This window comes from Plantactinospora sp. BC1, assembly GCF_003030345.1.
Taxonomy (GTDB): domain Bacteria; phylum Actinomycetota; class Actinomycetes; order Mycobacteriales; family Micromonosporaceae; genus Plantactinospora.
Genome location: NZ_CP028158.1, coordinates 2695013 through 2750639 on the forward strand (window position 1 = coordinate 2695013; position 55627 = coordinate 2750639).

Below are 55627 nucleotides of genomic sequence, written 5' to 3' on the forward strand. Positions count from 1 at the left end.
CGGCTCCAACACCTCGACCTCCGGGCCGAGGCTGAGCAGTTGGCCGTACGCGACGTCGGGGGACTCGACGGGCAGCCGGGTGACCACCCAGCCCTGCTCGTCGGGCTCCCCGGCGTTCGCCTCGGCCTCCCGTACGGCCGGCGCCTCGGTGACGTACCGCAGGGCGTACCGGCCGGCGGGGCTGAGCCGGATCGTGATCTCGTCGCGCAGCATCTGCCGGACGAACCGTTCCGCCTGGCCGGCCCAGTAGGCGGCCAGCTCGAACGAGTCGTCCCGGCTGAACGTCTCCGTGCCGACGGTCACCTCGGTCATCCGGTCCATCCGGTAGGTACGGTGCCCCGTGCCGACCCGGGCCACCAGATACCACGCTCCGCCCTTGCACACCAGCCCGTACGGCTCGACGCTGCGGGTCACCTCCCGGTCGCCACGGCGGTAGCGGAACTCGACCGTCCGGTCCTGCCACACCGCCTCGGCCAGCTCGCTGAGCCAGGCCGGCGGTTCCGCCTTCCGGAACCAGCCCGGCACGTCGAGATGAAACCGCCGCTGGACCCGGGTCGACGCGTCCCGCAGCCCGCTCGGCAGCGCGGCGAGCACCTTCAACTGGGCGGTGGCCACCACGTCGGCGAGCCCCATCTCGCCGACCGGGCCGGGCAGCCCGGAGAGGAAGAGCGCGTCGGCCTCGGTCCGGCTCAGCCCGGTCAGCCGGGTCCGGTAGCCGCCGAGCAGCCGGTAGCCGCCGGCCCGACCCCGGTCGGCGTAGATCGGGATGCCGGCGGCGCCGAGGGCCAGTACGTCCCGGTAGATCGTCCGTTCCGAGACCTCCAGCTCCCGGGCGAGTTCGGCGCCGGTCATCGACTCGCGGTTCTGCAGGAGCAGGAGCAGGGAGATCAGCCGGGCGGCGCGCATGCGTCCCATCCTGCCCGGCCGCGCCGACGCCGTTCCGCCCGGCGGCGCCGTCGTCTCCGCGTGGGCGGCACCGCGCCGCCGTGCCGGCGTGCCGAACGGCCGATAGGCTCTCGGGTCGTGCAGACCCCCACCCCCACCGAGCCGCGCCCGCGCCGGCTCGGCTCGTTCCTCTCCGCGTTCGGTGCCGGCGTCGGGCTGCTGTTCCGGGGGCTCGCGGTCTACGGTCGCAGCCCGGGGCTGGTGCTGCTCGGCATCGTGCCCGCGGTCATCTCCGGGGCGCTCTACCTGGCCGGCCTCGGCACGCTGATCTACTTCTCCGACGAGCTCGCCGCGCTGATCACCCCGTTCGCCGACGACTGGTCGGACGGGCCGCGCCAGATCCTCCGGGTCGTCGCCGGGCTCGCCCTGCTCGGCCTGGGCGGCCTGCTCGGGGTGCTCACCTTCACCGCGATCACGCTGGTGATCGGCGACCCGTTCTACGAGAAGATCTCCGAACGGGTGGAGGAGCGCTACGGCGGGGTGCCGGGCGAGGTCGAGCTGCCGTTCTGGCGCTCGCTGCGGCGCAGCATCGCCGACGCGGCACGGCTGCTCGGCCGGTCGGTGCTCTTCGGCGTACCGCTCTTCGTCGCCGGGTTCGTGCCGATCGTCGGGCAGTTCGTCGTACCGGTGGTCGCCGCGATGGTCGGCGGCTGGTTCCTGGCGATGGGCATGGTCGGGGTGCCGTTCCAGCGGCGCGGTCTCCGGCTGCCGGACCGGCAGCGGGCGCTGCGGGCGAACCGCCCGCTGACCCTGGGCTTCGGGGTGGCGGTCTTCCTCTGCTTCCTGATCCCGCTCGGCGCGGTGCTGCTCACCCCGGCCGCCGTCGCCGGAGCCACCCTGCTGGCCCGCCGATCGCTCGGCGAGTCGATCGACCACCGCGACCGCGACCGGGCCGCCGTGACCGCCCCCGCAGCGGGCTGACCCGAGCTATCGGACCGGTCAGGCGGAGGCGCGCAGCACGAGTTCGGTGGGGAGCAGGACGGTCGGCTCGATCCGCTCACCGGCGGCGAGCCGGAGCAGTTGCCGGGTCATCGTCCGGCCGAGATCCTGGATCGGCTGCCGTACGGTGCTCAGCGGCGGGTCGGTGTAGCCGGCCAGTTCGATGTCGTCGAACCCGATCACCGCCACGTCCTCCGGCACCCGGCGCCCCGCCTCGCGCAGCGTACGGAGTGCGCCGTGCGCCATCAGGTCGGAGGCGACGAAGATCGCGTCGAGGTCGGGGTCCCGGGCCAGGAGCTGCCGCATCGCGACCGCCCCGGACTCCCGGGTGAAGTCGCCGAACGCCTCGACCGGCCGGCGTCCGGCGTCCCGGAGTTCGGCGCGGTAGCCGGCGAGCCGGTCGATCCCGGCCACCATGTCCTGCGGGCCGGCGATGGTGGCGATCCGTCGCCGGCCGGAGTCGAGCAGGTGCCGGACCGCGCCGCGTACCCCGGCGACGTGGTCGACGTCGACGTACGGCACCGGGACGGGGGCCTGGCCGAGCGGGCGGCCACTGCACACCACCGGCAGTCCCGCCTGGGCGAGCGCCCCGGGCAGCGGGTCGGCGCCGTGCAGGGAGGCGAAGAGTACGCCGTCCACGTGCCCGCCCATCGCGTAGCGCTCGACCCGCTCGTGGCTGGCCGCCGACTCGGCCAGGGTCAGCACGAGCTGCTTGCCGGCGGCCTCCAGTTCCCGGCTGACCCCGAGGATGATCCCGGGGAAGACCTGGTCGTCGGAGAAGACCCGGGTGGACGCCTCCGGCAGGATCAGCGCCACCGAGTCGGTCTGCTGGGTCACCAGGCTGCGCGCGGCGAGGTTGGGGACGTAGCCCAGCTCCCGCACCGCCCGCCGGACCGCCTGTTGGATCGGCTCGGCGACCGTGGTCGAGCCGTTCACCACCCGGGACACGGTGGCCCGGGACACTCCGGCCCGTTGAGCCACCGCCTCCAGCGTGGGCCGCGCGCGGGTCACCGCCATCTCCGCTCCTCAGCTCAGCCGCCGGGGAAATGGTTCCACGCGCGCCTGAAGGTCAACAACCCCGTCGGCGGGGTGCCGGGCCGGTGCCGGTCAGCCGACGCGCAGCCCCTGGAGCAGTCCCGCGTCGCCGGCCACGTCGAGGGTGTCGAAGCCGAGCCGTCCCCAGAGGGCGAGCAGCAGGTCACTGGCGGTACCCGAGATCTGCGCCCGGGCGTGGTGGTCGTCGCTGTCCAGGATCGTGTCGGTGTCCAGCAGGGCGACGCCGGCACCGCGCAGCCGCAGGTACCACTCCTGCCCGGCATCGGTCGCGATCAGGTGGACCACCCCGTGGAAGGGTTGCTCGGTCGCCCGCCTGGCGGCCGGCAGGTGGGTGTCGAGCACCTCGCCGACCCCGTCCGCCGCGAGCTTGGCCTCGATCGGCTCCCCGGCGGCGACCGCCATCTGCGCGTCCCAGCGGTGCACCGCGGTCTCCAGCGCCATCCGCCGGTGCCAGAACCCGGCCCTCTTCGGCTGCGGCGCGTAGTTCCAGGCCGGCGCCTCCGGGTCGACCCGGTCCAGCACAGCCATGAGCTGGTCGAACTCCTGCCGCCACCACTCCACCGCCGCCGCTCCGGTCGGCAGGCCGTCCGGGACGGTGAGCGGGTCGGCCCGCTCGGTGCTGCCCCGGTTGAGGATACCCCGGGCCCGGGCGTAGACCGACCCGAGATGGTGCACCAGGTCGGTCATGGTCCACTCGGGACAGGACGGCACCCGGATGTCGAGCGGCGCCTCGGCGACCGTGGCGCCGAAGGTCGGCCCCTCGGCGCGGAGCGCACCGATCCAGAAGTCCTTGGTGCCGTGCAGTCTGGTCATGACGATCCTCCCGTGCCACCGGGCCGCCACCGGCCGGGCTCTCTCTCAGCCTAGGGTGAATGCTGTGCCAGACGTTAACGCCCGCCCGATAACCGCCGCCGACGCCGCCGATCCCGCACGATTGGCCGGTTATACGACCCTGCGGCTCGGCGGTGCGCCCCGGCGACTGGTCACCGCGACCCGAACGGATGAAATCCCGGCGAAACTGCGCGAGGCCGAGCTGCGGGACGAGCCGGTCCTGGTGCTGGCGGGCGGCAGCAACGTGGTGGTCGCGGACGAGGGCTTCCCCGGCACGGTGCTGCTGGTCCGGTCGCGGGGCTTCGAGGTGGTCGCCGAGGACGAGGCGGCGGTGACCATCCGGGTGGCGGCCGGCGAGCCGTGGGACGACCTGGTGGCGGCGACCGTCGAGGCCGGCTGGTCGGGGGTGGAGTGCCTCTCCGGCATCCCCGGGTCGGCCGGCGCCACCCCGATACAGAACGTCGGGGCGTACGGGCAGGAGGTGGCGGAGACGGTCACCGGGGTCGAGGCGTACGACCGGTTGACCGGCGAGGTGACCCGGATGAGCGCGGCCGAGTGTGCCTTCGGCTACCGGTCCAGCGTCTTCAAGTACAACGACCGGTGGACGGTGCTCACCGTCGACTTCCGGCTGCTCCGCTCGACGCTCTCCGCCCCGGTGCGCTATGCCGAGCTGGCCCGGGCGCTCGGGGTGCAGGTCGGTGACCGGGTGCCGCTGGCCGACGCCCGGGCGGCCGTACGCGCGCTGCGCGCCGGCAAGGGCATGGTGCTGGACCCGACCGACCCGGACACCCGCTCGGTCGGGTCGTTCTTCACCAACCCGGTGCTGGACGCCGAGGCGTACCAGGCGCTGCGGGAGCGGGCCGCCGGGCTCGGCGAGCCACCCTCCTGGCCCGGTGCGGGCGGCACGGTGAAGGTCAGCGCCGCCTGGTTGATCGACAAGTCCGGTTATCCGAAGGGTTACCAGGGGCCGGGCGGGGTGGCCATCTCCTCGAAGCACACCCTGGCGCTGACCAACCGGGACGGCGGCTCGACCGACGCCCTGCTGGCGCTGGCCCGGGAGATCCGCGACGGGGTGCACGACCGGTTCGGTGCCACCCTGCACCCGGAGCCGGTACTGGTGAACTGCGCCCTCTGAGACCCGAGCCGGCCCCGTCGTCCCAGGCGCCGGAGACCGGCGCGCCCCGGTCCCTTGCGGCGCAAGGTACCATGCCCCGCATGGTTACCGTCCACGCCGGTCGTCGCTAGATGGCGGCGGCCAGACCCGAGGCGCTGCCCGGCCAACTCCGCCGCGGCACGTTGGAATACTGCGTGCTCGCGCTGCTCCGCCCCGGCGAGCGCTACGCCCTCGACCTCGTCCGCGAACTGGGCGCGGTCGACGGCATGGTGACCAGCGAGGGCACCATCTATCCGCTGCTGTCGCGGCTGCGCCGGGACGGTCTGGTGGAGACCGCCTGGCAGGAGTCGCCCAGCGGGCCGCCCCGCCGCTACTACCGGCTCACCGCCACCGGGCGGGACCGGCTCGACCAGTTCGTCGGTGAGTGGATCCGGTTCCGCGACGCGGTGGATTCCCTCGTCGTCCCGAAGGAGACCGCATGAGCCCGAGCACCCCCGACGCGCTCGTCCGAGGCTATCTGCGCCGGTTGCGCGCCGAGTTGGCACCGCTGCCCGCCGACCGCCGGCAGGAGGTGCTCGACCAGATCGCCGAGCACATCGCCGTACGCCGGGCGGAGCCGGACGGGCAGAGCCTGGCCGAGGTGCGCGCGATGCTCGACCGGCTCGGCGATCCGGCGACCCTCGGCGCCGACGCCCGGGAGCGGTTCGGCGTGCCGCCCCGCCGCCGTGGCCCGCTGGAGACGCTGGTGCTGCTCTGCTGCGGGCTCGGCCCGTTCCTGGTGCTGGTCCCCGCCGTCGCCCTGCCGTTCGGGCCGGTCCGGCCGTGGCACGTCGTCCCGGTCGCGGTCGCGGCGCTGCTCTGGCTCTCCCGGTTCTGGCCGGTCCGGGACAAGCTCGCCGCCACCGCGATGCTGCTCGGCTGCGCGGCCGTCTTCGTCCTGCTCGACCTGGTCGGCTTCCGGGACACCGGCCTCGGCTCGCTGGCCCTGCTGCTGGTGGCGCTCTTCGTGCCCTTCGGCGCCGCCACCTGCTATCTGGCGATCCGGACGTCCCGACTCGGCGGGGCCGCCGCGCCGGCCGGACTCGGCACCCGCTAGCCGGGCGGGCACCCGGTGCGGGGCTACCGCGCCGGCTCCGGCCCCCCGAGGTCGCCGGGGGGTGCCACCGCCGACCAGGCCACGGTCACCTCGCCGAGCCGCCACCGCGCCGGCCGGTCGAGTACGGGCCAGCCGGCCACGCGGACCGCCTCGACCGTACGCCGCCAGCGCTGCCGGGGCCCGAAGGTGGCGTACGGGGCGGCGTCCCGCCAACCCTCCTCCAGCGCCCGGATCAGCCCGTGTACGCCGGTACCCGGCACGTTGTGGTGGATCAGCGCCTTGGGCAGCCGCTCGGCCAGCGAGGCCGGACTGTCCAGTGTGGAGAGCCGGGCGGCCAGGGTCAGCGTACGGGGGCCGGTGGCGTCGACGAGCAGCCAGCCGGCCAGCCGGCCCAGCTCGTCACAGGTCCCCTCGACCAGCACACCGCCCGGTTGCAGCGCCCCGGTCATCCTCCGCCAGGCCGGTACGACCTCCGGCTCGGCGTACTGCCGCAGCACGTTGAAGGCCCGGACCAGCACCGGGCGGAGCCCGGCCAGCTCGAACCCGCCCCGGTCGAAGGCGAGTCCCGGCGGGTCGGCGGCGGGCTCGGCGGCGGCGACGCGTACCGGATCGATCTCCAGCCCGACCACCCGGACGTCCGGCCGGACGGCGGCGGCCAACCGGGCCCGCAGCTCGACCACGGTGACCGGGCTGGCACCGTAGCCGAGGTCCACCACCAGCGGGTCGGCGGCGTCCCGGAGCAGGTCGGCGCAGGTCGCCGCGATCCAGTTGTCCACCCGGCGCAGCCGGTTGGGGTTGGTGGTCCCCCGGGTCACCGCACCGACCGGGCGGGCCGGCGGCGCCGCGCCGCGCCGACCGGCCGGTCCCGGCCCGGCGGGTCGACCGGCACCGCCCGGGTCACCGTCGGCGGCGTCCGACCGGCGCGGCGGCATCGCTCACCCCCCGCTGGCGGTACCGACCCGGTGCACCTTGTGCTGGGCCGCCTGGGCCAGCGGCCGGACCACCAGCCGGTCCACGTTGACGTGCTGCGGCCGGGTGGCGCACCAGGCGACGCAGTCGGCCACGTCGTCGGCGACCAGCGGCTCGGCGACCCCGGCGTAGACCGCCGCCGCCCGCTCGGCGTCGCCGTCGAACCGGACCAGCCCGAACTCCTCGGTCCGGACCATGCCCGGGTCGATCTCGACGACCCGGATCGGCCGTCCACAGAGTTCCAGCCGCAGCGTCTCGGCCAGCGCCGTCTGGGCGTGCTTCGCCGCCGTGTAACCGCCGCCGCCCTCGTAGACGATCAGGCCGGCGGTGGAGCCGAGCACCACCACGGTCCCGGCGCCCGAGGACTCCAGGGCGGGCAGCAGCGCCTGGGTGACCCGGAGCGTGCCGAGCACGTTGACGTCGTACATCCACTGCCAGTCGGCGACCGAACCCGACTCGACCGGGTCGAGTCCGCGCGCCCCACCGGCGTTGTTCACCAGCAGGGTGACCGGCCCGCCCAGCCCCGCGGCGGCGGCGGCCAGCTCCGCGACCGACTCGTCGGAGGTGACGTCGCAGGGTTGTGCGGTCGCCGTACCGCCGGCCCGGCGGATCTCGTCGACCAGGGTCTCCAGCCGGTCGGCCCGGCGGGCGGCGGCGAGTACGGAGAAACCCTCGGCGGCCAGCCGGCGGGCCGTGGCGGCGCCGATCCCGCTGGACGCTCCGGTGACGATCGCGACAGGGGTCATCGGGACATTCTGGCCCAAGCCGTCCCGATGCCGTGACCTGGGCCCGAATGAGGTCGGTCACCTCCTCGGGCACCCGGACGATTGGCGGTGGCCCGATCGGGAAGATGACACCCATCACGGTGGTTGCTCTGTGAGGTGACCCGGTCGTGCGGGACGGCGCAACACGTTGACAGAAGGAGCGGACGTGGCGGAACTGCACACCGGCGTAGCCCGGCAACGAGGCATCCAGCCGTGGCCGACGCCACGACGCATCGCGACCCTCTCCGTGCACACCTCACCGCTGCACCAACCCGGCACCGGCGACGCCGGCGGGATGAACGTCTACATCGTCGAGGTCTCCCGGCGGCTGGCCGAGGCCGGCGTCGAGGTCGAGATCTTCACCCGGGCCACCTCCAGCGACCTGCCGCCGGTGGTCGAGATGGCCCCGGGCGTGACCGTCCGGCACGTCACCTCCGGGCCGTTCGAGGGGCTGGCCAAGGAGGAACTGCCCGGCCAGCTCTGCGCCTTCACCGCCGGGGTGCTGCGGGCCGAGGCGGCCCGGCCGCCCGGCTACTACGACCTGATCCACTCGCACTACTGGCTCTCCGGCCAGGTGGGCTGGCTGGCCAAGGAGCGCTGGGGGGTACCGCTGGTGCACACCGCGCACACCCTGGCCAAGGTGAAGAACGCCCGGCTTGCCGAGGGGGACCGGCCCGAGCCGAAGGCGCGGGTGATCGGCGAGGAGCAGGTGGTGGCCGAGGCCGACCGGCTGGTCGCGAACACCACGGTCGAGGCCCGGGACCTGATCTCCCGGTACGACGCCGACCCGGACCGGGTCGAGGTGGTCCGCCCCGGCGTCGACCTGGACCGGTTCACCCCGTCCCCGGCCGGCCGGGAGGAGGCGGCCCGGCTCGCCGCGCGGCGCCGGCTGGGGCTGCCCGAGCGGGGCACCATCGTCGCCTTCGTCGGCCGGATCCAACCGCTGAAGGCGCCGGACGTGCTGCTGCACGCCCTCGCCGAGCTGCGCGGCTCGCAACCCGGGACCGCCGGGACGGTCACCGTGGTGATCGCGGGCGGACCGAGCGGCAGCGGCCTGGACCAGCCGACCTCGCTGATCGAACTCGCCGCCGGGCTCGGCGTCGGCGACGCGGTGCGGTTCCTGCCGCCGCAGACCGGCGACGACCTGCCGGCGCTCTACCGGGCCGCCGACCTGGTGGCGGTGCCGTCGCACAACGAGTCGTTCGGCCTGGTCGCCCTGGAGGCACAGGCCTGCGGTACCCCGGTGGTCGCCGCCGCGGTGGGTGGCCTGGTCACCGCCGTCCGGGACGGCAGCAGCGGGGTACTCGTCGACGGGCACGACCCGCGCGACTGGGCACGGGTGCTCGGCGGGCTGCTGGCCGCGCCACGGCGTCGGGCCGAGCTGTCCCGGGGCGCGGTCGAGCACGCCCGCGCCTTCTCCTGGGCTCGTACCGCCGGGGGGCTGCTCGGGGTCTACCGTGAGGCGGTGGCGGAGTACCGTGACCGGCTCGCCTCGGAGCTGGCGGACGGTACCGCGGCGCTCCCGCTGGCGACCTGCTGAACGCGCGTGCCGCGAGCCGGACGGGAAGGGGCGGAGATGCAGTCTCGGGCGGAGATCGGTCGGCTGATCGAGGCGGTCTGTGCCGACCGGGAGCTGACCTGCGAGTCGACCGGGGAATACTCCTACGCGGTCACCCTGCCGGGCACGCACAAGCTCAAGACGGTCTGCAACCTGATCGTCGGGGAGCACTCGCTGCGGATCGAGGCGTTCGTGATGCGCCAGCCGGACGAGCGGCGCGAGGAACTCTTCACCTGGCTGTTGCAGCGCAACGCCCGGATGTACGGGGTGGCGTTCTCCGTCGACGCGGTCGGTGACGTCTACCTGACCGGCCGGGTCGGCCTGGCCGGGGTGACCGAGGAGGAGTTGGACCGGCTCTTCGGCTCCGTGCTGACGTACGCGGACGAGTCGTTCGACACGATGCTGGAGATCGGCTTCGGTTCGGCGATCCGCCGGGAGTGGGAGTGGCGGGTCAGCCGGGGTGAGTCGTTGGCGAACCTGCGAGCGTTCGCGCACCTCTTCGAGCGTTCGGCGACGGAAAACTCGGGTTTGGACCGCCCCTGACGGGTATGCCCCGGCGGCGGCACCAGGATGTGGCGATGGCCGCGCCGCCTGCCGAGACAGACTGTCAGAGGGAGCGTGAGGATCTCATGGCTCAGCGGAACAGTTCCGGTCGCGGCGCAACCGCGACCGCGACCAAGCGCCGATCCAGCAGCAGCAGCCGATCCAGCAGTACGGGCGACATCAACGAGCAGAAGATCAGCTCGATGAAGGCCGACGACATCCGGGGACAGCTCAAAAAACGCGGCATTTCAGGCATATCCGCGCTACGCAAGATGGACCTGGTGAAGAGCCTGGTCCGGACGCTGAAAGCCGAGAGCCGGGGCGGGACGACCGGCCGGAAGGCCACGGCGGCGCCGGCCAAGCGGGCGACCGCGAAGAAGGCGCCGGCCAAGCGGACCGCCGCGAAGAAGGCGCCGTCCCGCACGGTCGCGGCGAAGAAGGCCCCGGCCCGGAAGACCACCACCGCCCGGGCGACCGCCAAGAAGGCGCCGGCCCGGAAGACCACGGCGAAGAGGGCGCCGGCCAAGCGGGCGGCCGCGAAGAAGGCGCCGGCCAAGCGGGCCACCGCGAAGAAGGCACCGGCGAAGCGGGCCACCGCGAAGAAGGCACCGGCCCGCAAGACGGTGGCCGCCGCCCAGAAGGCCCCGGCCCGCAAGGCCGTGACCTCCGCCCGGACGACGAGCGGCGCCAAGCGGACCGCGGCCGCGCCGGCCGGCAAGGCGACCGGCGCCCGCGCCACCGGCCCGGGCAAGGCGACCGGCCCGGGCAAGGCGACGGGTCCGGGCAAGGCGACCGGCGCCCGGAAGGGTACGACCGCCGGGAAGAGCACCACGGCCGCGCGCAAGACGACCGGAGCCCGGAAGTCGACCGCCGCGCCGGCCAGCAAGGCGGGCGGGGCCCGGAAGGCCAGCTCCAACGGCGGTGGGCAGTCGAAGTCGCTGAAGTACGCCCAGCCGATCTCCTCCCCGCAGGACACGCCCGAGCGTCCGGGGCGGAGCCTGGTGACCCGGGACCACGACGTGATCCGGCGCTGGGCGGAGGGCCGAAACGCCCAACCGGCCACGATCGAGGGCACCGAACGCGAGGGCCGGCTCGGCGTACTGACGTTTGACTTCCCCGGTTGGCGGGAAGGCGGACGACTGAAGCCGGTTAGTTGGGACGACTGGTTCCACACGTTCGACCTACGCCAACTGAATTTCATTTACCAGGAGCAGCTCTCCGACGGGCGGCAGAGCAACTTCTTCCGTACCGAATCGCCGATGCGCGAGGACGGCTGACATTCCCGGCAGGTGGCCGGGAATGTCTCGGACCGCCTGGAGTGTTGCACCACAAGGCGCCGGAATATCGATCGTCCTTGGATGTGATGGGCGAGACAGAGGCACCGGCTTGTGCCGGTCATCCGGCGACAACTAACGTTATTGCACGCGCCACGCTCGGAAGCGTTCGGGGGAACGACAGATCGCGCAGATCTGTGCACCGGGCACTGGCGCTGGGGGACGGGTGGTAGGTGAAGCCGTTGGGGGACGGCGCACGCCACCTGTAACCGGCGGTGCGTGCGGGCGACGTTTACGGGGGTGAACGTCGCCCGCCGCCGCCGGTCCATCCCGCCCGGCGCAGGTGGTGGTCGCGGTCGTCAGGTAGTCGCGGCGGTGCCGACCGAGAAGACCTCTCCGTTGGCCGGAACGCCGATTTCCCGCCACGTGAATGGAATTCCCCGGGCGACGTCCAGATCCGGATTGTCCATCAACTGGAAGTGGACATGCGGTTCGGTCGAGTTGCCGGAATTCCCGCACTCCGCCACCGGCTGGCCGGTTCGTACCCGGTCGCCCGGGCGGACGAGCAGCGAACCCCGCCGCAGGTGCGCGTACGCGGCGTACCGGCCGTTGCCGAGGTCCAGGATCAGGTGGTTGCCGAGAATCTGGCCGGGGCCGGCGATCTCCCGGAACAGTCCCTCGAAGACGAGGTAGAGCAGGGCCGGGTACGAGTTGCGGCTGAGATGGTCCCGGTTGCGGTCGACGGCACGCAGCACGGTGCCGTCGGCGACCGCCAGCAGCGGTGCGCCGAAACCGGGGAAGTCCCGGTTGCGCCGGACCGGCGGCCACCAGCCGAAGCGCGGACGTGGCCGGTCCGCCGGCTCCGCGACCAGGTCGATCGCGTACGCCTGCCCGTAGGCGCGCACCCCGTGGCTCGGTACCTTGCTGGCCGGGCTGTTCAGCGCCGTCCAGCGCCCCACCACCGGTGGGTCGACCTCGACCGGCGAGTCGGAGACCCGCGCCTGCGCCCTGGCGAGCATCCGCCCCATCACCACCCGCAGCGCGATGGCGAGCGCGATCGCCAGCCAGCCCCACAGTGAGGTGAAGTCGAGGAAGAAGCCGGCGACCAGGATCACCAGGAACGCCAGCCAGCAGCAGCGGTGCAGGATCATCAGTGCCTTGAACATGCGGGTCTCCTCTCAAGCGTCGACGGGTCGCGCCGGGATGTCAGGTGCGGGCGATCGCGATCGCCACGAGCAGCGGCACGACGCGTCCGGGTGGCACCTCGTAACGCCCCCGACCCGGGCTCTGCAACCAACCCGCCGCGGCCAGTTGCCGCAGGTGGTGGTAGGCCTGTCCGGTGGTGCCGAGGCCGTCGAGCGCGGTGAGTTCGGCGACCGTACGCCGGCCGCCCAGGATCTCGCGGAGCAGGCGCAGCCGGACCGGGTGGCCGAGCGCGGCGAAGGACTCCGCCAGGTCGGTCCAGTCGCCCGCCTCGCCGTCGAGCAGTGCCTCGGTCGGCAGGCCGTACTGCCAGTCGTAGCGCTCGTGGCTGGGTAGTCGGACCGAGCCGGTGTAGAGCACCCCGCCCTGCTCGGCGCCGAGCGCGGAGAGTCGCGTCTTCAGCCCGTCCAGGGCCCAGAAGTCGCCCTCGCCCGAGGGCGGTGGCTCCGGCCGGGGCGCCGGGGCGTCCGGCCGGTCCTCCAGGGCGGCCAGCCGTCGTTCCAGTTCGGCGACCCGTTCCTCCAGCGTCATGACTTCGAGTTTACGTAATTACGTAACTCTGCGCCAGTCGTCTCCGCCGCTGGGTGTCGTCGAATTCCGACTCAGGCCCGGGCGGTGGCCGAGCGCCGGCCCGAGCCCGGCTCGTCGGCCGCCGCGCCGCCCGCCGCCGCGCCGCCCGCCGCCTCCGGGCTCGCCGCCTCCGGCTGCGGGCCGGTCGCGCCCGCAGCCGGTCCCGTCGTGCCGACCTCGGCCGTACGCAGTGCCGTGACCCGCCGTTCCCGGGCCGGCCCGGAGAGCAGGTGGGCGACCGCCACCACCCCGCCGAGCACCGCGCAGCCCAGCCAGAGCGCCGAGTTGCCGAACTGCTCCCGTACGAAGCCACCGGCGACCGGGGCGGCGAACGTCGCCACCGACCAGGAGAGCGAGAAGAGTCCCTGGTAACGACCGCGCAGCGCCGCCGGGGACAACTCGGCGATCAGGGTGGAGTTGGAGGGAGAGTTGAGCATCTCGCCGAGGGTCCAGATCAGCACGGTCAGCACGTAGAACCAGGCCGCGTCCGCGAACGCGGTCAGTCCGAAGCCGAGCCCGGTGATCAGGGCGGCCAGGGCGAGTACCCGGGACCGCCCCCGTCCCCGGATCAGTCGCGGTACGAAGAGCTGCCCGGCCACGATCAGCACCCCGTTGACCGCGATCACCGACCCGTACGTCGACGGCGACAGCCCGTCCTGGCCCATCGCGATCGGCAGCATCGAGATGTGCTGCATGAAGACCAGTGCCAGCAGGATGTTCAGCCCCACGAAACCGACGAAGACGCGGTCGCGCAGCGCACTGCCCAGCCCGCCCCGGTGCGGTGCGACCAGCCCGGCCGCGTCGAGGCGGACCCGTCGGGTCTCGCGTACCCGCAGGAAGATGATCAGTGCGGTGGTGACCGTGGTGACCGCGTCGACCACGAAGAGCAGCAGGTAGCTCGCCTCGGCGGCCAGCCCGGCCAGGATCGCGGCGGAGGCGAAGCCGAGGTTGATCGCCCAGTAGTTCAGGGTGAAGGCGCGCAGCCGGTCCCGTTCCGGTACGACGTCGACCATCATCGCGCCGAAGGCCGGCCGGGCCGCCTCGGCGAACATCCCGAGCAGCAGCGCGCCGAGCGCGACCAGCCACAGGTCCCGGGCGAAGCCGAGCGCCAGCATCATCGCCGCCGCGCCCAGGTGCGCGGTGAGCAGCGTCGGCCGCCGGCCCCACCGGTCGGCGAGGATCCCGCCGGTGAGGGTGCCGACCGCGCCGCCGGCACCCCAGAGCCCGAGCACGATCCCGGCCTGGAACTCGGAGAAGCCCCGCTCGGTGGTGAGGTAGATGGCGAGGAAGACGAGGACGAAGGAGCCGAGCCGGTTGATCAGCGTGCCGGCCCAGAGGTACCAGAAGGTTCGGGGTAGCCCCCCGGTGGTGTCCTGGAACCACTTCCCGACCGTCCGCATCCGCCGCCCCCGTGTTTGTAATGACCGCTCATTGTCAAACGCCTTACGAAGCTAGTGCGGCGGGTCCGACCTGGTCATCCCGTTTTCCACGTGTCGGTCGTCACCCCGGGTCGCCGCATGCCTGCCCGACGGGTCCGGCAGGATGAGTTTCATGACTGCGAGCACGAGTGATCGGCCGGAGGGAGCCGCGGTGGCGGGCGAGGGCGCCGCGGTGGGCACGTTGGTGCTGCTCCGGCACGGCGAAAGCGACTGGAACGCCAAGAACCTCTTCACCGGCTGGGTCGACGTGGACCTCACGGCCAAGGGTGAGAGCGAGGCCCGGCGCGGCGGCGAGCTGCTGCGCCAGCACAACCTGCTGCCCGACGTACTGCACACCAGCGTGCTCCGGCGGGCGATCCGCACCGCCGAGCTGGCGCTGAACGCCGCCGACCGGCACTGGATCGCGGTACGCCGCTCGTGGCGGCTCAACGAGCGGCACTACGGCGCCCTCCAGGGCAAGGACAAGAAGCAGACCCTGGCCGAGTACGGCGAGGAGCAGTTCATGCTCTGGCGCCGGTCGTACGACACCCCGCCGCCGCCGATCGCCGACGGCGACGAGTGGTCCCAGGTCGGCGACCCGCGCTACGCCCTGCTGCCGCCGGAGCTGATGCCGAAGACGGAGTGCCTGAAGGACGTCGTCGACCGGATGCTGCCGTACTGGTTCGACTCGATCGTGCCGGACATCCTGGCCGGCCGTACGGTGCTGGTCGCCGCGCACGGCAACTCGCTGCGGGCGCTGGTCAAGCACCTGGACGGCGTCTCCGACGAGGCGATCGCCAAGCTCAACATCCCGACCGGGATCCCGCTGCGCTACGACCTCGACCGGTCGATGCGCCCGCTGGTGACCGGCGGGGCGTACCTCGACCCCGAGGCCGCCAGGGAGGCCGCCGCGGCGGTCGCCAACCAGGGTCGCTGAGGTGTCGGGAGGGGCCCCTTCTCATCCAAGAAACGATGAGAAGGGGCCCCTTCCTCACACCTGGGTTTCGCCGGTGACCAGGTAGACGACCCGGCGGCCGGCGTTCACCGCGTGGTCGGCGTACCGCTCGTAGAAGCGGCCGAGCAGGGTGGCGTCGATCGCGGTCTCCACCCCGTACGGCCAGTCGTCGGCGAGCAGCACCGCGAAGAGTTGCCGGTGCAGCTCGTCCATGGCGTCGTCGTCGGAGTCCAGTTCGGCGGCGAGGGTGGCGTCGGGCTTGGAGAGTACGTTTGCGATCTTGTCGGCGATCCGGTCCGCCACCCCGGCCATCTCGGTGAAGACCGGCCGCAGCTCGGCGGGTACGGCGGGGGACGGGTGCCGGCGTACGGCCGTCTTGGCCACGTGGTCGGCGAGGTCGCCCATCCGCTCCAGGTCGGCGGCGACGTGCAGGGCGGTGACCAGGGCCCGCAGGTCGGAGGCGACCGGCGCCTGCCGGGCCAGCAGGTCGCAGACCCGCTCCTCGACCTGCCGGTAGAGGGCGTCGATCTCCGCGTCCCGCTCGATCACGCCCTCGGCGGCCGTCCGGTCGGCGGTGAGCAGTGCCCGGGTGGCCTGCCGCATGGCGACCCGGATCGCCTCGGCCATGTCCACCAGCAACTGGCTCACGATGTTCAGGTCGATCCGGAATTCGTCGCGCATGATCACGTCCTGCTGGGAGGTGGCGGTTTCGCCGGCCGTGGCGGGTTCGCGCCCGGACGGTGGGGTGTCGGTCCGGACAACGGTAGGGGGATCCGGCGGCGCCGGGGTGAACAACGGTGAACGGCACCGGACCGGCGGGTGAACATTCTCGGATGCCCGCGTGATTCGCCCGATTTTGCCTGGTCGACAGGTTAACGATGACCCTACGATCGCCGCGTGGAATGGGGGGTGGTCGCGGGCGTGCTCGTCGGGCTCGGTCTCGGCCTGTCCCTCGGTCCGCTCCGCCACCGGGTCGCCAGATGGCTCCCGGCCGGGCGCATCGTGACCGGGCGAGCCGGGACACGCAGCAACAGGAGGCCGGCGATAGGCACTGACGAGCAGGCCGGCGGGCTGTCGGGACTCGGCCGTAAGAGCCTGGACTCGCTCCGGGTCGGGGTGGTCGTCCTCGACGCACACGACGTACCGGTCCTGGTGAACCCGGCCGCCCGGGCGATGGGACTGCTCCGGGTCGGCAGTACCCCGGGCACCGTCGCCGCGCACCCGATCATCCGTACCCTGGCCGGCCAGGTGCGGCGCACCGGAGTGCGCCGCGAGGTCGAGCTCGACCTGCCCCGGGGCCGCGAGGGCGGCATGTCCGACCCGCTCGGCGTGCACCTGCGGGCGATGGGGCTCGGCTCCGGTTACATCGCGGTCGAGGCGGCCGACGTGACCGAGGCGCACCGGGTCGCCCGGGTCCGCCGGGACTTCGTGGCCAACGTCAGCCACGAGCTGAAGACCCCGATCGGCGCGTTGCAGCTGCTCGCCGAGGCGCTGCTGGACGCCACCGACCAGAGCACCGGAAACGGGACGCTGGACCCGGGCGAGGACATGGCGGCGGCCCGCCGGTTCGCCGAGCGGATCCAGCACGAGTCCACCCGGCTCGGCAAGCTCGTCAACGAACTGCTCGAACTCACCCGGTTGCAGGGCGCGGAGCCGCTGCCCGCGCCGGAACCGGTCGCGCTGGACTGGGTCACCGCCGAGGTGGTCGACCGGACCCGGACCGCCGCCACCGCCCGGCAGATCACCGTCGTGGTCGAGGGCGAACGGGACCTCACCGTCTACGGCAGCGACAGCCAGATCGCCACCGCGGTCAGCAACCTGGTGGAGAACGCGATCGCGTACTCGGCGGAGCGGACCGAGGTGACGGTGGCGCTGCGGAGTACCGGTGAACACATCGAGATCGCCGTCACCGACCAGGGCATCGGGATCGCCCCGGACGACGTGGGACGGATCTTCGAGCGGTTCTACCGGGCGGACCAGGCCCGGTCCCGGCAGACCGGCGGCACCGGCCTCGGCCTCGCGATCGTCAAGCACATCGCCACCAACCATGGCGGCCGGGTCGAGGTGTCCAGCACTCTTGGGGGTGGCTCGACGTTCACCCTCCGGCTTCCCGCGCGTCCGCCGGACGCCTTCCTGCCGCCAGCCCCGTCAGTTGAGATCGAGACCGGTTCGTTCGGATAGTTCCGAGCCGGACCGACACCAGAGAGGAAAGTCCGTGGCCCGCGTACTCGTGGTCGAGGATGAGGAGTCGTTTTCCGACGCCCTCTCCTACCTGCTGCGCAAGGAAGGATTCGAGGTCTCGGCCGCGGCGACCGGCACGGCGGCGCTGACCGAGTTCGACCGTACCGGCGCGGACATCGTGCTGCTCGACCTGATGCTGCCCGAGATGTCCGGTACCGAGGTGTGTCGGCAGCTCCGCCAGCGCTCCCAGGTGCCGATCATCATGGTCACCGCCCGGGACAGCGAGATCGACAAGGTCGTCGGGCTGGAGATCGGCGCCGACGACTACGTGACGAAGCCGTACTCGCCGCGCGAACTGGTCGCCCGGGTCCGGGCCGTACTGCGGCGACGCGGCAACGAAACCGTCGAACCGGGCACCCCGACGCTGGCCGCCGGCCCGGTCCGGATGGACATCGAGCGGCACGTGGTCACCGTCGACGGTTCCACGGTGCAGCTCCCGCTCAAGGAGTTCGAGCTGCTGGAGCTGCTGCTCCGCAACGCCGGGCGGGTGCTCACCCGGGGGCAGTTGATCGACCGGGTCTGGGGCGCGGACTACGTCGGCGACACCAAGACGCTCGACGTACACGTGAAGCGGCTGCGTTCCAAGGTCGAGCCGGAGCCCTCCGCGCCGCGCTTCATCGTCACCGTGCGGGGCCTCGGCTACAAGTTCGAGCCGTAGGCCGGACCCCTTCACCCCGTCAGCGGGAGGTGCCGCGCGGCCGGCGCTGCGCCGCCGGACGCCGTCCGGCGGCGGCGGCCTTCGGGCTGGCCGGCTCCCGGCCGGGCTCCTCGGCACGGTCGAGCACCGGGTCGGCCCCGGCGGTCGCCGGATGCGTCGCCACCAGCCCGCGCCGCTCGCGCTCGGCGCAGAGTTCGGCCAGCTTCGCGTACGCCGGCTTGCCGATCAGCGCGGTCAGCTCCGGGGAGTACGACAGATACATCGCCTCGGTGCCGACGTGCGCCTCCGGCGACGAGGTGCACCACCAGTCGAGGTCGTGCCCGCCCGCACCCCAGCCCCGCCGGTCGAACTCGCCCAGCGTGCTGACCAGCACCTTCGTCCCGTCCGGGCGCTTGACCCAGTCCTGGTCCCGGCGTACCGGCAGTTGCCAGCAGACGTCCGGCTTGTATTCCAGCGGGTGTACGCCGTCGCGCAGCGCCTGGGCGTGCAGCGCGCAGCCGCCCCCGCCGGGAAAGTCGGCGTCGTTGAGGAAGACGCACGGCGCCTCCTCGCCGCGGGTCGCCGTACGCCGGGCCGGGGTCTCGCCGTCCACCGAGTCCATCTCGGTGTAGTTCTTGAAGCCGCGCCGGTAGTGCTGCCAGGTCTGCGGGGTGAGCCGCTTGACCGCCGACCGGACCCGCTTCTCGTCGTCGGCGTCGGTGAAGAACGCGCCGTGCGAGCAGCAGCCGTCGGCGGCCCGGCCGGCGATGATGCCGTGGCAGGTCTGGCCGAAGACGCAGGTCCAGCGGGAGAGCAGCCAGGTCAGGTCGGCCCGGATCAGGTGCTCGGGGTCGGCCGGGTCGGTGAATTCGAGCCACTCCCGGGGAAAGTCGAGCGGGACCTCCCGGGCGCGCGGGTCGGCGGGGTCGTCCACCAGGATCCGGAGCTGGTCGCGTGCTGCTGCCACCCGGTCAGCCTACGCCCGCTCTCCGCCCGCGACCTGCGTCTAGTGTCTTTGCCATGCGACTCGGCGTGCTTGATGTCGGTTCCAACACCGTGCACCTTCTGGTCGTGGACGCGCACCACGGGGCCCATCCCTGGCCGGCGCACTCCGAGAAGGCGGTGATCCGGCTCGCCGAGCAGATCGGCCGGGACGGTGCGTTGCCGGTGGCCGGCGCCGACGCCCTGGTCGCGGCGGTGAACGAGGCGAAGATGGCGGCGGCCCGGCTGACCGCCGACGACCTGCTGGCCTTCGCGACCTCCGCGGTCCGGGACGCCACCAACGCGCCGGAGGTGCTGGCCCGGGTCCGGACCGAGACCGGGGTACTCCTCCAGGTGCTATCCGGTGCCGACGAGGCCCGGATGACCTTCCTCGCCGTACGCCGCTGGTTCGGCTGGTCCGCCGGTCGGCTGCTGGTGCTGGACATCGGCGGCGGTTCGCTGGAGGTGGCGGCCGGGATCGACGAGGAGCCCGAGTTCGCCCAGTCGCTGCCGCTCGGCGCCGGCCGGCTCACCCGGGAGTGGCTGGAGGTGGGGCCGGAGAGCAACCACACCCCGTCGTCGGCGGCGGTGGCCAAGCTGGAGGCGTACGTCGAGGAGATGCTCGACGCCGTGGTCGACGACACCGTCGAGGTCGGCTGGGACCGGGTCGCCGCCACCAGCAAGACCTTCCGGACCCTGGCCCGGCTGGCCGGGGCGGCACCGTCGTCGGACGGGCTCTGGGCGCCGCGCAGCCTCTCCCAGACCGGGCTGCGGCAGGTGATCGGCTTCATCCGGCACATCCCGCCGGGCAAGCTCGCCGAACTCGAAGGGGTCAGCGCCCGCCGGGCGCACCAGTTGCTGGCCGGGGCGATCGTGGCCGAGGCGGCGATGCGCCGGCTCGGGGTGGAGAAGCTGGACATCTGCCCGTGGGCGCTCCGGGAGGGTGTGATCCTGCGCCGACTCGATCTGCTGGAGCCGGCGCAGGGGCCACGAGAGCTGGTCTGACCTGGGCTTTCGTCCGCTACTGAGGCTTTGCGCCCGATCCGCGACCGGGTGGGATGTGCCGGATCGGGCTACCCTGAGACCGTGACCACCCGCGTACTGCTGTCCAGTTCCTCGGTCTTCCCGGAGCCGACCGCGGCCGCCTTCGAGATGGCGGCGGCGCTCGGCTACGACGGGGTCGAGGTGATGGTCTGGACCGACGCGGTGAGCCAGGACGCCGGGGCGCTACAGGGCCTGGCCCGGCACTACGGCGTACCGGTGCTCTCGGTGCACTCGCCCTGCCTGCTGGTCACCCAACGGGTCTGGAGTTCCGACCCGTGGGAGCGGCTGCGCCGCTCGGCGGTGCTGGCCGAGACCCTGGAGGCGCCGACGGTGGTGGTGCACCCGCCGTTCACCTGGCAGCGGGAGTACGCCCGCTCGTTCGTCGACGGCCTCGGCAAGCTCGGCGCCGAGCACCCGGGGATCCGGTTCGCCGTGGAGAACATGTACCCGGTCCGGATGGCCGGCCGGGAGTTCGTGCCGTACATGCCGGGGTGGAACCCGACCGACATCGGCTACCCCGCCTACACCCTGGACCTGTCGCACTGTGCCGCCTCGCACAGCGACGCGCTGGAGATGGCCGACACGATGGGGGCCGGGCTGGCGCACGTACACCTCGGGGACGGCACCGGCGAGGGCCGGGACGAGCACCTGGTGCCCGGCCGGGGCACCCAGCCCTGCGCGGAACTGCTGACCTCGCTCGCCGGGCGCGGCTTCACCGGCTCGGTCGCGGTGGAGGTCTCCACCCGGCGGGCCCGCAGCCGCGCCGACCGGGAGAGCGACCTGCGGGCGGCGCTGGAGTTCGCCCGCCAGCACCTGGCCGCGCAGACCCCGGTCGACGCCCGCTGAGCGGTTCCGCGAGCGGCCCGGCCCGAACCCGGACCGCGCCGGCCGTCGGCTGCTAGTCCCGGCAGTTCCAGTGGACGGGGCGAGCGCCGCCGCTGCCGGCGATCCGGTCACCGCTGTCGTCCAGCGCACTGGCTCCGTAGCGCCAGCCCTCCTCGCCCGGCAGTTTCCGCTGGGTACCGTCCGGATCGCGGAGCAGGACGATGCCGTCCCGGTGCAGCAGCAGTTGTCCCCGGGCGTTGCCCGCACCCGGGATGACCATGCCGCCGTCCACGATGGTGGCGGTGCCCTTCTCCAGGTCCCACAACACCGGCATCGGTGGCCCGGTGCCGAGGGCGGGTACGCCGTTGCTCTTGGCCGCCGTACCGTGCGCCCAGTTGCCCCGGATGCCGCGCACCGAGCCGCGGTCCACGCCCGCCGGCAACGGCAGCGCGGCGCCCTGGCCGTCGGCGTCCCACCGGTAGGGCGTGGCGGAACCGGACCGGCCGGCATCGAACAGGCCGCCGATCACCACCCCGGAGTCGGAGATGCCGATGGCGTAGGCGCCGGCCTCCGGCGCCGACAGCAGGTCGGCCCGCGGCGAGGTGCTGGTGTCGCGCCAGACGACGGCCCGATCCGGCTCGCCGCCCAGCGAGCCGACGACGTCGCCCCGGGCGTTGATCCCGTGCGCCGTGCCGCTGGTGAAGCCGGGCGGGATCGGTAGCCAGACCAGCTTGCCGTCCACGTACGCCCACGGGGCGCTCTTCCCGTCCGGGCCGGGACCGTCGCCCACCACCGTGCCGCTGTCGTTGACGTCCCTGGCCATCGCGTCGGCCTCGACCGGAATCTGCCGGAGGCGCCCGTCCACCCACCAGGCGGGAAGGTTGGCGATCCCGGGTCGCTGGAAGCTGCCGACCAGGTGCCGCCCGTTCGGGGAACCGGCCAGCACCGCTCCCGAGGTGGCGCCGGACGGCAGCGGCAGCCGTTCGAGGGTGCAGGCGGCGGTCGCCGGGGAGACGCTGGGCGTGGGGGTCCCGGCCGGACCCGGGAGCGGGGCGGTGTCGTCGTCCCAGGGGAGGAACCCGCCCGCCACCAGCACGAGCGCGGCGGCCGGCAGCAGCGCCCCGAGGGCGGTCGCCGTGGTACGCCGTCGTCGGCCGGCCCGGCGCCCGGCGGCCAGCAGCCCGTCCGCGCTGAGCCGCCCCGCCGGAGGGGTGACGGTGGCCAGCCGGGCCCGCAGGTAGCGGGCGTCTTCGTCGTCGAGCTCTGTCACTGGTTACCCGCTTCCTGTAACTGACCCGGGATGCTTGTCGGCCACTGGTCGCGCAGCAGGTCCCGCATCGCGGTGAGGCCCCGGGAGGTCTGGCTCTTGACGGTGCCGGCGGAGCAGTTCAGTACGGCCGCCGTCTCGGCCACCGACATGTCGCAGAAGAACCGCAGCACCAGTACGCTGCGCTGGCTGCGGCTCAGCGTGCCGAGCGCGGCCCGTACGGCGTCGGCGTCCTCGCTGCTGCCGGCGGGTTCCGCCGCCAGCTCCGGTACCCGCCAGGCGAGCAGCACCCGGGCCCAGGATCGGCGACTCTCGTCGACGTAGCGGCGTACCAGGATGCGGTGCACGTAGCCGTCGAGGTTGTCGACGGTGCGGATTCTCGACCAACGTAGATAGACGGAGACCAGCGTCGACTGGACGATGTCGTCGGCCCGGTTGGCGTCCCCGCAGAGCAGGTACGCGGTCCGTCGTAATCGGTCGAGTGACGCCGAGACGTACTCGACGTAGTCCTGGTCCTCTTCCGCCGTCACCCGGGCTCCTCTCCACTGCGTCTACTCGTTATCGGAGTGACACGGCGGATCGGTTGCCGGTCGGCGGAAGAATCTTCGCCGGGCCGAGCCGAGCCGGGCCGGGCCGGGCCGGGCCGGGCACGCGGCGTCGGTTGTCGGTACCCCTCGTTACGCTCGGCCGGTGGTGACCGTAGCCGACGTACGGGCCCTGGCCCGGACGCTGCCGCGCAGCAGCGAGCACCTGGTCCGCGACCGGGTGAAGTTCCGGGTCGGCGCGATCGTCTACGTCGCCTTCTCCCGGGACGAGACGACGATGGGTTTCGGCTTCCCGAAGGAGGAGCGCGCCGCCCTGGTCGCCGGCGACCCCGAGCTGTTCTTCCTGCCCGGCGAGTCGGATCTGCGCTTCAACTGGGTGTGCTGCCACCTCGCCCGGCTGGACCACGAGCAGATGACGGAGCTGGTCACCGAGGCGTGGCGGATGGTGGTGCCCAAGTTCCTGGCCCGGCAGCGGCTGGGCGGATGACCGGGTGCCGCCGGCCGGCAGGAGCTTGTCAGCCGTCCCGCTTCGGCGGCAGCACCACCCGGGCGACGCCGGGCAGCCGGCAGAGTTCGGTGTCCAGTTCGGAGGCGGCGGCCCGGTTGGCGGCGGCCTGGTCGGCCAGCTCGACCTGGTACAGATCGTTGCCCCGAGGTGGCAGCGTCGGGGTGGCCGCCTCGGCGCGCTCCGGAGCGGCCGTAGCCGTACCGTCGGTGTCGTCCCGGGGCTTCAACCGCACCGCGACCACGTCGGGGAGGGCGCGCAGCTTGGCCTCGACCGCCTGCCGCTCGGACTCCGAGATCGTCCTCGACAGGTAGACCCAGATCTCGCGCCAGTCGCCCTGCTTCGGCGCGGGCGACAGGCTTCCCCAGGCGCAGTTGGCCACGGCCGGGGCCGACGGCGGCGGCGTGAGCGCTGACTCGCCCTTGAAATAGACCACGTCGTCGACGCCGGGCAGCGCACGCAGTTCGGCGACGAGCGGACCGGCGACGGCGCGGTCGAAGGCGTCCCGGTCGCGCAGGGTCAGCTTGAAGGACTCGGGGAGCTTGTCGGCGCGTACCGCGTCGAGCAGTTCCGGGTCCTCCGCCAACCGCTCCTTGATGTCCGCGTACGCCTGCTCCCGGCTCTGGAAGGTGACCTCGGCCGCGTCCGGTACGTCGCGCAGTCTCTCCTGCACCGCCTGCTTCTGCTCCGGGGTCACGTCGGCGGTGAGGAACACCGTGATCGGCGGATTGATCCGTTCGACGGGGTCCGGCCGACAGCCGACCAGGCCACTGGTCAGCAGGATCGTCAGCACCAAGGTCGTCACCGCTCTGCGCACGGCCCCGGAGCCTAGCGGAGCGCGGCGACCCGACGCGGCCGGTTTCCGGCGGCGGTCCAACCAGGACCGTCGGGGCCGGCGCTGGTCGGAGACGTCCGGTAGGGTGCCCCGGGTGCGACGGATGGCGGCGTTGGTGCTGATCGGGATTGTCACGGTGGTGGGCGGCTGCGGGCCGGGTGAGGTGCCCGAGCCGCAGGTGGAACCCGCACACAAGGTGTCGTACTCGATCAGTGCCTCCGGCACGGCCAACGAGAACCTGAAGATCAGCTACGCCGGTCCGGACGGCGCTGGCGTCGAGGCCACCTCGCCGGGGACGGTGCCCTTCTGGAGTACCGAGGTCACCACCAAGCCCGGCGTCGCGCTCCTCTTCGTGCAGGGCAACGCGAACAGCTCCGACCTGTCGTACCAGCTGACCTGCACGATCAAGGTCGACGGCGTCGAGGTGGTCAACGGCAGCGGCCCGTACTCGTGCGCGACCCAGTTCGAGCTGTCGAGGCTGCCGTCGATGCTGGCGGAGAAGTCACCGTCGGCCGGGTCCGGCCCCACCACCCCGGCGGCGGCCCGGCCGTCGGCTCCGGCCACCCCGTCCGGCCCGCCCCAGGTGGCGGGGTGCGGATTCGTCGAGGGTGCGGAGGTGAGCCGGATCGTCAGCGAGCTGGCCGGCGTCTCCAAGCCGGTGCAGAAGGTGAGCGGGAACCGGAACCGCTGCACCTACGTCCTCGACTACGACCTCACCCAGGTGACCATGACCTGGCGGCCCGGCGACAAGGCGGAGCAGGTCTACGGCGCACCGAAGGTCTCCGGCCTCGGCGTCACCGCGTACTGGGCTGACCTGGGCAGCTTCGGAATTCTCGAGGCACAACTGCCGAAGGGCGCGTTCAACGTGCAGGTCGACGTCACGGGGCTCAACATCGACCTGCGGAAGTTCGCCATCGGCGTGTTCAAGGCCGCCAAGCCGCGACTGCCCAAGTGACGCCCGCGCCGGCCAGCCCGGCGGTCCAGCGGCCGTGAGCTGTCGGACGGCGCACGTCACCACCCGCTGACCCGAGCGTGGGCGGCGCGTCGCGACGCTGGTAATTGCTGGAAAAGAGTGGAACTCGTACTCTGCGAGCGTGGCCGAGTCGGTGGACGCGATCGAGCACCGGATCGACGCCCTGCGGGCCGAGATCCGGCGCGCGGTGGCGACCCGGGACACCAGCCGGACCCGGGCACTCCGGGCCGAGCTGCGGGCCGCCGAACGCGACTGGGAGCAGGCGGTCGCCGACCTCGCCGATCTGGCCGACCTCAGCGCCCCCACCGGGGAGGCGCCGGTGGGGGCGGAACCCGGACCGGCCGGGTCACTGCTGCCGGTACGTGAGCAGGTACACCACGCGCTGACCCTGCTCTCCGTACCGGCCGCGCCGAGACTGATCGCCGAGGTGCACGCGGCGTTCTTCGGCCCGTCGGCACCGAGCCTGGCCGCGAACCGCCTCACCCACCTGCGACGGGACGAGAAGCGCTCGTTCGAGACGGCGCCGTACGCCCGGCCGTACCATCTCTGCGCGGCGCTGACCGCCGCCCACCTGGCACCGGCACGCGGCCTGATCGCGGTCTCCACCTGGCCGCTCGAACGGCGGATCGTCGGCCCGCTCAGCCCCCGGGTCGACTTCCTGACCGCGGCGGTCCGGGTCGCCCGGCGCGCCGGCACCATGCCGGACGGCAGCGCCCCGGTGAGCAAGCTGCTGTGGCGGTTCGCCACCAACATCCCCGGGGCGACCGGAGCACCGGGAACACTTGATCGCCATGACACAGTGGATCCGCAGACGGTGATCCGGGCGGCCGAGGCCGAACAGGCGGTGCACGCCGAAACCGACCGGGCACAGCGGAAGGCGGCGGCCGACCGGGCCCGCCGACAGCTCGACGACGTGCAACAACTCTTCGGCAGTACGCTGCGGACGCTCCAGAGGAAGACGGCATGACGAGCATCAGCATGGGCACCGGCAGGAGTACCGCCGATCGGCTGGCCGCGATCCGGGGCGGGGTGCAGCCGAAGCGGCACAACGCCCGGACCATCGCCGCGCTGACCCGCAACCCCGGCTGCGCCCGCCGGGCCGTACTCGACACGGCCGGGGTGGACAAGCAGCGGCTGGCGGCGTACATCGACTTTCCGGCCCGGTTCGGGCAGTCCGGCTTCGCCATCGCCCGGGGCAACGCGTTCGAGGCGCAGGTGAAGGCGAGCGGCGCCGCCGAGCTGGTGAGACTGCTCCGGGAACGGCTCGGGCTGCCGATCCCCGAGGTGGCGTACGACGACCTGGAGACGGTGACCGGGCGGGAGAAGGAGAGCCCGGAGGTCCGGTACGCCCGCTCCCGCGCCCTGCTGCTGCGGGCCGCCGCCGGGGAGGAGGACGCCGGCACGCTCTTCGACCACCCGCTGCTCGCCCTGGAGGTGGCCGGTCAGCGGGTCTATCTCGAACCGGACCTGATCGCCTTCCAGCACGAGGGGCGGTTCCACGTCGTCGAGATCAAGTCGTTCGCGGTGGTCGACGGGCAGGCCGACCCGGCCAAGGTGTCGGCGGCGGCGATCCAGGCCGCCGTCTACGTGCTGGCGATGCGGCAGATGCTGGCCGAGGCCGGGCACGACCCGGAGATCGTGGCGCACGACGTGATACTCGTCTGCCCGCGTGACTTCTCCAACTCCCCGACGGCGGTGCTGGTCGACGTACGCCGGCAGTTGGCCGTACTGCGACGGCAGCTCGGCCGGATGACGAGGGTCGACACGATGTTGGCCGCCCTGCCGCCGAACCTCAGCTTCGACCTGGCGCCGGACGCCGACGGGGTGCCGACCCGGGCGCCGGAGGCGCTGGTCGAGGCGTTGCGGACGGTGGAGGCCCGGTACGCCCCGGACTGCCTGTCGGTCTGCGAGCTGGCCTACTTCTGCCGGGCGGAGGCGCGCGGCTGCACCGCCGCGCTCGGCACCTCGGCCCGGGAGGAGCTGGGCGGGATCGAGCGGGTCGAGACCGCGCTCGGGCTGGCGAAGGGCGAGCTGAGCCCGGCCGAGGAGCAGGAGGAGGCGGCGGCGCTGCTCCGCAACGCCGCCCGGCTCCGCGCCGAGGTGCTCGGGACGGCGGGATGATCCTGCTGTCCGGGCCCGCCTGGCCGGTGACGGCGGCGGTGGCTGCCGGGACGGTGGCGGTAGCCGGGGCGGTGGCGGTTACCGGGGCGGTGGCGTGAGCACGCTGACCGCGCTGGCCCGGGCCGAGGCGGTGGCGGCCGGGCACGCCCAGCGGATCACGACGGTACGCCACCTGCACGTCGCGGACCGGCCGCTGGTCTTCATCCCGCTGAGCATGGCCGGCGAGGCGAACGCCCCGCTGGCCGCACTGGTCGGCACCGACCCGGCCGAGCCGAGACTGCTGGTGGTGCCGCAGCCGCGCAACCGGGACCAGCGGTTCGGCTTCGCCGCCGAGCTGGCCGAGGTGCTGCTGCCCTATCTGGACAGCTTCCGGGGCGTCACCGAGGCGGTCGCGGCCAACCGGGGCAGGGAGGTCCGCTACCGGTACGTCGACGCGCCGCAGATGCTGGTGCCCAACTCGGCGGGGATCGGCTTCGTCCGGATGTTCGGGCGGTCGACGCGGTTCCGGCGTACCGACGGGGACTATCCGGTGCACCCGACTGTGCCGCTGCTCGGGCAGTGGCTGACGTTCCTGGCGGACCGGGCCGAGCACCCCGGCTCGGGGATGCTGCTGGCGATGACCGAGGCGCTCGGACTGCACTGGGCGACCGGGCAGTCCGCGCTGGAAGACGCCCATCTGGCGGCGCTGCTCGCCTGGATCGACCCGGCGGATGGGTTGAGCGGGGCGGATGCGGCGGTGATCGCCGAGGACCCGCTGCGCTGGCCGCCGGCCGGGCCGGCCACCGATCCGACCTTCGACAACGAGGTACTGGCGCCGGCGATGGCCGGATACGAGGAGGCGGTGGCGAGCGGCGACGAGGTGCGGCGGGGGCGCGCTCGGGGCGTACTCGAAGAAGCCCTGCGATCGCAGCTCACACCGACCTGGGAGCTGATGTGGCGGGGCGTCTCGCTGCTCCGGGAACTGCCGGTCGGGGCGCGGGTTCCCGGGCGTTGGGCCGAGGACCGGGACGTCTTCAGCACCTTCACCCTCTATGTCGACGGGGGCGGTTATCCGCAGCCGCGCCGGGACGGTGCGGTCAACGCGGCGCAACGGCTGCACCGGCTCGAACGGGCGTTGCAGTCGTACGCCGTCCAGCGCGCCTACGACGACCCGCTGGTGATGGCCGACCACCGGCTGACCGGGGAGGCGTTCGTGGGTGAGGTGACGTTGGCGGACGCGAACCGGATCGACGACAGCGGGAGGCGGCGGGTGCTGCGGCCCCGGATCCAGGTGACCACGGGTGACCCGGTGCAGGTGACGGTGGGTGCGGTGCTGCACTCGCCGAGCCGGCCGGGGCAGAAGGCCCGGGTGGTTTTCGTGACGCCGGACCGGTCGACCGGTCGGACGGACGTGGTGCTGGAGCTGTCGGGTGGGTTGGGGCGGTCGCTGAGCCCGGCGCCGGGGAGCGTGCCCGAGGTGGGGGACCGGCTCTGCTACACGACGCTGTCGGACTCGTTCATGCCGCCGGGGGAGTTCCCGAGCCGGGAGGAGACGCCGTGGACGCACGGCGGGCCGCCGAAGGCGTGGGAGGAGCCGGTCGAGCCGACCGTGGACGATGCTCGGGAGGAGTGGTCGTGAGTTCTTCCGGGCTGCTGATGCCCCGTGGTGGTGGGTCTGGACGGTTGGTGTTGCCGCCGGCCGAGGCGGCGCGGCGGGTGGTCGGGGAGGTGCTGACCGACCTGCACAGCGGGGACCACCGTGGGGTGGTGGTCGACTCGCCGCCGGGGGCCGGAAAATCGACCCTGGTGGTGCGGGCGGCGGGGGAGCTGGCCGAGGCGGGCGAGCCGCTGATCGTGATCGCTCAGACGAACGAGCAGGTCGACGACCTGATCGACCGGTTGGCGCAGGCGAAGCCGGAGCTGCCGATCGGGCGGTTGTCGGCGAACGACTACACGGCGACGGACCGGATCAAGAACTATTCGACGGTCCGGGTCGCGGCGAAGGTCGCGGACCTGGGACCGTCGTCCGTGATCATCGGTACGGCCGCCAAGTGGGCGCTGGTCCCGGAGGGACGCTGGCCGTGGGCGATCGTGGACGAGGCGTACCAGATGCGCTCCGACGCGCTGCTGCGGGTGGCGGGGCGGTTCGACCGGGCGTTGTTCGTGGGTGACCCGGGACAGTTGGATCCGTTCTCGACGGTGGAGACGGAACGCTGGACCGGGCTGACCTGGGACCCGATGCAGTCGGCGGTGGCGGCGTTGCTGCGGCACAACCCGGACCTGCCGGTACACCGGTTGCCGGTGTCGTGGCGACTGCCGGCGTCGGCGGCTCCGGTGGTGGCGGAGGCGTTCTATCCGTTCACGGGGTTCTCGGCGGGGACCACGGCTGCGCAGCGGTCGCTGTCGTTCGCCGCCGCTGGGTTTGGTGGTGGGGCGGTGGACGAGGCGTTGGAGATGGCGGCGGCTACCGGGTGGGCGTTGTACGAGCTGCCGGCTCGGCACACGTTGCGGACGGATGGCGAGGCGGCGGCGGCTTGTGCGCGGTTGGCGTTGCGGGTGTTGGAGCGGGGGGCGGTGGCGGTGTCGGAGCGTTTTCCCGAGGGCGCTCCGGTGACCGCTGATCGGATCGCGGTGGGGGCGGCGCACCGGGACCAGGTGGCGGCGATCCGGGCGCGGCTCGGGGCGGCCGGGGCCGGCATCACGGTGGACACGGCAAATCGCTTGCAGGGACGCGAGTACGACGTGGTGATCGTGCTGCACCCGCTGTCGGGGCGGCGGGACGCGACCGCGTTCCACCTGGAGGCGGGGCGGTTGTGTGTGCTGGTGTCACGGCACCGGCACGCGTGTGTGGTGGTGGCCCGGGCGGGGATCGGGGAGTTGCTGGACGCCCATCCGTCGACCGAGCCGGTGCACCTGAACGTACCGGTCAAGTTCCCGGACGGCTGGGAAGCGAATCAGGCGATTGCCGCGCACCTTGCCAGCAGCAGAAGCGCGGCGTACTAACCCGAGCCCAGAATGGAGGGCAAGAAGGCTGCCGGTTCCACGCACCGGACGGCCGGATGTCGAATCGCGTCCGCGTCCGCGTCCGCGTCCGCCGAGGCCGCTGCTTGCCAGATCTCCTGTACCGCCCTGAACAGGTGATCGACCCGGGGAGCAGCCTTGGCGCCCTGCGACTGGCTCGTGTCGAAGGCGACAGGCCGCCATCCCCCTTGGCGAGTGCGGTGCTCCGAATTCGCAAGCGGGCGGAGCCACTCCTGAAGCCGGTGCTCGAGCGCGAGTCCGGCGACCGTTGGGGAGATGTCGTCGGGAATGCTGGCAGCCTCAGGAAGTGCCGGCCACATCACCACAAGCACGCGGTGCCAGATCTCTGGTGGGAACGTGTTCGCCAGATGATGGCTTTCCCCGATGGGCAGGTCGCGCAAGCGGCGTTGGGCATTGGCAGTCTGGCCGACGTACAGCAGACCCGCACGCAACCAGACGCCATAGAGCACAGGACCGTGGACGGGGCCCTGCCGGTCGGTAGCCCGCACCAGCGCCAACCCGAGTCTCTGCGCAAATTCGGAGCGGGCGCGTCGCCAGGCTCGCGCATCCTCCTCGTCCGTAATCAACTGCTGTAACGCCTCGTGCCAGTTTCGAACAGCGTCCAGCCGTCGACGATGCGTATCGCTCGGCGGGGTGTTGCCGTCGGCAGCAGGTTCGTCACCTGCCATGTGACAGGCCACCGTGCGCTGCTGATCGAGCCACCGATAGTCCGCCCGACGCGCCAGCTCCGTCACGTCGGCGAGCGTAGCTTGCTCGGTCGAGTCCCGAATCAGGGATCGGTCCAAATCTTGAGCCTCCGGTCAGAGACGATCCCGATGGCCTCCTATGAGCCGGAGCAGCTCGGCGGCCAACCGGCGCCACTCGAAGTTGCCGTCCGACGTCGGTGATCGCAGCGCCTCGGACGGCGTGAACATCACGCCGGCACTGCTGAGCAACCGGACATGCCGGTCGTACGCCGGGTGCGTGGTCAGGGCCGCCTTGGCGTACGGGGAGACGAGGATGGGCAGGCCGAGGCCGAGTACCTCGTTGAGGATGCCCAGGGCGAGTGTGTCGTTGATGCCGAGCGCCCACTTGTTGATCGCGTTGAAGGTGGCGGGGGCGACCAGCACGGCGTCTGCCTTCGGCAGTCGGTCGGGCTCGTCGGGCCTGCGGCGTTCGGAGCGGACGAGGCTACCCGTCTGCTGCGCCAGAGCCTCCCGGTCGATCCAGCTCGCGGCTGTTGGTGTTGCAATCACCCGAACCGCCCAGCCGTCCTCCAACAGCAGCTCGATGAGTTCGTCGATCCGGAGGGCTGGTGGAGCGGCGCAGACCACGAGGTACAGGACCGGTCGCCCGCTCATGTCAGCAATCCTGCTCGCTCGGCCAGTGGGCGAAGGCTGGGAGTAGCCGACCGACGTGACGCCACTATCCACGAGTCCCGCGCCGGCCCCGGCAGCCGGCGGCGGTGCAACCGTTTCGTCAACCACCCCGGACCCTGCACCGGTCCACATATCGATGCCTTCCTGAGGAGCCCTCGGATACCGTTCCGGCATGCCGGACCCTTCCCCCGACGAGCTGCTCGCCGACTTCAGCCCACCCCAGCCCTACACCGTCGACCTCGTCGCCACTGCCCCGACTGTCGGCGGCGTACACGTGGTCGTCGACGACGGCGAGGTCGTCTATGTCGGCGAGACCGGCCACCTGCGGCGACGCCTTCGGCAGCACCTGCGCGGCAACCGCGAGTCGTCGGTGCTGCACAAGCAGGTCGGCGAGGAGCTGGACAGGGACAGAACGACGACCGCCGCCACCGCCGACGAGATCGCCGGTTGGCTGGGGGAGCGGACGCTCCGTTGGAGGGTGACCGAGGACCGGCGCGGGCTCAAGGCGGCGCTCGTGTCGCGGCTGAGCCCTCGCTTCAACCACCAACTCCGGTCCGATCTCTCGCACCAGGCGGGCCAGTCGGGCGGGTCCGCCGCCGCACTCGACGTGCCGGAGAGCCCCGACATCGTCGAGCTGGCGGAAGGTCGGCGGCGCAGGCAGGCCGAGGTCACCGTCCGGCAGGGCCAGCCCGACTTCCGCCGCCGGCTTTTCCAGGCGTACGACGGGCGGTGCGCGATCTCCGGCTGCGACGTCGAGGCCGCACTCCAGGCGGCCCACATCAGCCCGTACGACGGTCCGGCGACCAACACGGTCAACAACGGGCTGCTGCTCCGGGCCGACCTGCACAACCTCTTCGATCGTGGCCTGCTCTGGATCGACGACGATCTCCGGGTACGCCTCAGCGGCAGCGCGGTCGACTACTACACGGAATTCGACGGCTGGCGGCTGCGGCTTCCGACGAACTGCCATGACCATCCGGACAGGGCAGCACTGCGACGGCATCGGGACGAAGCCAAGCGGATGCAGGCGGCTCACTAACCGAAGCCCAATTTCACCGAACTATCAGCGTGGCCGCTTGGCTGGAGTCGCCCCGGCGAGCGCCGTCTTCGCCAAGTGCTCAACTATCGAAGCCGCCTTCCTCCTGTCGTCGCCGACGGAAGTCCGTCAATCCGTGTGGACCGTCCCACCTTGCTTGCCCGGTCGCCGATCGACCGGGCATCGAGGGATGTTACGACATGCTATCGTCCAAGCACGAACAGAGATCGCCGATGCTCCGGGCTCGACTATGGACGAAGTTGACAGAGCGGCTGGCGGGGCCACGGGGAGGCCACAGTGTCGCAGGCGAATCCACCGGCTGTCGGGCGCCAGGCCAAGCAGATGCGGGGCTTTCTGGCTGACGTCGAGCAACTCGCCCGGTCGTCCCGCAGAGGGCACTGGCCCCGCCTCGGACAGGTCGAAGGCGCTGACGAAAGCGGCCTGGTGTACTTCGCGGTCGACGACGAGGGCGTGTTCGTGACGGCGCAAATCGATCAGCGGTGGTGGCAGGAACTCGGGGTCGCCGGGCTACCCGTCGCGCTCCGGGAGGCCCAGCGCAACGCGTACGCCAAGTTGAGTGTCGCCCGGCTCGTCTTCCGGCGACTGGTCGGGCCGCCACCGTCCGCCTCGGCCGGGTCCTTCGAGTCGAGGCACGGGCTCTCCCGGACCACAGACGCGTCGGAGCTGCTCAACTCGTGGCGGACCACGACAGCTGAGTCGTATCAGCGCATCTACGAGTACGAGCGCCGGTCGGCTGCACATGCCAGAGCCGAGCCGACGGTGGTCAGCGGGCCGGACGGGCTCGTCCAACTCACCTTCGAAAAGGGCATGATCGCCGACGTCAAGCTGACCTCGTGGCGTCTCTCCGAGCACTCGACCGATCAACTCGTCGCCGACATCCGAGCGGCGCTCCGCGAACACGGGGGAATGGCACATGGGTGATTTCGAGTACTACGATTCGAACATTCTCCGGGTTGCGGGCGACGCGATCCGCGAAGAGGCCGCGAAGTGGGACAAGATGTCCGGCGACATGGCGAACGTCGCGGGCGCGACAAAGCAACTGTGGCTGACTCCGGTTGCCTTCGCTGTCGCCGATCCCTGGGCTGGACCAGCGGTGGCCATCGATGACTTTGCGATCTACAACGACGTCCACAAGCTGCTCTGCTCGCTGCTCGACGGCGCGGCCACCGAGTTCGGCCAGCTCGGCGACGCGCTGCGCACGATGGCTGGGGAGTACGAGAAGTCGGACGAGCGGAGCTACATCAACATCAGCAAGATCTACAAGGCTGAGTAGCACCGGACGAACAGAGAGGAACAGGCCGGTGGCCCCATCGACGGTACCGCTGCCCACTCCGGAAGAGGCTGGCGCGATCCTGGGGACGTTCCGCACCAACAAAGAACTCTTCAGTACCCTGCTCGAACAGGTCGAGCGGGAGTGGGACAACCTCTGCCGAGAAGTCGACGCAATGCTGCGCAGAGGCGAGCACGCCGTCAACAGCGACAGCGCATGGAGTAGCTTCACAGGCTGGATTGCCGACATCAATCCGTTCCAAGAAGCCCTCGTGGAAATTTTGGAGGACATCCGAAAAGCGTTCGAGGAGGTACGCAAGGCGGTCGACAAGCTGTTCCCGATGATCCGCCTGGTTGTCGAGCGGTCGGCGCCGGTGCTCTCGCTCTGCGAGCACAGCCTGAGCTACCTCTCGCAAGTGTTCGGCCCGCTCGGCGACCTCTATACGTCTTCGGGCAGTCTGGTGCCGGATGCTGTCTATTGGGGCGGGCCGACGAAGGAACACTATGTGCAGTCGGTGGTGGCCGACCAGAAGAACGCACTGGACCGGGTCACCGACCACGTCGAGGGTGTCAGCACCTGGCTGGCCCAGACGGCGGCGAAGAACACCGATTACATGGTGACGATCGTGCACAATCTCAGTCCAATCCCCAACGCGCTTACCGCAGCCGCCGCGAACGTGGCGGTGGCGACGGTGGACTTCGTTTCCGCGTTCTGGGCCATCGACAACCTGGCACAGACACTCGGCAACACCGTTCAGGCCGTTCTGGACCAGACCGCGGACCTGTTCGGCTTCCTTGTCAACGCCGTGGCCGGAATCCAGGAACTGACCGTGATCAAGACGGATCGGCGTGACCTCGCTGGCGGCAAGTGGCCGCAGTCGGTCGTGGGCTGACGATGGTGTACGGCTGGAGTACGCGGCTGGCCTCCGCCGCCCTGGCCGGCATGGCCGGCACCGCCCTGAGCCTGTTCGGCGGTGTCGCCGGCAATGCTCATGTTGGGGGGAAGCCGGGGGATGCCTGGCATGTCGCGGCGTTGAATCTCGCCGCAGCACACCAGCAGTCCCGGGGTGCTGGGGTAACCGTCGCGATGGTCGACAGCCGCGTCGAGCCGCATCGTGACCTGCGGGGCGCGTTGTTGCCCCCCATCGACGTAGCACCGTCCGGCACTCGCGACGGCGCGGCCCGAGGCACCCAACTCGCTGGCCTCGTCGCTGCCCGGGGCGACGGACGCACCAGTCTGCTCGGCGTCGCCCCCGAGGCCAGAATCCTTCCGGTCCGGGTAAGCGGTCGGGGTTTCGACGCAGACCCCGACGCCGTCGCGGCGGGGATCGAACGCGCGGTGGCCGGCGGTGCCGACGTGGTCGTCTCCACGTACAGCCGGCCCGGGGTCACGGATCCGCTCGCCGGGGCGGTCCGCCGGGCGATCGCCTCGAACGTCGTGGTGGTCGCACCCGCCGCGCCAGGATCGCCGAACGCGCAGACCCTCGCCGATCTGCCCGGAGTGGTTGCTGTGGTGGGCACCGATCAGGAGGGCCGGCCGCTGCGGGACTCCGTGCGGGGACTGAGCCTGGACGTCGCGGCGCCCGGTGACGAACTGGTGGCGCCGGTGCACACGAGCCTCGGCGATGCATACACGGAGGTCGGTGGAGCGGACTACGCCGCTGCCCTGGTCGGCGGGGTCGCGGCGCTCGTACGGTCGAAGTACCCGCAACTGTCCGGCGCGGATGTGGCGCGTCGGTTCATCGATGATGCGCAGCGGGACCTGGCCCTCGGCTGGGGCGTCGTCAACGCGGCGGAGGCCCTCACGCGGACGCCCGTCGAGTTGCCGGCAGCGCGTACCGCCGCAGCGGACTCGGGTGTTGGTCGGCTGCCGCGGGACCGGCAGTGGTACCTGGACGCCCTGGCGGTGGGGGACGCCCATCGGATCACCCGGGGCGATGGAGGCACGCTGGGCCTGGTCGCCGCAAGGATCGACACGGACCGGCCGGATCTGGCGGGTCGGCTGGACCGGCAGGTCGGGATAGACGCGCAGGGTGACATCGGTGACCTGCCGGGCGGGGCCGCGCGGCCCACCGACACCGCCGCCGCTGTGCTCGCCGGAGGCGCGGGCGGTACGGGATATCTCGGCGTCGCTCCGGCGGCTCGGCTGATCGCAGCCGGCGGCGGGCCCAAGCCTGGGCGGGCTCAGGTGGAAGCGGCCGTACGGTGGCTGGTCGACGACGGCGCGGGAGTGGTGCTGGTGGTCGACGGCGTGGAGGAGCTCAGCGCGGCCGCGGTCGCCTACGCCCTGGCCCGTGACACCGTCGTCGTGGCGCCGCAAGCCGGCTATCCGTCGGGCGTCCCCGGCGTGATCACCGTGCGCGGCGTCCAGCAGCGTGAGCCGCCGGTCTCCGAGCCGGCGCCGATCCTCGCGGCCCCCGGTGAAGTCAACCTGATGCTCGGCACCGATCACGCGGCCTCCGCCGCGTCGGACATCTCGGCGGCGGCGCTGGTGGCCGGAGTTGTCACCCTGGTTCGGGCTCGAAACCCGGAGGCGGACGCCGAGAACGTCATCCAAAGGGTCCTGTCCACCGCGACGGCCGTCGAGGTCGAACCGTCGCCGTACGGACGGGGCCTCGTCAACCCGGTGGCGGCACTGACCGCCGATGTTCCGCCCGTCACCAGCAACCCGCTCGGGGATCCCGGAGATCCGGCGGACGACCCCGGGGACGCCCGGCGGCTGTGGCTTGTCGTGGGCATCGCGGTGGCGGCGGGCCTGGTGCTCCTGGTCGTCGGCCTAACGGCCGGGATGCTGTACCGGCGGCGGCGTCCCCGGTGATCCCGGGTGGTACCCCCGACGGAGATACACCCGACGGCCGTCGTCCGCGAAGTTGACAACCCGCCAGCCCTGGGCCTCGAGCAACTCGGCTGCGGCCATCGTGGTCTCCAGATTGTGCGCCCCCGCCGTGCCGGGGTTGTCGACGCAGACGAACGTCAGCGGATAACTGTGCAGTCGGACCTGCCCGGAGAGGATGTCCCCGGCCTTGAACCATCGAGGCGGCGCCGGCATCATCATCCGCTCAGGATAGATGTTCACGCCTATACCCAGGTGCTCGTGGCCGCAGTTCCCGACCGAACCAACAACCTACCGTAACGGCGCCAATTCCCCCGCCGACCGGCCCGCGCCGGCACCCTGCCCTGCACGCCCAGACCCTGATCGATCACTCCCAGGTCCCGTGCCCGGCAACGTGTCCGCGCCGTGTCCGCTGGCTCCACTAGGGTGCCGTGTCGGAGCATCCAGTCGAGGCGAACGCGGCCGACCAGCACCAGGTCGACGTCACCGAGCGGACGGGGCAAGAGGAGCACGATGTCGTACGTGCCCAGCGGTACCTGGCACCACCCGGCACAGCCGGCCGGACCGGGCAGTCCCGCGGTGGCACCCGGCAGCCTGCCGTGGTCGGTTCGCCGCTCAACACCTACCGGCCGACCTCCGGTTCACCCACCGGCGCGTACCCGCATCCGCCGACCGAACCGTACCTGGCCGCACCAGTCGACCCGTACGCCAGCGCGCCGCTCGATCCCGACCTGCCGCCGCCGGTCGACCCGTACCTCGGCCCACTGCCGGGCCAGGAGCAGCCGTCACCGCCGGGCGGCTGGGATGGCGCCTGTCCACCCGCATCCACATCGAACCTGGGCCGACGCGCACAGATGTCGCTAATCTCTCACGTTCGGCAGCAGAGGGAATCCATGCCGAAATGTGCCAGGATAGCCGTACATGGATGTCTGACCTCTGCGGGAGGATCGGGTGGCGTTCTGGCACGTCCGAGATCGGATACGCCTCGAAGCGGGGCATGTCCTGGACCTGGCCTCGGACGGTGGCGGCTTCGGCATCCAATACTGCGAGACGGCCCGTACCGCCAAACGCCCGACACACGGCAAGGCCGAGCAGCGGATCCAGTGCGGGCACTGTGGACAGACGGTCGTCTTCACCGTCTACTCCACCGCCCTGACCCGGCGGCACCGCTTCGTCGCGTACAGCCTCGGCGCCGCCCTGCTGGCCGTCGCCGCCCTGGTCTACGGCATCGGCATCGACGCCGTCGTCTCGGCCACCAGCCCGCTCTGGCCGCTGCTCCTCGCCGCGGCCGAGATCGCCCTGATCGTGCTGGCCCTCGGATTCCTCGGCTATGCCGCCATGTTCGAGTACGGCGTCCGGTCGCCCCGGATGTGGCGGGGCGGGCCGGTACCGCGCGACTCCCACCTGGCGATGTTCGACCCGCACCTCGGCAGCAAGCCGCTGGCCCGCACCGGCCGGGCCAGCTCCTCGATCCACCACCAGCACACCGACGACCGTCCCGCCGGGTCAGGCCCGACCTGACCCCGCCCCCGGCCAGCATCGCCGCGCCCTCCTCTGGGCGTACCTGCACCTGACCGAGGCGGCGGGAGTGTCCGCCGGGTCGGCCGCGCTGACCGTCTCCGGCTACTGGGTCGCGCTGCTCGTCGGGCGCCTGCTCCTCGGCCCGGTCGCCGACCGGTGCGGGGCACACCTGGTACTCCGGGCGGCCCTCGCCACGACCGTCACGGCCGCCGTCCTGCTGCTGCTTCCCGGCCGTACGCGACCGCCGGCATCGTCCTGCTCGGCCTCGCGGCGGCACCGATGTTCCCCCTGCTCATCCTGACCACCGGTGAACGGGTCCACGCGGACTCCGCCAGGGCCAGGACCAGCAGGCACGGGCCGAGCGATCCGGCACCGGACCGGTCCAGGATCACGCCGACCGTGGCCGGCACGATCGCCGCCCCGGCCGCCGAGGCCGCCACCTGGATGCCGATCACCCGGTCGGCGACCACTCACGTACGCCGTCGCGACGCGCAGCCGGCCATCGGGCGGCTAACCCGGCCGTGCGGTTCGCCAGTCCCACGGCGGAGCGGCAGCTCACTCCTTGTCCGATTCAAGGCCATATACTCCGTCCGTGAGATGTTTGAGGACCTTAGGGGGAATTATTCTCCTGTCGGGTGCCGTTCCAGCGGTTCTGCCGGCCGAGCCGGCCGCCGCTGCTACGTTCGTGGTTTCCCGGCTGCGGCAGACCGACCTGTCGATCACGGTCCCGGCGACGGCCAGCCTCGGGGCCGGTCTGCCCGGCGCCACCCTCAGCCGCCGGCTCGGCGTGGTCACCGTGCGGGACAGCCGGCCGATCAACCCGAACACCTGGACGGTGACGGTGACCTCGACGCCGTTCATCACCGGTTCCGGTTCGGCGGCGCAGACCATCCCCACCAGCCGGGTGTCGTACTGGTCCGGCCCGGCCACCCGGCACACCGGGGGCGGCAACCTGGTGCCCGGTCAGCTAACCAGCGCGCAGGCGCAGACGTTGACGGTGCCTCGCATCGCGTTCCGGAAGACCTCCGGCAACGCCAACAATCGGGTGAGCTGGATGCCGACCCTGGTGGTCAGTATTCCGTCGGGCGCGGTCGTCGGCCTCTACCGAGGTACGGTCACGCATTCCGTTTCCTGACCGCCGCGTCCATGCTCCTGCCAGTCTGGCGTCGAATGCCCTATTTAGACGGCTTTGGTGTGTTACAACTCCTACATGAAGAAGATGCTCGCGCCCACGTTCTGCCTCGCCGCAGCCACCCTGTTGATCGCCACGCCGGCAGCGGCCCAGCCGTCCGCAGACACCATCGTGACGTTCACCGTCGCCACGGCCAACCTCACCATCGAGGCGCCCGCCGCGGTCAACCTCGGCTCGGCCTTCCCCGGGCAACGCCTGAGCGGACAGTTGGGCACCGTGACCGTCCGTGACCAGCGGGCTGCCGCGAACGCCACCTGGACCGCCTCGGTCGTCTCCAGCGAGTTCCGCACCGGTGACGGCGACCCCGGGCAGATCATCCAGCCACAACTGGTCGAGTACTGGTCCGGGCCGGCGACCTCCACGACCGGCACCGGCACCTTCGTTCCCGGCCAGCCCACCGAGGCGGACCGGGTCAGCCTCAGCGTGCCCCGCACGGCCTTCGCCAAGACCTCCGGCAGCGGCAACAACTCCGCCAGCTGGAACCCGACGTTGGTGATCAACATCCCGCCCGACGCGGTCGGCGGCCTGTACACCGGGACGGTAACCCATTCTGTGTCGTAACCGGCGGTCCCTGGCGGGCTGCGCCCTCACCCTCGCCGTACTCGTGCTGGCGGGAGCGCCCGGCGCCGCCGCCGACCCGTCCCCACCGGCCGCGTCCACGGCCCCGCAGGTAGGGGTGAGCGTCCGGCTGCTCGACGCGCCGGTGAACCGGCGCGAGGACAGCCGCGCCTACCACTACATCGTCGACCACGTGAAGCCTGGCACCACGGTCCGCCGCCGGATCGTCGTCTCCAGCGCCTCGGAGATCCGCCGCGAGGTCGCCGTCTATCCGGCGGCGGCCACCGTCGACAAGGCCACCTGGGTCGTCGCCCCCGATCGGACCGCGAACGAGCTGTCCAGTTGGGTGACCGTGGACCGCAACCGCCTCGACCTCGATCCCGACGAACGGGCGACGGTGTGGACCACGATCAGGGTCCCCGAGGACGCCGCGGCCGGGGAACGCTATGCCGTGCTCTGGGCGCAGACCGCCGGTCTCGCCGACTCCACCGTGCGGCACATCGGCCGGGCCGGGATCCGGATCTACCTCTCCGTCGGTCCCGGGGGCGAACCAGCGTCCGACTTCACCATCACCGACCTGACCGGCACCCGGGCCCCCGACGGCACCGCCACGCTCACCGCCTCGGTGACCAACACCGGCAAGCGGGCCCTCGACCTCGACGGCACACTCCAGCTCAAGGACGGACCGGACAACCTCAACAGTGGCCCGTTCAAGGTCGAGGCACCCACCCTCGCCCTCGGCGCCACCGCGACCGTGCAGGTGCCGATCGGCCGGAACACCCCGGACGGCCCGTGGACCGCCAAGCTGGAACTGGCCAGCGGCTGGACCAGGCGTACCGCCACCGGCCAGGTGACCTTCGCCCGTCCCGGCGCCGTGGCCAAACCGGCCGACCGGAGCCGTACCGTCCTGCTCGCCGGCCTGGCCGGGTCCGCGATCGTGCTGGCCCTGCTCGTCGGCTACGCCGTCCACCAGCGCCGGCACGGCGACCGGCCGGTGACGCTCCGGACCCGGGTCCTGGCCCGGCACGCCTCCCGGAAGTAGCCGCCACCACCGGGCCACCGCCTCCGCACCGCCCTGCGGCGCCGGCAATCCCGGCGCGGCGCGACCGCCATGACCCGAGGAGTACGACGATCTGAGGAACGACAACCGCGGAGTACGACAATCCACGGCGCGACGGTCCGCGGAACGACGATCCGAGGAGTACGACGATGGAACAGAACCCGAGCCGGCGCGGGTTCCTCCAGGGCGCCGGACTGGTCGGGGCCGGGATGGTCAGCGGCGTCACCACCGGGGCGCTGCTGCCGGCCGCCACCCTCGCCTGGCAGCGGGTCGACGCCGACGAGCCGGCTCCGGACACCGGCTCGCCCCGGTTCACCCTCGCCGTCATCCCGGACACCCAGTACCTCTTCGACGGCGAGCGGGGCGACAGCGCGCCGCTCGCCGCGACGCTGCGCTGGCTCGTGGCGCACCGGGCGGAGCGGAACATCGTCCTCACCGCCCACCTCGGCGACATCGTCGAGAACGGAGCCGCCGCCGAGCTGGCCGAGGCGGGCCGGGTCTTCGGGATCCTCGACCGACACCGGATGCCGTACAGCGTGCTGGCCGGCAACCACGACGTCGACGCCTCCACCACCGACCAGCGTGGACCGAGCCCCTACCTGGAGGTCTTCGGACCGCACCGGTCATGCCGGCTGCCGACGTACGGCGGCGGCACGCCGGACGGCTACAACACGTACCACGTCTTCACCGCCGCCGGACGCGAGTGGCTGCTGCTGGCGCTGGACTGGCGACCGTCGGACGCCACGCTCGACTGGGCGCGGTCGGTGCTGGCGGCGCATCCGACCAGCCCGGCGATCCTGACCACCCACGACCTGGCCGACGCCGACCACGCCGGTGCCACCTGGCTCTCCGGGCACGGCCAGCGGCTCTGGGACCGGCTCGTCAGGGACAGTGACCAGATCTTCCTCACCCTCAACGGGCACTACTGGCCGCCGGGACGCACCGTGCTGCGCAACAGCGCCGGCCGGGACGTGCAGGTGCACATCGCCAACTACCAGGACCGCTACTACGGCGGCGGCGGGATGCTCCGGCTCTACTCGTTCGACCTGGCCCGGAACACGATCGACGTCGAGACGCTCTCGCCGTGGATCCTCGGCCAGCCGGCGCAGCGGCGCAATGTGCTGGCCCGGCGGGAGGTCGAGCTGACCGACCCGGCCAACCGGTTCAGCCTGGCGATCGACTTCGCCGACCGGTTCGCCGGCTTCGCCCCGGTCGCCCGCCGCGCACCGCGCGGGCCGGCCGCCGTGGTCGGTGACGGCGTCGTCGCGTACTGGCGGTTCGACCAGGGGCGGGACGGTGCGGCGGTACCGGACGGCCACCGAATCGAGGATCTCTCCGGCCGGGGCAACCACCTGACCCGGCTCAGCCTGCCCGGTGGCCGGCCGGAGGCGCTGCGCTGGTCGACCGAGCACCACGACGACCAGCCGGCACACGCCAGCCTCTTCTTCTCCGGCGGCCGGCAGGCGACCCCGGGCGGCTGTCTGGGTACGGTCGACGGTGCGCCGCTGAACACGGCGACGTTCGGGCACGGCTACACGATCGAGGCGTTCGTGAAGCTGCCGGCCGACGTCCGGCAGATCGGCTCGGCCGGGATGGGCATCCTCAGCCGGTACGGCACCGGCCGGGACGCCGGCAAGACCGGGGCCGACCCGGCGGAGCCGACCGCGCTGCTGGGGCTCTCCGCCGGGATGGCGCTGAAGTGGGCCGTCTTCCCGGTCGAACTGGACGGCATCGTCGCCAACTGGGGGCACGAGCTGACCGCCGGGGAATGGTTCCACGTCGCGGTGGTGAACGACGGCCGGCTCAGCACCCTCTACGTCGACGGCGCACGGCTGCTCCGCAACCCCTCCGTCGCGGCGTCCGGGCTGGCCGCCTCGGGCGACTCGTGGCTGGTCGGGGCGGACCACCGCGACCGGATTCTGCGGCCGGGCTTCTACGGGTGGATCGGCGACATTCGGATCGCCGACCGTCCGCTGCCGGTCGACCGCTTCCTCCGGGCCTGACCGCCCCGCCGTCCGTTCCGCTCTCCCACCGGCGGGGCGGCCGATATTGGTTCGAGTATCAGACCAGCTCGCGGGGGTGGGCCGGGACCGGTCAGCCGGCCCGCAGGGCCTCGACGGCGGTCCGGGCCGCCTCGCCGATCGCCAGGTCGACGTCGATCCGGCGGGTGGCCAGCCGCCGGGTCCGGGCGAAGACCGCGATCGCGTACCGGCCGCCGTCCGGATACTCCGCGACCCCGGCCTCGGCGTGCAGGCCGGGCAGGGTGCCGGTCTTCGCGGCCACCCGTACCCCGGGCGGGAAGCCGGAGGCGATCCGGGTCCAGAAGAGCTGCCGGCCCATGAGTTCCCGGACCAGCGCACCCGCCGGGGCCGGGCCCGCCTCGTCCCGCCAGATCAGCCCGAGCAGCCGGGTGACGTCCCGGGCCGTGCTGGAGGTGGTCCGCTCCGGGTCGTGCACCCGCATCGCCCGGATCCGCTCCTCCGGCAGCAGCGGGAAGATCTGGGCGAACTCGGCGTCGTCCCGCGCGCCGACGTCGGCGTACATCGACTCCAGGAGTTGCCGGGGCCCGCCGAGAATCCGGGTGCGGGTCAGCCCCAGCTCGGCCGCGAGCAGCGGCAGCACGTCCGGGCCGACCCGGCGCAGCAGCAGGTCGGCGGCGCTGTTGTCGGTGACCGTCATCGCGAAGTACGCCAGGTCGCGCAGCGACACCTCGACGTCGTCGGCGCAGCCGGCCGTACCCCAGCCGCCCAACCGGTCCTCGGCGCGCACCACCACCCGCTCGGTCGGGTCGAGCTGCCCGGCGGCGGCCTGCCGGGCGAACTCCAGGACCAGCAGGATCTTGAAGATCGAGGCGAGCACCACCTGGTCGTCGGCGCCGACGCCCAGCTCGGCCCCGCCGTCGATGTCGGTGACGTGCAGCCGGGCGTCGACTCCCACCTCGTCGAATATCCCGGTGATGGCTTCCAGGGTCGGCACCTGGCGACGATAGCCGGCCGGCGGGCGGCTCCGATATCCGAACTCATATCATCGGCCGGGTGGACCTGGCCCGGCACCTGCGGCAGTTCGTCGTGGTGGCCGAGGAGCTGCACTTCGGCCGGGCCGCCGAGATCCTCGGCATCGCCCAGCCGCCGCTGAGCCAGTCGATCCAGCGGCTGGAGCGGGAACTCGGCGTCGTGCTCTTCGACCGCTCCCGGCGCCAGATCAGCCTGACCACCGCCGGGCAACTCCTGCTGGCCGAGGCGCCGACCCTGCTCGCCGCCGAGGAACGCATCCGGATCGTGATGCGCAAGGCCCGGGACGGCGAGATCGGGACGTTGCGGGCCGGGGTACCGCCGGAGACCCCGGCCGTCACGCTTTAGGCGCTGCTGGCCGGGATGGCCGACCGGGCACCCGGGCTCGACGTGGACCTGCACGAGCTGACCAGCGCGGAGCAGCTGCGGATGCTCGCCGAGGCCCGCCTCGACGTCGGGCTGGTGCACCATCCGGTCCGGGGCGAGGGGCTGCGGGTCGGGCCGGCCGTCGAGGTCCGGTTGGGAGTACTGCTGCCGCGTGCCTCGCCGCTGGCCCAGCTGCGGGAGGTGACCCTGGCCGACCTCGCCGGGTACGACCTGGCGATCTTTCCTCGGGCCACCGCGCCGGACTGGCACGACCAGGTTCTCGACGTCTGCCGCCGGCACGGCTTCACGCCCCGGCGGGTCCGGCACGCCGGCAACCCCGAGTTCCTGTTGGCTCTGGTGCTCGCCCGGGGGTGCGTGGCGTTCGAGCCGGAGTCGACGGCCCGCCGGGAGCCGCGGGTCGCCTGGCGGCCGTTGACCGAACCGGTGTTGCGGCGCCGCACCTCGGCGGTCTGGCCGGACCGGGCGGCGCATCCGGCCGCGTCGACCTTCGCCGAGACCGCCGCCGAGATCCTCGCCGGCCCGGCACCGGCCGCCCCGACCGTGCTGCGGCCGGGCCAGCCCCGACCGTGGTCGGTGGTCTATCCACCGGACGACTTTCCCGAACGCGCCTGACAGTGGCCGGGCCGACGGGGGCGCTCGGTAGAGTGACCGGTCGTCCCGGCCCCGTACCCCCGGAAGGTGCGCATGACGGTGTCTGCCCAGCGGGCCCGACGGTGGCGGCAGATCCTCTTCGAGCTGCGGCCCGCGCTTCCCGGCGAGTGGTCGGTCCGGGGCACCGGGCTGGGCATGTCGCTGGTCCGGGAGCCGCTGGACTGGGCACTCCGCTGGATCGGCTACTCCGGTTCGCCGAGCCGGCCCGTGGGGTGGGTCGGCGCCGGGGTGCAGCCGCTGGTGACGCCGCCGCTCGGCTTCGGCCTGACGTACGGCATCCGGATGGACGAGGTCCGCTCCGGTCCGCGTACCGTCGACCTGCTCGCCGACGACGCGGCCGACGCCATCCGGCGGTTCGTACTGGACGCGGGCCTGCCGGAGATCGACGCCTGGCCGGCCGAGCGTCTCGCCGAGGTGGCCGAGCGGGACTTCGCCCAGGATCCGCACCGGCGCGGCAAGCACTGGGACCACCTACCCGGCTGGCGGGTGGTCACCGGCAGTGGATCACCTGTCGAACCCGCCGAGCAGCTCGCCGCGCTGTGCCGGCAGAAGGCCGGTACGGCTTCCGGCCGGGGCGGCCGGCGGCTGGCGGAACGGGGCACCTTCTACGAGCGGCTCTGCGAGCAATGGCACGAGGGCGGATCCGGGGCGGCGCTGCGGCTGCTAGCCGAGCAGCGTGACCAGGCGCTCGGCAGCTGGAAGCTCGACCGGTTGGCCACCGCGCCGCGCCCCGACCCCGCTCCGTGAGTCGACGTCCCGTCCTGCCGCCCGGCGGCGTTTCCCGCGCGGTAGAAAGCGGGAACCGCAGCGCCCGCCACCGGGCGCGGGTGCGCCGAGGCGGCGAGCCGGCGGCCACCGGCGGTGGTTTCCGGCGGGATCGTCGCCCCGACCGGCTTGAATGGCGGAGAGCGACGAGCGGAAAGGTGGGGTGACGTGGCCGGAGGAGCGGATCGGGTCCGGATCGAGCCGTGGAGCGAGGGTGACCTCGACCTGCTCCGCCGGATCAACATCCCGGAGATGAAGCGGCACCTGGGCGGCCCGGAGACCGAGGAGCAGGTCCTCGCCCGGCACGAGCGGTACCTCCGGTTCGGCGGTGGCAGGCAGGGGTGCATGTTCCGGGTGGTCGCCCTGCCGGACGGGGTTGCGGTCGGCAGCGTCGGCTACTGGGAACGGGACTGGCACGGCGAGCCGGTCTACGAGATCGGCTGGAGCATCCTGCCGGAACACCAGGGCAGAGGGCTGGCCACGGCGGCGCTGCTGGCCGTCGTCGACGAGGCCCGCGCGCGGCGAGACCGCCGGTACGCCCACGCCTATCCCTCGGTCGACAACGCCGCCTCCAACGCGGTCTGCCGTAAGGCCGGGTTCGAGTTCCGCGGCGAGACCGACTTCGAGTTCCCGAAGGGGCGGCTGATGCGCTCCAACGACTGGCGGCTCGACCTGACTGACCTGAGCTGACTGACCTGACCTGAGCTGACCTGACCGGAGCCGACCGGCGCTGAGCTTCGGCGCCCCGTCCGGCCGATCCGGGTAAAGTCCTGTCGATGCATCGTTCCCGGACGTACGCGATCATCATCGACACGCCGGAGGGGGAGGTCGACGCCGCCGCCGACTTCTGGTCGGGGGTGTTCGGCACCCCGGCCCGGCCGGAGCCGGGCGAACCGCAGTTCCAGGTGTTGAGCCGGGCGATTCCCGGGCTCACCACGGCGATCCAGTCCGTCGACGCTCCGGCCCGCTACCACCTCGACATCGAGACGGACGACGTGCCGGCCGAGGTGGCCCGGCTGATCGCACTCGGCGCCACCGAGGTCGCGACCTGGCTGGAGTGCCACGTGCTCCGGGCACCGGGCGGTCACCTGCTCTGTGTGATCCCGGTGGCCAGTGATCCCGAACTGTTCCGCTCCGAGGCCCGCACCTGGCCGGACCCGCCGTCCGAACTGGACGGTGCGTAGCGGTGGTCGGGCGCCTGGTGGCGAGCCCGGGGTGGGGGCGGCGCTGGGAGCGGCCGGCGGACGGGGCCGGGCGGCGGGGTTAGAGTCGCCCGCCCGGTGGAACTCGGCGGGCGGGGCCGGGGGAAGGTCCTGGTCGGGACGAAACCGGTCGCCGCGGTACTTCGCGGTCGAGGAGGAACAGATGTCCAGACGAGTCGCCCGCGTGGACGCCAAGCCGAGTGACGGCACCGAGCGGGTCTCGGTGCGGCGGGAGGTGACGCTCTGATGGCCCGGCGCAACGACGTACGCCCGATCGTGAAGCTGCGCAGCACCGGCGGCAGCGGCTACACGTACGTGACCCGGAAGAACCGCCGTAACGACCCGGACCGGCTGGTGGTGCGCAAGTACGACCCGGTGCTCCGCCGGCACGTGGAGTTCCGCGAGGAGCGCTGACGGCCCGGCCGCCCCGGCGCTGTGGGCAGGGGCGGCGTCGCCGCGGGACGGTCAGCCGACCGGAGTCGGGGTCTTCTCCTCGATCCCGGTCGCGACCGGTGCCTGCGCCTCCACCGCGGCCCGCTTCCGGGCCCGGTGCGCCGCCACGTGTGACCGGGTGGCGCAGCGTTCCGAGCAGAACCGGCGGCAGCAGTTGGACGAGGTGTCCAGGTAGACGTTGCCGCACCGGTCGTCGGCGCAGACGCCGAACCGGGAACTGCCGTACTCGCACAGCCAGACCGAGAGGCCCCAGACCGCACCGGCGAGGAACTCGGCACTCACCGAGGCGCCCCGGCTGGTCACGTGCATGTGCCAGTCCTTGGCGTCGTGCCCGGATATCCGTGGCTGGACGGGATAACTCTCCAGAAGTGAATTCAGTTCGGTCACCGCGTCGGCGTCCCGTCCCGAGGAACCGAATTCGAAGACGTCCCGCAGGCGTTTCTGGGCCCGACGGAAGGCGGCGACGTCCCGTTCGGTCACCTCGTCGCGCATCCAGCCGTGTTCGTCGGTGAAAACGGCCCGCAGGCCGTCGAGGTCGTCGAGTCGCGCGTTGACGAGATCGACCCCGGTCCGGGCGTACGCGTCGAAGTTCACCCGACAACCGTAGACGACTTACGGCTCCGGTGGCGCGCCCATGTAGCGGGGAAGGAACGGCGAGTAGCGATCGGTGCTCCGGGACCGGCCGGTCGGTGGCGCGGGCACCGGACGCCCGCCGGTCACCGAGCAACCGCCTGCGGACCAGACGATGATCCGATAACAATGGTCCCGGGCGGAATCGCAGCCAACGCCACTCTTCGTCCGGTAAGTCGGAGGTCGGGAGAGGGTGGCGGCGGAGGACTGCCGGGCCTCCGGTCCCCGCGTACGGGCAAGCGGCTGGCGTTACGCTCAGCTCATGCTCCGATCGGTCATCCTCGCCGCCTCCCGGTCATCCCGGATCGAGCGGCTCGTCGAGACGGCCCCGTTCACCCGGGACGTCGTACGCCGGTTCGTCGCCGGCACCACCACCGACGACGCGCTGCGCGCCACCCGCCAGCTCGTCGCCGACGGTCTCGCGGTCTCCATCGACCACCTGGGCGAGGACACCGTCAGTGCGGACCAGGCGATCGCCGTCCGGGACGAGTACCTGGCCCTGCTCGGCGGGCTCGCCGGGGCCGGGCTCACCCCGCCGGCCGAGGTCAGCGTCAAGCTCTCCGCGCTCGGGCAGAAGTTCGACGAGCGGCTGGCCCGGGAGCACGCGCACGCGATCTGCGCCGCCGCCGCCTCGGCGGGGACGACGGTCACCCTGGACATGGAGGACCACACCACCACCGACTCGACCCTGGACATCCTCGCCGAGCTGCGCAAGGACTTTCCGGGTACCGGGGCGGTGCTCCAGGCGTACCTGCGGCGTACCGAGGCGGACTGTCGGGAGCTGGCCACCCCGGGGTCGCGGGTGCGGCTCTGCAAGGGGGCCTACAAGGAGCCGGAGTCGGTGGCGTACCAGTCCGCCCGGGAAGTGGACAAATCGTACGTCCGGTGCCTGAACGTCCTGCTCGCCGGCCAGGGGTACCCGATGGTCGCCACCCACGACCCCCGGCTGATCGCGATCGCCGAGGACCGGTCCCGGTGGTTCGACCGTACGCCGGAGGAGTTCGAGTTCCAGCTCCTCTACGGGGTACGCCCGGACGAGCAGAACCGGCTCGCCGAGGCCGGCCACACGGTACGCGTCTACCTGCCGTACGGCACCGACTGGTACGGCTACCTGATGCGTCGGCTCGCCGAGCGCCCGGCCAACCTGGCGTTCTTCGCCCGCGCCGTGGCGACCCGGGGATAGCGCCCGGTCCTCGGTCCCGCCCGGCGCTCGGCCTGACTGGGATCGGCCCGCTCGGCCTGGCATCCTCGGACGATATGGACTTCTTCCGCGCGGTGGCGGCGTTGCGTGCCGCCCTCGCCGACTCACCCCGGGCACCTGCGGCTCCCGATCTGGTCGAACAGATCCTCGGCCTGCTCCGCCCCTCGGTCGGACTCGCCGTACCGGCCCGGTCCCGCAACGGCGGAACTCCCGGCCCGGTCGCCGGCTGGTACGGCGGGCTGCCCGGGCTGCCGGACGACGTGCCGTGGCCGCACCACCGGGGTCGGCCGATGACGCTGCTGGCCCGGCTCGACTGTGCCGCGCTGGCGCCGCTACTCGGTCCGGAGTGGACACTGCCCCGGGACGGGGCGCTGCTCTTCTTCGTCGACGAGTGGCAGCACGCCGACTTCGGGGCGGACCCGGGTGACGACGGTTGCGTCGTGCTGCACGTACCCGTCGGGGTGCCGGACCGGGCCGCCCCGCCGGAGGTGGTGCCGATCCCGGCGCTGCCGCTGGTCGCCGCCCCGGTCCTGGCCGCCCCCGACTACGCCGAGCCGGAACTCGCGCCGGTCTTCTCGACCGACCCGATCAGGGTGATGAGCCTGGTCGCCGAGATCCGCGACCGGCTGCCGACGGTGCGGCACCGACTGCTGGGCTGGCCGGACGATCCGGTGGCGGAACTGCCTGGCCACCGGCCGCTGCTGACCCTTGAGGCCGAGGAGGGGACCGCCTGGGGCGAACTGGTCGGTGTCTCGTTCTGGATCGACGGCCCGGACCTGGCGGCGGGCCGGCTGTCCCGGGTACGCCGGGTCCTCGACGTCGCCTGACCCACCCGCCCGGCCCTGCCGGGTACCCGAAAAGGCGCATCCGGCCCGCCGAGGGTGCGATCTGCTGATCGTTTCCCCCGACGGACCGGATGCGTCCGCTCCGTCACCGGTGGTGGTCTCCGTTGCCGGCTACCCGTCCCCGGTCACCTGCGCCTCGGATGTCGAGGATCAGGCGAAGCAGTTGTCGATCGTTTCCTTGCCGGCGCAGTTGTCGGGCCGGTTCTTGCTGATGACGGTGTCGTCGTCCACCTTGACCTTGGCGTGCTCGGCGAAGAGCCCGCCGCCCTTCTTGGTCGCGTCGTTCTCGACGATCTTGCTCTTCTTCAGTTCGAGTGAACCGCCCTCGACCGCGATGCCGCCACCGACCGAACGTGCGCCGACGGCGCTGTTCTTGCTGACCTCGGTGTTCCGCACGATCACCTCGGACTTCTCGGCGAAGATGCCGCCGCCGTCACCCCGGGTGGTGTTCTTGGTGATCTTGCTGTCGTCCACCGTGAGCAGGCCCTTGATGGTGGCGATGCCGCCGCCGTCCTTGGTGCCGAGGTTCTTGCTGACGTGCAGCCCCCGGACCGTGAGGGTGGCGTCCTTGTTGAAGAGGCCGCCGCCGACCTTCGCGGTGTTGCCGTTGACCTCGCCGTCCCAGACCTTGGTCCGGGCCGAGACGCTGGCGATGCCGCCGCCCTCTGCCGCGTTGTTGTGCTCGAAGGCGCTCTTGGTGATGTCGGCCGCCCCCTGGTAGTTGGCGAGCCCACCGCCGGCCTTGTCGGCGCTGTTGCTGAAGAACTCGGACTTCTCCACGGTGAGGACACCACCGTTGAGGATCCCGCCACCGTTGCCGGCGGAGTTGTTCTCCTCGAACTTGCTCTCCGCGACCGCCAGGTGGCCGTCGTTGAAGATCGCGCCGCCGCCGCCGTCCTTGGCGAGTGCGGTGCTGTCCGAGATGGTGACCCGCTTGACCTTGGCGCTGGCGCCGTGGTCGACCGAGATCGCGCCGCCGGTGTCCGCCCGCCCGTTCTCCAGGAAGACCTCGCTCAACTCCAGCTCCCCGCCGTCCCGGACGGTGAAGAAGCGGAAGTCCTTGGCGTAGCTGTCCCGGGTGATGGTCGCGCCCTCACCCTTGATCTTGATCGGGGCCTTGATCACCGGCAGACCGGACCGGTCGTTCTTCTTGTCGTGCTTCTTCTCGTCCTTCTTGCCGTTCTGGCTGCCCGCGGCCGCCGACGCGCCGGCAGGACCGTTGGCGGCGTCGGTCGGCGCCTTGCCGTAGTCCTTCTCGCCCTTGCCGTTGTGCTTCTCGCCGCTGTCGTCGTACGCGGTGAGCGTGTAGGTGCACTTCGGCGCGAGCTTGAGGCTGCCGCCGCCCTCGGCGTTGGCGTGCACCAGCGCGGCGATGAGCTTGTCGGGGTCGCACGGTACGGACGTCACCTTCTCGTCCTCGCGCTTGTCCGAACCGCAGCCTTCGCGGCCCTCCTGGGACCCGCCGTTCCAGCCCGAGCCCTCCGAGCCGGAACCCTGCCAACCCGAGCCGTTCTCGCCGCCGCTCTGGGAGCCGCCGTGCCAACGAGAGCTGTCGGAGCCGGGAGTCTCCCCGGACGAGTCCTTCTCGTCGCCACCCTGCGAGCCGCCCTGCCAGCCGGAACCGCTCTGCGATCCGCCCTGCGAGCCACCCTGCCAGCCGGAGCCGTTGGAGTCCTTGGCGTCCTTGTCGTCCTTGGAGCCCTCGTGCTTGTCCTTGGCGTCCTTGTCGTCCTTGGAACCCTCGTGCTTCTCCTTGGCGTCCTTGGACTCGGCGGCCGGTCCGGCCTTCGGGTCCTTGGTCGCGGTCGGTCCGGCCTTGGGGTCCTTGGTCGCCGTCGGTCCGGCCTTGGGGTCCTTCGACTCCTCGGGCTTCGCCTCCTCGGGCTTCGCCTTCGAGTCCTTGGACTCGGCGGTCGGTCCGGCCTTCGGGTCCTTGGTCGCCGTCGGTCCGGCCTTCGGGTCCTTCGACTCCTCGGGCTTCGCCTCCTCGGGCTTCGCCTTCGAGTCCTTCGTGTCGCGTGGCGCGGCCTTCGACTCTTCGGCCTTCTTGTCGTCGTGGCCCTGCCGGCCACCGCCGGGCTTGCAGTAGTCCTGCCAGTTGCCACCCTGGGAGTCCTCGCCACCCTCGTGCTTGCCGTTCGGGTCCTTGGGATCTTCGTGCTTGCCCCGGTCCCTGCCTTCGTCGCCCTTGTCGTCGTTGGCGGCGGCGACGATCGACAACTGCCCCAGGTCCACGTCTGCCAGGCCCTTGTCACCGGCCAGGGTGGCGACGCCGGCCAGGCCGGCCGCGCCGGCCACCAGGCTGCCGGCGACGATGCCGCCGGCTAAGAACCACCGGGACCGACGCCTTTTCGGCCGAGTCGTGGGCTGACGGGGATCCGGGTGGCTCCCTTGGAATTCGGACATCAAGCTCCCTGCCTTTCGAATACAAGACACGGCCGCACCATCTGGGGCGCGGAGGGCCACAAATAGGTTGTAGCCACTTAAGGTCACCGTACGGTGCTCTTCAGTGCACGGCGGGCCTATATGAAGAAAACCCACGAACCAGTGGAATTAAGGGCTCTGAGCGCTCGAAAAGCGCTAACCGGATAGATGCGGGGCAGATCCTGGCAATCCAATTTCGGGCAGAAAAAAGCAGACGGTGACGGCTTTGGACGGACCTCTCTTAACGGCCGAGTCATCCGGGGAGGGCACAATTCGTACATCGAGCGCAGGTGGCGCAGGCGGCTCATCCGGCGCGTTCGGGCGGTGGCCGCGTGAAACGGGTCGGATCGAGGTCAGGGTTCCTCCGGATGGCCGCCCGCCCCCGGTCGGGAGAGACTGAACCGGTGACCGCCCCGATCGACGACTACGTCCGCGCGGTCGGCGACCGGTTGCGCGGTGCCGCGAGGTTGCGGGCCGACATGCTGGCCGAGATCCGGGACGCGCTGGTCGACGCCGCCGAGGCGTACCGGCACGACGGCCAGACCGCCACGGAGGCGCAACGACTGGCCGTACGGGAGTTCGGTTCGGCGCAGCGGATCGCGGCCGGGCTACAGGACGTGCTGGCGGTGGCACAGGGGCGGCGTACGGCGCTGCTGCTCCTCGGAGTGCTCGGCGCCCAGTACGGCACGACGGAGTTGTTGGGCCGGATCGGCGGCTGGCAGCAGTTCTGGGACGGCGCGCAGCCCGGGGCGGCGTACCTGTGGCTGGCCCGGGCGACGGACACCTTCGCGGGGCTCGCCCTCGGCGCCGCCCTGGTGGCGGTCGTCCTGCTGCGTTGGGGGCCACGGCACTTCGACATCCGGCCGGCGGCGATCCGGCTCACCGCCGTACTCGCCTCGGTGGTGGTCGCGGTGACCATGGTCTGCGGCGTGCTGCTCGCCGTACTGCCGCCCGGGAACGGAGGCGTGCAGGCGCTGGTCGGCGGGGTCGGCTCGGCTGTCTCGTCGGCCCTGCTGCTCGGCTCGGCACGACACTGCTGGCAGGCCGCCGCCGAGCGGCCGTACTCCCGACCGGCGGCGCGACTGGCCGGGTCGTGGGCGGGCCGCTGAGGGCAGGTTCGCACGGCTGGACGATTGGTCGTACTCTCCGGCCGTGACCGACGGGGACTACCACCACCGCCCACCGGCCGACCAAGAGCCGCGGATCGGCTATCCACCGGCCGACAGCCAGCCCTCCGAGTGGCGGCGCCCGGGCGGTCAGCCGTCCTCCGCGCCCGAACCGGTCGGGCTCGGCCTCCCGCCGGTGAGCGGTTATCCGGTGCGGCCCACCGGTTACGAGCCGGACCTCGACCGCCACCAGCCGACCCAGCCCGCCTACCAGCCGGCCGGCTACCCCCCGGCCGGCGGGTACGGCCAGCCGCCGACCGGGTACCCGACGCCCGGCGGTCATGCGATGCCGGGCGGTTATCCGGTGCCCGGCGGTCATTCGTCGCCCGGCGGTTATCCGGTGCCCGGCGGTCATCCGTCGGCCGGCGGCTATGCGGTGCCGGGCGGTCATCCGTCGGCCGGCGGTTATGCGGTGCCGGGCGGTTATCCGGTGCCCGGCGGACATCCGGTGCCGGGCGGACATCCGGTGCCCGGCGGCTACGGGCCGGCACCGGCCGATCTTCTGCCACCGCCGCGTCGGCGCCGGTGGCCGCTCTGGGTGGGCCTCGGTACCGTCGTGGCCCTGCTGCTCTGCGCGGCGCCGGTCGCGATCGGGGCTGCGTTGCTCGACCGGGTGTCCGGCCCGACCGGCCCGACCGGCGGTGCCGGTGCGGCGGCCAGCCCGAAGGCCGGCGACCCGGTCTCGGTCACCGGCGACTGGCTCACCGAGCAGATCCGCGGCCTGCTCGACGGGCAGGCGAAGGCGCTGCTCGGCGGCGACGAGAGCGGCTACGTCGGGCTCGCCGAGCCGAACACGGCGATCGCCCGGCAGCTCCGGCGCGAATTCCGGACCCTGCGGGCGATGCGGGTCAGCAAGTGGGAGCCGAAACTGCTGGGCCAGGTGGTCAAGCTCGACACGGGCGGCGAGTGGCGGGCCAACCTCACCGTCGCGCACTGCTTCGTGAGCCCCGGCTGCGAACCGAACGAGATCACCATGGTCACCCGGTGGAAGGACAGCGCCGGGCAGCCGCGACTCTCCGCGATCGACACCGACCGGGCCGGTGGACCGGGCCGGCCACGGCCCTGGGAGAGCGACGAACTGGTCGCCTCGATCGGCGAGCGCACTCTGGTCGCGGCGCCCCGGGCGTTCCGGGACCGGCTGCCCGACCTGCTGCGCGAGGGAGAGCGGGCGGCCAAGGTCGCCGACCGGTACGCCGTGGACGGCTCGCCGCCCGAGCGCTACCTGATCTTCTACGCCGGCCCGAACGAGTGGAGCCGCTGGTACGGCGGCAACCGGCCGGACTGGACCGCCGGATACGCCGTACCGGTCGGCGACGACCAGTACGACCTGGTGCTCAACTCCAAGGCCGTGGTACCGGGCCAGTACGCCGACCTGATGCGGCACGAGCTGACCCACGCCTCCTCGCTGGCCGGAGCCGAACAGATCGACGACGATGCCTGGTGGTTGGTGGAGGGACTCGCCGAGCAGGCGGCGGCGGGTGGCAAGGCGGCGAGCCGGTACGGCAGCCTCGACGACGTCGACCGGCTGGTCGGCTCGGGCTGGAACGGCAAGCTGGCGGACGTCGCGCCGAGCAGGGGCTCCGAGGACTGGCACGTCGCCGGCAGTTACGGCGTCGGCTATCTCGCCGTACGGCATCTCGTGGACCGGTTCGGCGAGAAGGACGTACTCGCCTTCTTCAAACTGGTGGTGCACGACGGCAGGTCGGAGGCGGAGGCGTCCCAGGAGGCGTTCGGCCAGGACTGGTCGAAGCTGCACGACGAGTGCGTGGCGTACGTGAAGAGGACCGCCTCCTAGATCACGTGCAGGTCAGCGG

General features: G+C 72.2%; 59 protein-coding genes (1 of these 59 only partly in view). 38 read left to right on the top strand and 21 right to left on the bottom strand.

From position 1 onward, the window contains the following. Positions 1–906, bottom strand: partial view of a YafY family protein gene (locus tag C6361_RS11425; RefSeq protein WP_107267725.1) — the 5' portion only. It extends 72 nt beyond the left edge of the window; only the first 906 of its 978 coding nucleotides appear in the window; its start codon is at positions 904–906; its stop codon lies beyond the left edge, outside the window. A gap of 117 nt (positions 907–1023) precedes the next feature. Here C6361_RS11425 and C6361_RS11430 point away from each other — a divergent pair, with 117 nt between their 5' ends. Next, positions 1024–1866 (top strand): EI24 domain-containing protein, encoded by an 843-nt coding sequence (locus C6361_RS11430; protein WP_107257595.1) that lies wholly within the window; start codon positions 1024–1026, stop codon positions 1864–1866. Positions 1867–1884: 18 nt separating this feature from the next. Here C6361_RS11430 and C6361_RS11435 read toward each other — a convergent pair whose 3' ends face one another. After that, positions 1885–2901 carry a LacI family DNA-binding transcriptional regulator gene (locus C6361_RS11435; RefSeq protein WP_107257596.1) on the bottom strand — a complete coding sequence of 339 codons (1017 nt, stop codon included), beginning with the start codon at positions 2899–2901 and terminating at the stop codon, positions 1885–1887. 90 nt (positions 2902–2991) lie between these two features. Further along, positions 2992–3753, bottom strand: coding sequence for a maleylpyruvate isomerase family mycothiol-dependent enzyme (locus tag C6361_RS11440; RefSeq protein ID WP_107267726.1), 762 nt, complete (start codon positions 3751–3753; stop codon positions 2992–2994). A gap of 64 nt (positions 3754–3817) precedes the next feature. Between C6361_RS11440 and C6361_RS11445 the strand changes: the two genes are divergently transcribed. The 3 genes from C6361_RS11445 to C6361_RS11455 all read left to right on the top strand — a co-directional run bounded on the left by C6361_RS11445 (position 3818) and on the right by C6361_RS11455 (position 5981). Beyond that, positions 3818–4906 carry a UDP-N-acetylmuramate dehydrogenase gene (locus tag C6361_RS11445; RefSeq protein WP_234359448.1) on the top strand — a complete coding sequence of 363 codons (1089 nt, stop codon included), beginning with the start codon at positions 3818–3820 and terminating at the stop codon, positions 4904–4906. A gap of 110 nt (positions 4907–5016) precedes the next feature. Beyond that, positions 5017–5367: a PadR family transcriptional regulator gene (locus tag C6361_RS11450; RefSeq protein WP_107257599.1), complete on the top strand. Its 351-nt coding sequence runs from the start codon at positions 5017–5019 to the stop codon at positions 5365–5367. Next, a complete protein-coding gene (locus tag C6361_RS11455) occupies positions 5364–5981 on the top strand; it encodes a DUF1700 domain-containing protein (protein ID WP_107267728.1) in 618 nt (205 codons plus the stop codon). Before C6361_RS11450 ends, C6361_RS11455 begins: the two co-directional genes overlap by 4 nt. Before the next feature lie 23 nt (positions 5982–6004). On the opposite strand, the gene C6361_RS11460 is transcribed toward C6361_RS11455, so the two are convergent. After that, the gene (locus C6361_RS11460; RefSeq protein ID WP_234359449.1) at positions 6005–6913 is read right to left on the bottom strand and encodes a class I SAM-dependent methyltransferase; all 909 of its coding nucleotides are present in this window, start codon (positions 6911–6913) and stop codon (positions 6005–6007) included. A 3-nt stretch (positions 6914–6916) separates the two neighbouring features. Further along, complete coding sequence (locus C6361_RS11465; RefSeq protein WP_107267729.1) at positions 6917–7696, bottom strand: SDR family NAD(P)-dependent oxidoreductase; 780 nt, start codon at positions 7694–7696, stop codon at positions 6917–6919. 184 nt (positions 7697–7880) lie between these two features. Between C6361_RS11465 and mshA the strand changes: the two genes are divergently transcribed. Further along, the gene (mshA, locus tag C6361_RS11470) at positions 7881–9254 is read left to right on the top strand and encodes a D-inositol-3-phosphate glycosyltransferase (protein WP_107267730.1); all 1374 of its coding nucleotides are present in this window, start codon (positions 7881–7883) and stop codon (positions 9252–9254) included. Between the two features lie 36 nt (positions 9255–9290). After that, positions 9291–9815, top strand: coding sequence for a YbjN domain-containing protein (locus C6361_RS11475; RefSeq protein WP_107267731.1), 525 nt, complete (start codon positions 9291–9293; stop codon positions 9813–9815). 91 nt (positions 9816–9906) lie between these two features. Here C6361_RS11475 and C6361_RS38830 read toward each other — a convergent pair whose 3' ends face one another. After that, positions 9907–10035 carry a hypothetical protein gene (locus C6361_RS38830; RefSeq protein WP_255416218.1) on the bottom strand — a complete coding sequence of 43 codons (129 nt, stop codon included), beginning with the start codon at positions 10033–10035 and terminating at the stop codon, positions 9907–9909. A 52-nt stretch (positions 10036–10087) separates the two neighbouring features. Here C6361_RS38830 and C6361_RS36970 point away from each other — a divergent pair, with 52 nt between their 5' ends. Continuing rightward, complete coding sequence (locus tag C6361_RS36970) at positions 10088–11092, top strand: hypothetical protein (RefSeq protein ID WP_234359450.1); 1005 nt, start codon at positions 10088–10090, stop codon at positions 11090–11092. 356 nt (positions 11093–11448) lie between these two features. On the opposite strand, the gene C6361_RS11485 is transcribed toward C6361_RS36970, so the two are convergent. From C6361_RS11485 to C6361_RS11495, 3 genes are all read right to left on the bottom strand, one after another. Then, positions 11449–12255 (bottom strand): M23 family metallopeptidase, encoded by an 807-nt coding sequence (locus C6361_RS11485; protein ID WP_107267732.1) that lies wholly within the window; start codon positions 12253–12255, stop codon positions 11449–11451. 40 nt (positions 12256–12295) lie between these two features. Then, the gene (locus C6361_RS11490) at positions 12296–12823 is read right to left on the bottom strand and encodes a helix-turn-helix transcriptional regulator (protein WP_107267733.1); all 528 of its coding nucleotides are present in this window, start codon (positions 12821–12823) and stop codon (positions 12296–12298) included. A gap of 71 nt (positions 12824–12894) precedes the next feature. Then, the gene (locus tag C6361_RS11495) at positions 12895–14262 is read right to left on the bottom strand and encodes an MFS transporter (protein ID WP_107267734.1); all 1368 of its coding nucleotides are present in this window, start codon (positions 14260–14262) and stop codon (positions 12895–12897) included. Between the two features lie 151 nt (positions 14263–14413). Here C6361_RS11495 and C6361_RS11500 point away from each other — a divergent pair, with 151 nt between their 5' ends. Further along, positions 14414–15217, top strand: coding sequence for a phosphoglyceromutase (locus C6361_RS11500; RefSeq protein WP_107267735.1), 804 nt, complete (start codon positions 14414–14416; stop codon positions 15215–15217). Between the two features lie 54 nt (positions 15218–15271). On the opposite strand, the gene phoU is transcribed toward C6361_RS11500, so the two are convergent. Then, positions 15272–15916, bottom strand: coding sequence for a phosphate signaling complex protein PhoU (gene phoU / locus C6361_RS11505; protein WP_107263770.1), 645 nt, complete (start codon positions 15914–15916; stop codon positions 15272–15274). Between the two features lie 216 nt (positions 15917–16132). On the opposite strand from phoU, the gene C6361_RS11510 reads away from it, so the two are divergent. Both C6361_RS11510 and C6361_RS11515 read left to right on the top strand, forming a co-directional pair. Further along, complete coding sequence (locus tag C6361_RS11510) at positions 16133–17416, top strand: cell wall metabolism sensor histidine kinase WalK (RefSeq protein WP_107267736.1); 1284 nt, start codon at positions 16133–16135, stop codon at positions 17414–17416. A 34-nt stretch (positions 17417–17450) separates the two neighbouring features. Continuing rightward, positions 17451–18134: a response regulator transcription factor gene (locus tag C6361_RS11515; protein ID WP_107257611.1), complete on the top strand. Its 684-nt coding sequence runs from the start codon at positions 17451–17453 to the stop codon at positions 18132–18134. Positions 18135–18153: 19 nt separating this feature from the next. Here C6361_RS11515 and C6361_RS11520 read toward each other — a convergent pair whose 3' ends face one another. After that, positions 18154–19053, bottom strand: a complete 900-nt coding sequence (locus tag C6361_RS11520) for a hypothetical protein (RefSeq protein WP_107270894.1) — start codon at positions 19051–19053, stop codon at positions 18154–18156. A gap of 80 nt (positions 19054–19133) precedes the next feature. Here C6361_RS11520 and C6361_RS11525 point away from each other — a divergent pair, with 80 nt between their 5' ends. Together C6361_RS11525 and C6361_RS11530 are read left to right on the top strand one after the other, a co-directional pair. Beyond that, positions 19134–20099, top strand: coding sequence for a Ppx/GppA phosphatase family protein (locus tag C6361_RS11525; RefSeq protein WP_107257612.1), 966 nt, complete (start codon positions 19134–19136; stop codon positions 20097–20099). 147 nt (positions 20100–20246) lie between these two features. Then, positions 20247–20984, top strand: coding sequence for a sugar phosphate isomerase/epimerase (locus tag C6361_RS11530; protein WP_107263772.1), 738 nt, complete (start codon positions 20247–20249; stop codon positions 20982–20984). 52 nt (positions 20985–21036) lie between these two features. On the opposite strand, the gene C6361_RS11535 is transcribed toward C6361_RS11530, so the two are convergent. Together C6361_RS11535 and C6361_RS11540 are read right to left on the bottom strand one after the other, a co-directional pair. Then, complete coding sequence (locus C6361_RS11535; protein ID WP_107267737.1) at positions 21037–22233, bottom strand: hypothetical protein; 1197 nt, start codon at positions 22231–22233, stop codon at positions 21037–21039. Further along, entirely contained in the window at positions 22230–22760 is a 531-nt protein-coding gene (locus C6361_RS11540; RefSeq protein WP_107267738.1) for a SigE family RNA polymerase sigma factor, read from the bottom strand. The genes C6361_RS11535 and C6361_RS11540 overlap by 4 nt, the downstream gene beginning before the upstream one ends. Before the next feature lie 160 nt (positions 22761–22920). Between C6361_RS11540 and C6361_RS11545 the strand changes: the two genes are divergently transcribed. Further along, positions 22921–23262, top strand: a complete 342-nt coding sequence (locus tag C6361_RS11545; RefSeq protein WP_107267739.1) for an MmcQ/YjbR family DNA-binding protein — start codon at positions 22921–22923, stop codon at positions 23260–23262. Between the two features lie 28 nt (positions 23263–23290). On the opposite strand, the gene C6361_RS11550 is transcribed toward C6361_RS11545, so the two are convergent. Next, complete coding sequence (locus C6361_RS11550) at positions 23291–24097, bottom strand: permease-like cell division protein FtsX (RefSeq protein ID WP_159079294.1); 807 nt, start codon at positions 24095–24097, stop codon at positions 23291–23293. Positions 24098–24209: 112 nt separating this feature from the next. On the opposite strand from C6361_RS11550, the gene C6361_RS11555 reads away from it, so the two are divergent. From C6361_RS11555 to C6361_RS11575, 5 genes are all read left to right on the top strand, one after another. Further along, complete coding sequence (locus C6361_RS11555; RefSeq protein ID WP_159079295.1) at positions 24210–25070, top strand: hypothetical protein; 861 nt, start codon at positions 24210–24212, stop codon at positions 25068–25070. Positions 25071–25209: 139 nt separating this feature from the next. After that, positions 25210–26055 carry a hypothetical protein gene (locus C6361_RS11560; RefSeq protein WP_107267742.1) on the top strand — a complete coding sequence of 282 codons (846 nt, stop codon included), beginning with the start codon at positions 25210–25212 and terminating at the stop codon, positions 26053–26055. Further along, positions 26052–27209 (top strand): hypothetical protein, encoded by a 1158-nt coding sequence (locus C6361_RS11565; protein WP_234359451.1) that lies wholly within the window; start codon positions 26052–26054, stop codon positions 27207–27209. Before C6361_RS11560 ends, C6361_RS11565 begins: the two co-directional genes overlap by 4 nt. Positions 27210–27303: 94 nt before the next feature. Further along, a complete protein-coding gene (locus tag C6361_RS11570; protein WP_107267743.1) occupies positions 27304–28827 on the top strand; it encodes a hypothetical protein in 1524 nt (507 codons plus the stop codon). A gap of 17 nt (positions 28828–28844) precedes the next feature. Beyond that, a complete protein-coding gene (locus tag C6361_RS11575; RefSeq protein ID WP_107270895.1) occupies positions 28845–30191 on the top strand; it encodes an AAA domain-containing protein in 1347 nt (448 codons plus the stop codon). Here the strand turns inward: C6361_RS11575 and C6361_RS11580 are convergent. Together C6361_RS11580 and C6361_RS11585 are read right to left on the bottom strand one after the other, a co-directional pair. After that, positions 30188–30964, bottom strand: a complete 777-nt coding sequence (locus C6361_RS11580) for a hypothetical protein (protein ID WP_159079296.1) — start codon at positions 30962–30964, stop codon at positions 30188–30190. The genes C6361_RS11575 and C6361_RS11580 overlap by 4 nt on opposite strands. Before the next feature lie 66 nt (positions 30965–31030). Further along, complete coding sequence (locus C6361_RS11585; RefSeq protein ID WP_107267745.1) at positions 31031–31570, bottom strand: flavoprotein; 540 nt, start codon at positions 31568–31570, stop codon at positions 31031–31033. Positions 31571–31760: 190 nt separating this feature from the next. Here C6361_RS11585 and C6361_RS11590 point away from each other — a divergent pair, with 190 nt between their 5' ends. The 5 genes from C6361_RS11590 (at position 31761) to C6361_RS11610 (ending at position 36732) form a co-directional block, all read left to right on the top strand. Continuing rightward, positions 31761–32627 carry an HNH endonuclease gene (locus tag C6361_RS11590; RefSeq protein ID WP_107267746.1) on the top strand — a complete coding sequence of 289 codons (867 nt, stop codon included), beginning with the start codon at positions 31761–31763 and terminating at the stop codon, positions 32625–32627. A 441-nt stretch (positions 32628–33068) separates the two neighbouring features. Next, entirely contained in the window at positions 33069–33566 is a 498-nt protein-coding gene (locus C6361_RS11595; RefSeq protein WP_234359452.1) for a hypothetical protein, read from the top strand. Beyond that, positions 33559–33918 (top strand): hypothetical protein, encoded by a 360-nt coding sequence (locus tag C6361_RS11600; RefSeq protein WP_107267748.1) that lies wholly within the window; start codon positions 33559–33561, stop codon positions 33916–33918. The genes C6361_RS11595 and C6361_RS11600 overlap by 8 nt, the downstream gene beginning before the upstream one ends. 28 nt (positions 33919–33946) lie before the next feature. Continuing rightward, positions 33947–34807: a hypothetical protein gene (locus C6361_RS11605; RefSeq protein ID WP_107267749.1), complete on the top strand. Its 861-nt coding sequence runs from the start codon at positions 33947–33949 to the stop codon at positions 34805–34807. Positions 34808–34857: 50 nt separating this feature from the next. Beyond that, on the top strand, positions 34858–36732 hold the full coding sequence (locus C6361_RS11610) for a S8 family serine peptidase (protein WP_159079298.1): 1875 nt from the start codon (positions 34858–34860) through the stop codon (positions 36730–36732). On the opposite strand, the gene C6361_RS11615 is transcribed toward C6361_RS11610, so the two are convergent. Then, entirely contained in the window at positions 36691–36990 is a 300-nt protein-coding gene (locus C6361_RS11615) for a hypothetical protein (RefSeq protein WP_107267751.1), read from the bottom strand. The genes C6361_RS11610 and C6361_RS11615 overlap by 42 nt on opposite strands. Before the next feature lie 708 nt (positions 36991–37698). On the opposite strand from C6361_RS11615, the gene C6361_RS11620 reads away from it, so the two are divergent. Continuing rightward, positions 37699–38268 (top strand): hypothetical protein, encoded by a 570-nt coding sequence (locus C6361_RS11620; protein ID WP_107267752.1) that lies wholly within the window; start codon positions 37699–37701, stop codon positions 38266–38268. Positions 38269–38468: 200 nt separating this feature from the next. On the opposite strand, the gene C6361_RS11625 is transcribed toward C6361_RS11620, so the two are convergent. Beyond that, positions 38469–38738: a hypothetical protein gene (locus C6361_RS11625; RefSeq protein ID WP_107267753.1), complete on the bottom strand. Its 270-nt coding sequence runs from the start codon at positions 38736–38738 to the stop codon at positions 38469–38471. Between the two features lie 215 nt (positions 38739–38953). Between C6361_RS11625 and C6361_RS11630 the strand changes: the two genes are divergently transcribed. The 4 genes from C6361_RS11630 to C6361_RS11645 all read left to right on the top strand — a co-directional run bounded on the left by C6361_RS11630 (position 38954) and on the right by C6361_RS11645 (position 43081). Continuing rightward, positions 38954–39403 (top strand): hypothetical protein, encoded by a 450-nt coding sequence (locus C6361_RS11630; RefSeq protein ID WP_199853326.1) that lies wholly within the window; start codon positions 38954–38956, stop codon positions 39401–39403. A gap of 75 nt (positions 39404–39478) precedes the next feature. Then, positions 39479–40021 carry a hypothetical protein gene (locus C6361_RS11635; protein WP_107270896.1) on the top strand — a complete coding sequence of 181 codons (543 nt, stop codon included), beginning with the start codon at positions 39479–39481 and terminating at the stop codon, positions 40019–40021. A 115-nt stretch (positions 40022–40136) separates the two neighbouring features. Then, positions 40137–41060: a hypothetical protein gene (locus tag C6361_RS11640; protein WP_234359453.1), complete on the top strand. Its 924-nt coding sequence runs from the start codon at positions 40137–40139 to the stop codon at positions 41058–41060. Positions 41061–41227: 167 nt separating this feature from the next. Next, the gene (locus tag C6361_RS11645; RefSeq protein WP_107267756.1) at positions 41228–43081 is read left to right on the top strand and encodes a LamG-like jellyroll fold domain-containing protein; all 1854 of its coding nucleotides are present in this window, start codon (positions 41228–41230) and stop codon (positions 43079–43081) included. A 91-nt stretch (positions 43082–43172) separates the two neighbouring features. On the opposite strand, the gene C6361_RS11650 is transcribed toward C6361_RS11645, so the two are convergent. Then, on the bottom strand, positions 43173–44054 hold the full coding sequence (locus C6361_RS11650; protein ID WP_107257634.1) for a serine hydrolase: 882 nt from the start codon (positions 44052–44054) through the stop codon (positions 43173–43175). A 59-nt stretch (positions 44055–44113) separates the two neighbouring features. Here C6361_RS11650 and C6361_RS38135 point away from each other — a divergent pair, with 59 nt between their 5' ends. The 6 genes from C6361_RS38135 (at position 44114) to rpmG (ending at position 47508) form a co-directional block, all read left to right on the top strand. Further along, positions 44114–44437: a LysR family transcriptional regulator gene (locus tag C6361_RS38135; protein WP_234359454.1), complete on the top strand. Its 324-nt coding sequence runs from the start codon at positions 44114–44116 to the stop codon at positions 44435–44437. Between the two features lie 15 nt (positions 44438–44452). Continuing rightward, entirely contained in the window at positions 44453–45088 is a 636-nt protein-coding gene (locus C6361_RS11655; RefSeq protein WP_234359455.1) for a LysR family substrate-binding domain-containing protein, read from the top strand. 72 nt (positions 45089–45160) lie between these two features. Next, positions 45161–45874 carry a hypothetical protein gene (locus C6361_RS11660; protein WP_107267757.1) on the top strand — a complete coding sequence of 238 codons (714 nt, stop codon included), beginning with the start codon at positions 45161–45163 and terminating at the stop codon, positions 45872–45874. Between the two features lie 186 nt (positions 45875–46060). Beyond that, positions 46061–46582, top strand: a complete 522-nt coding sequence (locus tag C6361_RS11665) for a GNAT family N-acetyltransferase (protein ID WP_107257637.1) — start codon at positions 46061–46063, stop codon at positions 46580–46582. An 86-nt stretch (positions 46583–46668) separates the two neighbouring features. Then, on the top strand, positions 46669–47076 hold the full coding sequence (locus C6361_RS11670; RefSeq protein ID WP_107267758.1) for a VOC family protein: 408 nt from the start codon (positions 46669–46671) through the stop codon (positions 47074–47076). 264 nt (positions 47077–47340) lie between these two features. After that, on the top strand, positions 47341–47508 hold the full coding sequence (rpmG, locus tag C6361_RS11675; protein ID WP_107257639.1) for a 50S ribosomal protein L33: 168 nt from the start codon (positions 47341–47343) through the stop codon (positions 47506–47508). A gap of 51 nt (positions 47509–47559) precedes the next feature. On the opposite strand, the gene C6361_RS11680 is transcribed toward rpmG, so the two are convergent. Next, positions 47560–48141: a CGNR zinc finger domain-containing protein gene (locus C6361_RS11680; protein ID WP_107257640.1), complete on the bottom strand. Its 582-nt coding sequence runs from the start codon at positions 48139–48141 to the stop codon at positions 47560–47562. A 298-nt stretch (positions 48142–48439) separates the two neighbouring features. Between C6361_RS11680 and C6361_RS11685 the strand changes: the two genes are divergently transcribed. Continuing rightward, complete coding sequence (locus C6361_RS11685) at positions 48440–49360, top strand: proline dehydrogenase family protein (protein ID WP_107257641.1); 921 nt, start codon at positions 48440–48442, stop codon at positions 49358–49360. Between the two features lie 74 nt (positions 49361–49434). Next, entirely contained in the window at positions 49435–50205 is a 771-nt protein-coding gene (locus tag C6361_RS11690) for a DUF1963 domain-containing protein (protein WP_107267759.1), read from the top strand. 168 nt (positions 50206–50373) lie between these two features. Here the strand turns inward: C6361_RS11690 and C6361_RS11695 are convergent, their stop codons facing one another. Continuing rightward, positions 50374–52521, bottom strand: a complete 2148-nt coding sequence (locus C6361_RS11695; RefSeq protein WP_107267760.1) for a hypothetical protein — start codon at positions 52519–52521, stop codon at positions 50374–50376. A gap of 530 nt (positions 52522–53051) precedes the next feature. On the opposite strand from C6361_RS11695, the gene C6361_RS11700 reads away from it, so the two are divergent. Continuing rightward, positions 53052–53756, top strand: coding sequence for a permease prefix domain 1-containing protein (locus C6361_RS11700; RefSeq protein ID WP_107257644.1), 705 nt, complete (start codon positions 53052–53054; stop codon positions 53754–53756). A 43-nt stretch (positions 53757–53799) separates the two neighbouring features. Continuing rightward, the gene (locus C6361_RS11705) at positions 53800–55608 is read left to right on the top strand and encodes a hypothetical protein (RefSeq protein WP_107267761.1); all 1809 of its coding nucleotides are present in this window, start codon (positions 53800–53802) and stop codon (positions 55606–55608) included. Positions 55609–55627: the final 19 nt, after the last annotated feature.

What these genes read in the sequence shown, in the direction of transcription:
- C6361_RS11600 (WP_107267748.1), top strand. Translation starts at nt 33,559, where the DNA reads ATGGGTGATTTCGAGTACTACGATTCGAACATTCTCCGGGTTGCGGGC.
- phoU (WP_107263770.1), bottom strand. Translation starts at nt 15,916, where the DNA reads ATGCGCGACGAATTCCGGATCGACCTGAACATCGTGAGCCAGTTGCTG.
- C6361_RS11495 (WP_107267734.1), bottom strand. Translation starts at nt 14,262, where the DNA reads ATGCGGACGGTCGGGAAGTGGTTCCAGGACACCACCGGGGGGCTACCC.
- C6361_RS36970 (WP_234359450.1), top strand. Translation starts at nt 10,088, where the DNA reads ATGGACCTGGTGAAGAGCCTGGTCCGGACGCTGAAAGCCGAGAGCCGG.
- C6361_RS11455 (WP_107267728.1), top strand. Translation starts at nt 5,364, where the DNA reads ATGAGCCCGAGCACCCCCGACGCGCTCGTCCGAGGCTATCTGCGCCGG.
- C6361_RS11670 (WP_107267758.1), top strand. Translation starts at nt 46,669, where the DNA reads ATGCATCGTTCCCGGACGTACGCGATCATCATCGACACGCCGGAGGGG.
- C6361_RS11525 (WP_107257612.1), top strand. Translation starts at nt 19,134, where the DNA reads ATGCGACTCGGCGTGCTTGATGTCGGTTCCAACACCGTGCACCTTCTG.
- rpmG (WP_107257639.1), top strand. Translation starts at nt 47,341, where the DNA reads ATGGCCCGGCGCAACGACGTACGCCCGATCGTGAAGCTGCGCAGCACC.
- C6361_RS11685 (WP_107257641.1), top strand. Translation starts at nt 48,440, where the DNA reads ATGCTCCGATCGGTCATCCTCGCCGCCTCCCGGTCATCCCGGATCGAG.
- C6361_RS11565 (WP_234359451.1), top strand. Translation starts at nt 26,052, where the DNA reads ATGACGAGCATCAGCATGGGCACCGGCAGGAGTACCGCCGATCGGCTG.
- C6361_RS11645 (WP_107267756.1), top strand. Translation starts at nt 41,228, where the DNA reads ATGGAACAGAACCCGAGCCGGCGCGGGTTCCTCCAGGGCGCCGGACTG.
- C6361_RS11490 (WP_107267733.1), bottom strand. Translation starts at nt 12,823, where the DNA reads ATGACGCTGGAGGAACGGGTCGCCGAACTGGAACGACGGCTGGCCGCC.
- C6361_RS11435 (WP_107257596.1), bottom strand. Translation starts at nt 2,901, where the DNA reads ATGGCGGTGACCCGCGCGCGGCCCACGCTGGAGGCGGTGGCTCAACGG.
- C6361_RS11450 (WP_107257599.1), top strand. Translation starts at nt 5,017, where the DNA reads ATGGCGGCGGCCAGACCCGAGGCGCTGCCCGGCCAACTCCGCCGCGGC.
- C6361_RS11575 (WP_107270895.1), top strand. Translation starts at nt 28,845, where the DNA reads ATGCCCCGTGGTGGTGGGTCTGGACGGTTGGTGTTGCCGCCGGCCGAG.
- C6361_RS11440 (WP_107267726.1), bottom strand. Translation starts at nt 3,753, where the DNA reads ATGACCAGACTGCACGGCACCAAGGACTTCTGGATCGGTGCGCTCCGC.
- C6361_RS11610 (WP_159079298.1), top strand. Translation starts at nt 34,858, where the DNA reads ATGGCCGGCACCGCCCTGAGCCTGTTCGGCGGTGTCGCCGGCAATGCT.
- C6361_RS11460 (WP_234359449.1), bottom strand. Translation starts at nt 6,913, where the DNA reads ATGCCGCCGCGCCGGTCGGACGCCGCCGACGGTGACCCGGGCGGTGCC.
- C6361_RS38830 (WP_255416218.1), bottom strand. Translation starts at nt 10,035, where the DNA reads ATGTCGTCGGCCTTCATCGAGCTGATCTTCTGCTCGTTGATGTCGCCC.
- C6361_RS11590 (WP_107267746.1), top strand. Translation starts at nt 31,761, where the DNA reads ATGCCGGACCCTTCCCCCGACGAGCTGCTCGCCGACTTCAGCCCACCC.
- C6361_RS11485 (WP_107267732.1), bottom strand. Translation starts at nt 12,255, where the DNA reads ATGTTCAAGGCACTGATGATCCTGCACCGCTGCTGCTGGCTGGCGTTC.
- C6361_RS11465 (WP_107267729.1), bottom strand. Translation starts at nt 7,696, where the DNA reads ATGACCCCTGTCGCGATCGTCACCGGAGCGTCCAGCGGGATCGGCGCC.
- C6361_RS11660 (WP_107267757.1), top strand. Translation starts at nt 45,161, where the DNA reads ATGACGGTGTCTGCCCAGCGGGCCCGACGGTGGCGGCAGATCCTCTTC.
- C6361_RS11475 (WP_107267731.1), top strand. Translation starts at nt 9,291, where the DNA reads ATGCAGTCTCGGGCGGAGATCGGTCGGCTGATCGAGGCGGTCTGTGCC.
- C6361_RS11530 (WP_107263772.1), top strand. Translation starts at nt 20,247, where the DNA reads ATGGCGGCGGCGCTCGGCTACGACGGGGTCGAGGTGATGGTCTGGACC.
- C6361_RS11500 (WP_107267735.1), top strand. Translation starts at nt 14,414, where the DNA reads ATGACTGCGAGCACGAGTGATCGGCCGGAGGGAGCCGCGGTGGCGGGC.
- C6361_RS11655 (WP_234359455.1), top strand. Translation starts at nt 44,453, where the DNA reads ATGGCCGACCGGGCACCCGGGCTCGACGTGGACCTGCACGAGCTGACC.
- C6361_RS11690 (WP_107267759.1), top strand. Translation starts at nt 49,435, where the DNA reads ATGGACTTCTTCCGCGCGGTGGCGGCGTTGCGTGCCGCCCTCGCCGAC.
- C6361_RS11635 (WP_107270896.1), top strand. Translation starts at nt 39,479, where the DNA reads ATGAAGAAGATGCTCGCGCCCACGTTCTGCCTCGCCGCAGCCACCCTG.
- C6361_RS11585 (WP_107267745.1), bottom strand. Translation starts at nt 31,570, where the DNA reads ATGAGCGGGCGACCGGTCCTGTACCTCGTGGTCTGCGCCGCTCCACCA.